Here is a 57,671-nt window from a genome sequence, read left to right on the forward strand (position 1 = left end):
TTTCCTTACTACCTATCTTAATATGTTTGCATATGGGACCACACTCAACTAATTCCTCTCGCTCTTAGAGCTCTAGGAATGGATTTTCGTTGTGGTCTAGCTCCATCATGCGTCTCGAGTCGACATTGAAAATATAATAAAGAATCATTTCAAGCGTGATTTTCATCTATTTCAAACACTATTTTCTGTGAGTGTTCCAGGCGTGTTATTCAATTGAAAGCGACTCACATCGACGAAATCATCTTCAAGCATTTCATCAATGCTCATCTCTTTATAATGTTGTTTTATCTTTTGAAGAAATAAGGGTTTGTTCATCTTCTTTTCGCTAAATAGAATACGATACATAATCGGAGCGATATAATCTTCAGGTATACTGAATTGTGCGTTATCATGGTAAATCGTTCTACTTGGTAAATCTTCGAGTGATATAAATTGTGTTGAGAGATCAGTGATAGGTTGCTCATAGTAAAAGAGCTCCACTCCAGCTTCTTGCTTATATTGAAGGTAAGCGATGCTGAGAAGTAGGTTTAATTTCTCAAGTGTCATAGGTGCAATGAGTAGGAAGTAGCGTGCGATATCTAGAGGAACGAGTGGATAGGGTTCAGTGGCAACTTGAAGAAATTCTTCGAAATCATGATAATATATGATATCTCGATAATACTTATCCTCTTGAACTATACTTTCCGTGGTTAATTCTTTAGTGGATAATACATGAACGTAAATCATGACATCGAGTTCCTTCAACTTATCAAGTTCATACTGATAATGTTCATTTTCTTCTGTTAACACCTTATGGTAAGCGACACGTGTCCCGGTTTGATCAGCAAGTTTATCATTTTGTAGAAATATCAGAAGATGTTGATAGTACATAAGCGCTCCTTTCATCCGTATAGGTCGATTAATTCTGTGTCTCTTACATGCCATTTCATATAATTTTGCTTGTATTCAAAATGACTGGCTTTATTTTTCTCTTTATCACAAATTCTCCATATTTGAAGCTCAACAGGATAGTTACGATTATTGAGTTTAAAATATAAATGAATCGCTTTATAATCGTTTTTAGAAGAATCTAATACGGTTATTTTATTCTTTGTATTATCTGGAAGTTGTTCTGTAATAGCTATAATATTTAACATTAAATCTTTAATTGAGAATGACGTCTCGATAATAAGTCGATAGCCAAGAATATCATTTAATACTTTATTTAATGGAAATGCTCCTAACTTGTTATTTTGGTTAAAACGTGTGATCTTATCGATAACACATTTGTAGTTTTTGATTCTATGTTTAATATTATATATTCTACCTATCTTTAATTTTATTTCGTTGTTAGTCAGAGTTTCAATGTATTTTTCTAAAGTTACAATGACAGTGTTATCAATAATGTCTCCTTTATAATTCATAACCTTATACACACACGTTTTCTTCAAATTGACGTTCATGTCGAGTTGAGCTGTTAATTCCTCTACATCCTTAATACGGTTATAAACGTTGAGAATCGTCTCTCTAATTACTGTTTCTTCTTGCTGTTTTATAGTGTCACCTAGTCTCTAGTAGTATTTCCTTTCATTATTTATTGGATAAATAAATTATACTTATAAACACAACTCATCACAAATGTTAAGCACTTCATTTATAAATTGACGTCTAAAATAAGGTCACCCTAACACTTCAACAACCCCCTTTCTCCATTACTTTCGCAAAATAAAAAAACAAGACAACGATTATCAATGAATCGCTGTCCTGCACTCGTTATGAGGTTAGAACGGTAAATTCATGCCTTTTAACATGTTTTGCATTTGTGCTTTCTTACCTTTCTTACCTTTACCGCCACCGGTAAACTGTTTCATCATTTTCTTCATCTCATTGAATTGTTTCATCAGACGATTAACTTCTTGAAGTGTGCGACCTGACCCTTTTGCGATACGTTTCTTACGTGACACATTGAGTACTGCTGGATTCTCACGCTCAGTCGGCGTCATAGATTGGATAATCGCTTTAATATGATCGATTTGTTTCTCGCTCATATTCAGCTTGTCCAAGCCTTTCATCTTATTCATACCTGGAATCATCTTCATAATATCATCCAGTGGGCCTAAGTTCTTCACTTGGTCAAGTTGTTCTAAGAAATCGTCCAACGTGAATGAGGAAGTTCGCATTTTCTTCTCAAGATCTTTCGCTTTTTCTTCATCCACATCTTGTTGTGCTTTCTCGATTAAACTTAGCACATCGCCCATACCTAAGATACGGGAAGCCATACGCTCAGGATGGAATGGCTCTAGACCGTCGAGTTTCTCACTCATACCGACGAATTTAATTGGTTTTTGCGTTACTGAACGGATAGATAACGCTGCACCCCCACGTGTATCGCCGTCGAGTTTCGTTAATGTTACTGAAGACACGTCGAGTTGGTTATCGAATGATTCAGCAACGTTAACCGCATCTTGACCGGTCATCGCATCAACAACGAGCATGATTTCGTTTGGTTTAGAGACTTCCTTAACCTCTTGTAATTCGTTCATCAATGCTTCGTCGACATGTAAACGGCCGGCTGTATCAATGATGACGAAATCGAGATGTTCTTCTTTCGCATGTTGAATCGCGTGATCCACGATATCTTGCGGCTGTACTTGGTCGCCTTCACTATATACAGGAATATCGAGTTGTTTCCCTACTGTTTGAAGTTGATCGATCGCAGCTGGACGATAGATATCGGCAGCTACTAAGAGTGGTTTTTTATTATATTTCTTTCGCATCAAGAGTGCAAGCTTACCTGCTGTCGTTGTCTTACCTGCACCTTGAAGCCCTACCATCATGACTACAGTTGGCGGTTTATTCGCCATTTGAATCGTTGCATTCTCGCCACCCATGAGTTGGGTCAATTCGTCCTGTACAATCTTGATTACTTGTTGCCCTGGGGTTAAGGATTTCATCACATCTGAACCTAGGGCACGATCTGATACGGTCTTAACGAAGTTCTTAACAACTTTAAAGTTAACGTCGGCTTCGAGCAATGCGAGACGGACTTCACGCATCATCGTCTTGATATCCGCTTCCGTGACTTTCCCTTTACCACGGATCTTCTGCATCGTCTGTTGTAAACGATCTGACAAGCCTTCAAATGCCATATCAAATCCCCTCCTTTGTAAAAGTGTTATTCGAGTTCTTCTAATTGTTGAATGAGTTCAGCAATTTTATCTTTATCATCTATATGCGCCTTCATCTCGTTATAAAGCTCTTGGCGCTTTTCAAAATTACGATATAAATTTAATTTATCCTCATAATCTTCAACTAAATCGCCAGTTCTTCTAATATTATCATATACTGCTTGGCGACTCACATCAAAAGTTTCTGCAATCTCACTCAATGAATAATCTTGAAGATAGAACAGTTCAAGATAGTTGCGCTGTTTCTCAGTGAGTAATGATTGATAGAAATCAAAGAGATAATTCATTCTCAGTGTTTTAACTAAATCACCATTACTCATGTGGACGACCTTCTGTTTCTGAAGCTGCGTCTTCACCTTCTTGATCAGTTTCCTCTGCTTCAGCGTCTACATTTTGTTCAATCATATCAGCAAAGAGACCATAAACGTAGCTTTCTGGGTTAAATGGTTGAAGGTCATCTAAGCGTTCACCTAAACCAACGTATTTCACTGGGATGTGAAGTTCGTTACGGATGGCAAGAACGATACCACCTTTAGCTGTACCATCGAGTTTCGTTAAGACGATACCTGAAACGTCTGTCACTTCTTTAAAGGCACGGGCTTGAGAAAGTGCGTTCTGTCCCGTCGTCGCATCTAAGCAAAGTAAGCTTTCATGAGGCGCGTCTGGAATCGCGCGACCAATGACACGTTTCATCTTCTCAAGTTCGTTCATTAAGTTTGCTTTGTTCTGTAAACGACCTGCTGTATCGACGATTAAGATGTCGACACCTTTATGTTTCGCTGCATTCATCGCATCATATACAACAGCAGCTGGATCTGAACCTTCACTTTGGCTAATCACATCGACACCGACACGTTCACCCCATACTTGAAGTTGACGTATCGCACCTGCTCTGAATGTATCACCAGCAGCAAGCATGACTTTTTTACCTTCTGCTTGATAGCGATGCGCAAGTTTACCGATTGTTGTCGTCTTACCTACACCGTTAACGCCGACCATGAGCACGACATTTAAGCGGCCGTCTTCAAGGTTCATGACCTCAGAATGCTCATCATCTTGGTGGTAGATTTCAACAATCTTCTCAACGATGACTTCACGTAAATCTTCAGTTTCTTGGATATTGCGACGTTTCGCTTCATCACGAAGTTCGTCTACAAGTTCCATCACTGTATTAAAGCCAACATCTGCTGTGATTAACATCTCTTCTAATGCTTCGAAGAAATCTTCGTCTACTTTACGATAACGCGCGATGAGATTATTGAGTTGCTCTTGGAAGTTCTGACGTGATTTTTCTAAACCGGCTTTGAATTTGGCGCCTAATTTTTGCGCTTCGATTTCTTCAAAGTCTTCAATGGAGATCAGTCCATCTTCATCGAAATCCGCTTCACTTAATTTCTTCGGCTTCTTCTTCGGTGGTTCGGGTTGTTCTGCAGGTTGATCGAACTGTTGCTGACTATCATCAGACTCTGCTGAATCTAAATCTTCGAGTTGCGTTGATTCCTGGGGTTCTTCGTGTTTCTTCTCTTCTTTCGCTTGGCCTGTAAACTTGTCCTTTAAGCGTTTAAAAAAGCTCATGTTTGTTCCTCCTCCATTACCTCATCTATCGTATTTAAGTTCACACTGACTAATTTCGATACACCAGATTCTTGCATCGTCACACCATAGAGTCGATCTGAATACTCCATCGTACCTTTTCGGTGCGTGATGACGATAAATTGTGTTTGTTCAGATAGCTGGCGTAAATATTGTGCATACCGAATTACATTTGCTTCATCTAATGCCGCTTCGACCTCATCAAGAATAACAAATGGTGCAGATCTGACTTTTAATATCGCAAAGAGTAAAGCAATGGCACTCAGTGCACGTTCGCCACCACTCAGTAAAGATAAATGTTGCAGTTTCTTACCAGGGGGTTGCACGACAATTTCTACGCCTGCTGAGAGGTAGTCGTCGTCCGTTAAGCGTAACTCTGCCTCACCGCCGTCAAACAGTGATTTAAAGACTTCTGTAAAGTGACCCTGTACAGCGTGGAAAGTCGCTTTGAAACGATCTTTCACTTCTTGATCCATCTCTTGAATAATTTGTTCTAAAGTTGCTTTCGCTTCTCTTAAATCTGTACGTTGTTCATCTAAGAACGTATAGCGTGTATTCAACTCCTCAAACTGTTCAATCGCATTCAAGTTAACAGGTCCGAGTTCTTCAATCGACATCTTCGTCAATTTCACCTTTTTACGCAAACTTTCAATATCCGTATCAAGCTCATACAACGTCTTCGCATGTTCAAATGTCACATGATAGTCTTCACTGAGATGGTCAATTGCATGACTAATCAAGACGTCTAAACGTGATTGTTCTGCTTTAATATCTTGATAGCGATTCTCGATAGACAGAATGTCGCGATGTGTCTCTTGCAATAGCGCATCTGTTTCCTCTATCGTCTCATTGAGCTCTGAACGTTGTGCTTTAACTTCTTCAAGCTGTTGATTAAAACGAGACTTGTCTTCTTGCTTCTCATCAATCTGCGACTGTATTTGATCAAAGGCCTGTTGACCTGTGATTTCATCTGAATTAAAGAATTCTATCTTCTCTAACAGTTGTTCAAGTGCTTGATCTGTTTGCTCGAGTTGTTCGTTCAATCGCTCTTTCATTTGACGTTGTGTCTTGAGACGCTCTTTCGTCACAGCTAAATCTGATTTCTTCTGATTGAGTTGTTGTTGAAGTTGAGTCGTACTTGCTTTGCCTTCTTTGTTTAATTCAGTGAGTCGCTCAATATCTTTCTCTAGCTGTGCTAAGCGTTTTTTAATCTCGGAAAGCTGTTGTTGTTTCTCATTCAACGTCGCTTTGCTTTTCGCACTTTCGTAGCCGTCATTTTTCTCAAATTGGAATTCTTCATGATCATCTTTAATTTGTGCTTCATTCGTACGGAGACGATCGAGTTCGAGGGACAGCTCATGCTTGTGCTGTTTGATTTCATTATAACGTTGACTGCTGCTTAAATAATCTTCGCTGAGTTGATTGGCTTGATCATTCATCTCTTGGAATTGTTGTTCAAAATCAACCGTCTGACGATGATAGGATTCCAATTGCGCTTTCATCTTCGCTAGTTCGTCTTTCTGAGCTAAGACACTCTTCGTCTTGCGTTCACCACCACCGGACATCGAGCCACCAGGGTTCACGATATCGCCTTCAAGCGTCACTATCCGAGTACGGTAGCGTATCGCTCTCGCTAACTCATTCGCCTGTTTCAAATCATTAACGATAATCGTATTGCCTAGTAGGTTTCGAACGATGTGTTGATATTGTGGTTCTACTGATATAGCTTCAGATGCAACGTTAATGTAGCCTTCCGCTCGTTCTGCGATAGATTGGATTTCTGCAGATAACTGGCGTGGTTTAATAACATTTAAAGGTAAAAATGTAGCACGTCCTAGACTATGTTGTTTCAGATACTGAATCGCTTGGCGTCCGGCTTGTTCCGTTTCAACAATGACATGTTGCATTGACGCACCCAAAGCGATTTCGATTGCTTTCGTGAGTTCTGACGGTACATCGATAATTTCTGCGACTGCTCCATGTATACCGGATAACTGTGTATCTTTCGCTTTCAATACATGTTTAACACCATTGAAGAAGTAGTTATAGCCTTCTTGTTGCGCTGACATACTATCGATACGTGATTTTAGCTTTTCATTATAACGATACGCTTGATGAAGCTGATGTTCATATTCTGACTGTTTCTTCTTCACACGCGTTAATTCTTGTTCGCGTTGATTTAATTCTTGTTCAATCGCTTTCAAGTCTTTGTCGGCTTGTGCATGTGATTGTTCCGTTGTCACGATTTTTTGTTGTACTTTCTGTAATGCTTCGTAAGCTTCTCCAAGACGAGAGTCTAGCCGAGATTGCTTAGACTCATTTTCTTGAATCGTATGTTCAAGGAAGCGAATATCGTTGTTCACATCGGATTGTTCAGACATGAGTGCGTAATACTGGTCTTTCAAATCTTCTAATTGTGTTTCAGTATCATCATCAGAATGCCCTAGTTGATTCTCATACGACTGAATTAGTTGATTTAACTCTTTTTGTTGTTGCTGTAACGTCGTAATTTCTGCTTTAGCCTGCGCTAACTCTTGTTGCAATCGTTCTTTTTGTTCTTCGAGATTCTCTTGTTCTTCCTCGAAACGCGCATTCGTTTCAGATTGGTTTTTCTGACGTTCTTTTAATACATTCAGTTGACCATTGTATTTTTCAAGGTCTTCCGTCGCTTTCACGAGCTGATAGTTTAATTTTTCGATTTCATTATCATATTGTTGGCGTTCAGTTTTGTATTTATTTAACGCCTTCGTATGTTGAACTTTATTAGCTTCTTTCGTTTCTTGCTGGCTTTTTAACGAATTTAATTGCTCATCTAACTCATGGACATTGTCGTTATACGTTTCAATATCATGAACCGTAACGAGTATGTCACTTTTCTCCATCTCAGCAGCAAGATGTTGATACTCTTTCGCAATAGAAGCTTCTTCACGTAGAGGCTCCACACGACCTTCAAGATCGTACAGGATATCTTCTACACGTGTTAAGTTGTCCTCAGTTTGATCTAGTTTCTGAACAGAGGACGCCTTTCTCTTCTTGTATTTCAACACGCCTGCTGATTCTTCGATAATTTGACGTCGGTCTATTGGCTTAGCATTCAGAATTTCGTCGACTCTGCCTTGTGAAATAATACTAAACGCTTCTTTGCCTAACCCTGAATCTAGGAAAAGGTCTACAATATCTTTCAAACGTGCACGTTCATTGTTCAAGTAGTATTCACTTTCGCCACTGCGATACAAACGACGTGTGACAGTGACGAGTTCGGCGTCATATTGTAACTTACCAGAGCTGTTATCTAGTTTCAGTTGCACCTCTGCGTAGTTCTGCGCTTTACGATGTTCGGCACCCGAGAAGATAATATCTTCCATCTTTGAACCACGTAAAGACTTTGCGGATTGTTCGCCTAGCACCCATTTAATCGCATCGGTAATATTACTTTTACCACTGCCATTGGGACCTACGATAGCAGTGACGCCATTATCAAATTGAACGTCTGTATGATCAGCAAACGATTTAAAGCCGTATGCATCTATAGATTTTAAATATACCATGCTTTACTCCTTATCTTTACTCGCTCAAAGGTCTTAAGACTTTGGATTCATAACTTTAAAAGCACTTTCGGCTGCTTTCTGTTCAGATTCTTTCTTCGTCTTACCTTTACCTGTCGCAATCGCTTCACCTTTCAACATCACTTGGGACGTAAATAATCGGTGATGCGCTGGACCTTCTTCTTTAACGAGACGATATGTCACGTCGCCACGATTATGCTGATGTACAAATTCCTGGAATTGTGTCTTGAAATCCACTACACCTTGGAGTTCATCATCTTCAACATAAGGAAAGATCACTTGTTGCGCAAATTGATTCACAACAGTTAATCCTTGATCTAAGTAGAGCGCACCTACAAAGGCTTCAAAGGCATCTGAAACGAGTGAAGGACGCGTTCTGCCTCCAGTCTTCTCTTCACCTTTACCTAACAGTATAAGTTCATTTAAGTTAATCTTATTCGCAAATATTACAAGTGATGGCTCACACACGATCGTCGCTCTCATCTTAGTCAAATTCCCTTCCGGCAGATCGGGATATTTGTCGAAAAGATAGCGTGATACCGTCAATTCTAATACTGCGTCACCTAGAAATTCTAAACGTTCATTGTGTTCTAAACGATTCATGTTGAAGTCGTTGATAAAGCTGGAATGAGAGAAAGCCTGTTGATACAGTGCGATATTCTCATAAGGTAGCTTAAGTTCTTTCATCTTTGTAGCGAATTGAGTCCGAAATGATTGCTCGATTTGTTCTTTATAATTTGTCGACAATAGTTTGACGCCTCCTTCTCTTTCTTTACGCACACTGTTAATTCTACGTGAATTAATAGTAAAACTAAAGTGGAGAGATAAAGATTTACTAAATATTTAACATGCGCACGAGTGCTTTTCTTGCGCATAAAAAATCTGAGTCGATGTATTCAACGACTCAGATTCACATATATTATTTTTCAAGGCTGTTAATATATTTAACAGCATCACCAACAGTGTTGATTTTTTCTGCTTCTTCGTCTGGAATTTCAGTACCAAATTCGTCTTCTAATTCCATTACTAATTCAGCAATGTCAAGTGAGTCAGCGCCTAAATCATCTTTGAAAGATGCATCTTCAGTTACTTTATCAGCATCAACACCTAAACGGTCAACGATGATGTCTTTTACTTTATCGAAGTTTTCCACGTCGAGTCACCTCCTTTTAAAGTCAACATATAGACCTTATTATTTTCCCATTTTATGAAGTGAAATACAAGTGAAATTTCATGGTGTTAATGAAACGCAAGTCTTATAAGCTAGAATATGCGTTTCATACTCTCGTGGATTTCAAACTGTTTCATCTCACTTCGTAACTACCTATAAACGGGGAAATTACATGTACATACCGCCGTTAACATGAATTGTTTGACCAGTGATATATTTCGCTTTATCAGAAGCTAAGAATGTAACAGTATCCGCGATATCTTGGTCTTTACCAAAGCGTTTAAGCGGAATTTGATCTAACATTTGTTCTTTCAAATCATCACTTAATGCGTCAGTCATGTCTGACACGATGAAACCAGGTGCTACAGCGTTGACTGTGATATTACGTGAAGCTAATTCACGTGCAGTTGATTTCGTTAAACCAACGACACCTGCTTTCGTAGCAACGTAATTAGCTTGTCCTGGGTTACCCACAGAACCTACGACACTTGATAAGTTGATGATAGAACCGCTTTTTTGTCTCAACATTTGTGGTGTAACCTTTTGAATACAATTGAAGACACCTTTGAGGTTCGTATCAATAACATCGTCCCACTCTTGTTCTTTCATACGCATGAGTAGGTTGTCACGTGTGATACCTGCATTGTTCACGAGCACATCAATTGAACCGAACGTACTTACGACTTCTTTAATCATCGCTTTGACTTCATCGCCATTGGCTACATTAGCTTGAATCGCGAAGCTCTCTACGCCTTTACCTTTAATTTCTTCGACCACAGCTTCTGCTTTGTCTTTGTTACCTGCGTAGTTGACTGCAACGTTATAGCCTTCTTCAGCAAATTGTAAAGCAATGCTACGTCCGATACCGCGTGAAGCACCTGTAACTAATACGTTCTTACTCATCTTCATTCCATCCTTTCACATCTTCTAAACTTTGAATAGAAGTTAATTTCACATCGCGATTAATCTTTTTAATTAAACCTGAAAGTACTCTACCTGGACCAATTTCGATAAAATGATCTACGCCGTCTTCAATCAGTTGTTCTGTAGATTTAATAAATTGAACCGGTGAATACAATTGTTTAATCATATTTTGCTTAATCGTTTCAGCATCTGTTTCTCCTTGGGCGTTCACGTTCTGAACGACAGGGAATTGAGCATCATGCCATTCAAATTGATCGATGTAATCAGCGAAGTCTTGTTCGATGACTTGCATCATAGAGGAATGGAACGGACCTGAAACAGGTAGAGGCATAACACGTTTCGCACCGAGTGATTTGCCCTCTTGTGCAATTTGATCAATCAATGTCTTATGTCCAGATACAACGATTTGCCCTGGAGAATTAATGTTTGCGGGTTCAATAATTTCATCGTCTGTAGACAATGAACGACAAATTTCGTCAACTTTGTCATAGTCTAAACCGAGCACAGCAGCCATGCCACCCACACCATTTGGGAAGGCGTCTGCCATGAGCTGACCACGCTTGCGCACAATCTTCACTGCATCTTCAAATGAGAGCACACCACTTGCGACAAGGCTGGCATATTCACCTAAACTATGCCCCATCGTATAATCAGCGTCGATGTTATTAAGCGCGCGATATAACGCCATACTATGTGTCACTAATGCAGGTTGTGTGTTCTCAGTTTGATTTAACTTTCCATCATTATCAGTGAACATCGTTTCTAACAAATCAAAGTCTAACGCTTCTTGCGCAGTATTGAGCACTTCTGTTGCTTGTGCGTCGTGTTCATAAAGGTCTTGAGCCATTCCGACTTTCTGAGACCCTTGACCAGGGAAGATAATTGCTGTCTTACCCATGATTATTCACCCACCGTTTCTCTCATAGTTTCTACGATCTTCTCTTCTGCTGCAATCTTAGCTTGTCTGATTGCTGAATAGAACGCTTTCGCACTTGAACTTCCGTGTGCTTTAACTACGATGCCGTCAAGCCCAAGTAGTACTGAACCACCGTATTCAGCATAGTCCATTTTCGTTTGTACCGCCTTCAAGTCTTTCTTGATAAGTAGACCTGCGATTTTGTTTTTAAAATTACTGAGCAACGTCTCTTTGAACATTTTACCAATAGACTTAGCAGTACCTTCTAAGTTCTTCAATATCATATTACCTGTGTAACCATCTGTGACTACGACATCCGCTACATCTTCCATTAAACCTTTGGCCTCAACATTACCTTTGAAGTTAATGTCGTCTTGTTCTTTCATTAAATTATAAGCATTCTTCGTTAATGAATTCCCTTTAGCCGCTTCTGTACCGATGTTTAACAAACCAATAGATGGATTGTGAACGCCTCTAAATTTCTGAGCGTAAATATGACCGAGTTGCGCATATTGCAATAAATGTTCCGCTTTCGCATCGGCGTTCGCACCCACATCCATAAATACGAAACCTTTGCCTGAAATTGTAGGTAGCGTAACTACCAGCGCGGGTCTTGCTACACCTTTAATACGGCCAACAATGAATAATCCGGATGACATGAGCGCACCGGTATTACCTGCAGAGACGCAACCTGCTGCTTCGCCGTGTTTCACTGCTTCAGCCATGCGAACCATTGAACTGTCTTTCTTACGTTTAATCGCACGAACTGGTTCGTCATCCATAGCGATTTCTTCAGTACAATGACGGAATTCAATGCGCTCATGATTGAGTGTGTATTGTTTCTCGTCACCAAATAGAATAATTTCAAGATCTTGGAAATCTTTGATTGCTTGTTGTACTGCGTCTAGCACAATTTGGGGTGCATCGTCGCCACCCATCATATCAATTGCTATCTTAACCATTTCGTTCATCCTCACTTGTGTAATACATTTTGAAAGTACCTGTAAATACGAGGTCTTCACGGACGTATGATTTTACCTTAATTATATAATAATTATCTTCAATCTCTATCATTTGAGCTTCTGCTTTAACTGTATCATGTAGTTTGACCGGCTTGATAAATTGCACTTCACTGGATTGGGTCAATACTACGGGTTTATGTATCAATGCTACGCAAAGCGAATTGGCTTGTGCAAAGACCACGTGTCCTCGAGCAATTTGATTGCGTGAAAAGACAGATTCTTCGGTGATGTGTATAACAGATGTTGCCCGTTCGTCAGGTGTCACATCGATTACATTCCCGATGATCTCATTTCCTTCAATCGAACGGATACGTGCGTGGTTCTTCTCTGCCACTTGTTGAATTCGTTTACGCAATTCTGGGATATTCAAATGCGTACGGTCTAAACGTACTGTTTGAATACTCACGTTAAACTGGGTACTAAGTTCGTGGTCGGTAATAAAAGGGTTTTTGTCAATTGCTTCACGAATCGCTTGACGTCGTATTTCTTTTTTCAACTTAGCCATTCTACGTCACCCTTCAAAGATTTTTAGTACCTAGTCATAACATTCCTCACATATCATAACACTTTCTAAATAGTTTACTCAACAAATAAAGTAATAAAATAAAGGAATGAGTCATGGACCTCATTATCGTCACACATTGCTCATTCCTTCCTTGTCTGTATATTAATCAAAGCTCGTATAAAGTAGGTTATCTTCAATAAAAGAGCGTAAAGTGGCATACTCATCAGTGAAGAATTGACCTGATTGTATCAATTCACCCGCTTCATCACGCGCCACTTCTAACATTTTATAATCTTCGACAACATTGGCCACTAAGAAGTCAGGCAAACCACTTTGTTTCACCCCAAAGAAGTCACCAGGACCACGCATTTCAAGGTCTCGTTCACTCAACTCAAAGCCGTCATTGGTCTCAGTCATAATATTCATACGCTCAATGCCTGTCTCCGTCTTCGGTGAAGCGATGAGCACACAGTAACTTTGATGCTCACTGCGACCTACACGACCTCGTAACTGATGAAGCGTTGATAAGCCAAAGCGGTCAGCATCATAAATCATCATAAACGTCGCATTTGGTACGTTGACCCCGACCTCGACAACAGTAGTGGACACGAGAATATCAATATCGTGATCACTAAAACGTTGCATCACTTCGTCTTTCTCTTCTGAGGTCATCTTGCCATGTAATAGACCCACACGCGATTCACCGTAATAGGCCTGCATGGCTTCGTAAAGTTCAACAACATTCTGCACATCTTCAAGGTGCTCAGAACTTTCAATTAACGGACAAATCACGTAGGCTTGCCGCCCTTTGCGTAACTCGCTCGTCATTTGAGTTAAGACCTCTTCGTAGGCTTCATGTTTCGCCCATGAAGTGATGATTGGCTTGCGACCTTTCGGCAGTTGCTTGATTGAAGAAACATCCATTTCTCCAAACACAGAAATAGCTAAGGTACGTGGAATTGGCGTTGCTGTCATAAATAGGACATTGGTCATTGCCCCTTTCTCACGAAGAAGCTGTCGTTGATTCACGCCAAAACGATGTTGCTCATCGGTAATGACTAAACCGACATCTTTGAAAATGACATCATCTTGAATTAAAGCATGTGTACCGATCACACAATCAATTTCGCCTGATTCCAATTGTTCAAGCAACAGTGCCCGTTTCTTTCCTTTTACAGAACCTGTCAGCAAAGCAATATTCATCGTATCTCCAAACAACTCACTTAAACTTTCAGCATGTTGCTCGGCGAGAATTTCTGTCGGTACCATCAAAGCAGATTGATACCCTGCTGTTTTCAACGCATACATACATATCGCAGCGACGACCGTTTTACCAGAACCCACATCACCTTGCAGTAAACGATGCATACGAATAGGTGCTTTCAAATCCCTGAATATTTCGTTCACACTTTGTTTCTGTGCATCAGTGAGTTCAAACGGTAAACTGGCGATAAATGCTTTTACTTGCTCAATATCATAATTGATTTCGATGGCCTCGTCTGATGTCTTCTCTAAACGATTTAACCACTGCATACGAAGTTCGAACATAAAGAGTTCAGTGAAAGCGTAGGTGCGACGTGCACGTAGGAGCTCCGTCTTATCTGGCGCGTAATGCAGCGTACGTATCGTATCTGCCAGTGGTTCAAGTTTATATTTGTTGCGCAAATCTTCTGAGAGCCACTCTTCAATCGTCACCTCATCAAGTACTTGACGTATCATATCTCTTAGCGGTTTCTGTTTAATCCCTTCTTTGATGCGATAAACCGGCTCAAGTTGCGTTTCGCCTTGTTCCTCAGCACTGAAATACATTCGATTACCATTGATTTCTTGTTTTCGACGATTCCATTTACCTTTAATGGTTACAAGTTCATTGAGTTGAATTTTCTTTTTCAAATAAGGTTGGTTAAAAAAGATCGCCTTCACTGCGATATTATTGACAAGTAAGTGGACGGTCAGCTTAGATTTATTTCGTCCAAAAAAAGCGACAGTAGGCGTCGAATACACTTCTCCCACTACTGTCACGACGGATTGATCTTCAGCTTGATTTAAATCTACTACGGTATTATCTTCGTATCTGACTGGAAAATATAAGACTAAATCTTCGATCGTTTGAATGTTTAACTCATTGAGCACTGCTAAACGCTTTGGCCCCAAACCTTTTACTGATGATAAGGGAAAAGGGCTCTCAATTAAATGGACTTTCGACATATTAATCACCAAATATTTGTTGTTTTAAGCGCTGACCTGTCGGCGTACCTGCTAAGCCACCTCTTCCTGTTTCACGCAAAGCGGATGGCATTGTTTGTCCAATACGAAACATCGCTTCAATAACCTCGTCTGTCGGAATGCGCGACTGAATTCCTGCTAATGCCATATCTGCCGAAACTACTGCATTCGAAGACCCTGCTGCATTACGTTTCACACACGGCACTTCTACTAAGCCAGCGACTGGATCACACACTAAACCTAGCATATTTTTCAAACAAATTGCAAAGGCTTCAGCCGATTGCTGTGGCGATCCACCCGCGAGTTCTACGGTTGCTGCAGCTGCCATCGCTGCCGCAGAACCGACCTCAGCTTGACATCCACCCGCTGCTCCGGAAATTGACGCATTATTAGCAACTACAAATCCAAAGGCACCAGCAGTTAACAGAAAGTTAAGCATATCTCTTCGTGAAGGATGTAGCTTGGAACGTAATCCAAATAAGACACCCGGTACCACGCCTGCCGAACCAGCAGTGGGTGTCGCACAAATTTTACCCATAGCGGCGTTGACCTCGTTGGTCGCCGTAGCTCGACTTACAACATCAAGCATCGTATCTCCTGCTAAAGAGGCGCCCGATGCGATGTAACGTTGTAGTAACAATGCATCTCCGCCAGTAAGCCCCGTCGTTGAAACAACACCCTCACCCGTAAGACCTTGTTCTAAAGCATGCTCCATCGTCTGTAAATTCTTGTCCATTCGTGCATAAACTTCTTCCTCAGTAAGTCCTGTCACTGACATCTCTTGACGCATCATCACTTCATGAATCGTCAGTGATTCAGCGTCACATATTGCTAGTAATTCTTTGATACTCTTAAACATCATTCTCCCCCTGTGTTAATCATTCCCCATCAGCGATACTGTAACGACGCCTTCAACATGTCTTATCTGCGTAAGAATTTCATCGTCGATTGCATCATCCAGCTCACACGTCATCAATGCTTGATCACCTTTCTCCTTACGAGATACTTGCATACTTCCGACGTTAATACTGTGCTCACCAAGTATATTTGCAACTTTACCAATTGTTCCAAAGGTGTCTTGGTGGAAGACGAGCAGAGCAGGATAATTCCCACTCAACGTAATCTTAAAGCCATTAATCGCTACAATTTCAATATTACCGCCACCGATTGAAATGCCTTCTACAGAGATATCTTTATCTCCTTTACGCATGTGCAGAATCGTTGTATTTGGGTGAGAACGTTCTTCTTTCATTTCGATAAAGTTAATGCGTATCCCCATTGTTTCAGCTGTTTGGATGCTAGTTGGCAAACGGTCATCATCTGTATCGTAACCTAACAACCCTCCAACTAAAGCGACATCTGTTCCATGACCTTTGTAGGTTTCCATAAATGACCCATAGAGGTAAATATCGACTTGGTCAGGCATCTCAGAGAACAAGCCTCTAGCCACCAAACCGATACGTACGGCCCCAGCTGTATGCGAAGAAGAAGGGCCTACCATAGTGGGTTCAATAATATCAAATACACTTTTAAACTTCATTGTTGTCTCCTATCGTTGTCTATATTCATCGAGTCCTATTTCAGTTTTGAAAAAATGAGATATCCGTAAAATGTTGTCAGTTTACTGTAGAAATTGAACGTAAGTTTACATCGACTTTCTCATCATTTGTAAAAGCGCTTTCACTTCTAGTTATGCTCGTTAATTATAGCAGGAGTTCTAGCAATAAGAAAGTTATTGAAACGCTATAGATACTGTCATATCAGTATTTTAGAGTATATGTATTTAATGTGATTGGACAATGAATATTTAGGTATTTAATTCATTATTATATTAAAAAACGAGGATAATGAACTTGGACGTTAATCCAAGTCATATCCTCGCTACACTTATATTTGAACTAAAATGACTGCTAAATAATGGAATTAAAATATGATGCAATTGAATTCTAAAGCTTTACCAAATTAACGCGACCTCATCTTCAATGTTATTCCACCGCAAATAAATACGGATAAACCGGTTGTTGTCCGTCATGTTCATCAATTTCAACTTCAGGATACTGTGCTTCAATCCACTCAATCAATGCTTCTGTATCTTCCGCATTCGCATCCTGACCTGAGATCAACGTAATGATTTCACTGTCATCAGTGACCATCTGTTCCATCAAGCCATGCAATGTTTCAGTAAGTTGCGCATCGCTCGTCACAATTTTATCATTCATTAAGCCGATATAATCATTCTCATTAATCGTTACACCATCGACTTGTGTATCTCGAACTGCCGTCGTCACTGCACCAGACACGACTGCTTCCAACGCTTCCGTCATCACTTCTTTATTCTCAGAGAGTTCAGCATCGTGATCCAAATTAAACAATGCAGTGATGCCTTGTGGCACTGAGCGTGTAGGAATAACTACGGTTTCAGCTTGAACCATCTCAGCAGCTTGTTCACTTGCTAAGATGATGTTCTTATTGTTTGGTAGGATCATCGCACGTTGACAACCTGACTGCTCGATCACTTTCACGATATCTTCCGTGGATGGATTCATCGTTTGACCACCGCTGATAATGTGAGTGGCACCCATCGACTTAAAGAGTTCGGAAATTCCTTCACCCATTGAAATAGCGATGATTGCAGTTTTTACTTGTGCGATATCTTCTTGATTACCTTGTCGACTTTGCTCTTTCTTCACGACTTCACGATGTTGCTCGCGCATATTTTCAACTTTTAACTTAATGAGCTCACCGTATTGTTGTACGTAATTAAAAACGTCCCCAGGTTTTTCAGAATGTACATGAACTTTAACAATCTCGTCATCATTAATCACGAGCAATGAGTCACCGAACGTACTCATATCTTCTCTGAATTGCTGTTCATCGAATGTCTTACCTGCCTCATCAAAACGCGCCATAACTTCTGTACAATAGCCGTATTGGATGTCTTCAGTATTCATCACACCATGAAAGTCATGTGCTTCTGCTTCAAGATCCACATCTGCAACATTCTCAGCAACACTAGAAGTATGTGCTTCAATCGTCTCACCTTTGAGGCCAGCTAAGAAACCTTCCAACACAGTAACTAAGCCTTTACCTCCACTATCAACGACAACGACTTCTTTCAACACTGGTAGTAGATTCGGCGTGTTCTCTAATGATTGATTCGCCGCTTCAATGATTTTCTGGAAGAATGTCTCCATCTCTTCATGGCTATCCGCAACTGCCATCGCTTTCTCTGCAGTGTCTTTAGCAACTGTTAGAATCGTACCTTCCACTGGTTTCACGATAGCTTGATATGCAGTTTCTACACTTGCTTGTAACGCTTTAGCAAGTAGAGGTACGTCAATTTCAGCATCTTGCTCAATACGTTGGCAGAACCCGCGAAAGATTTGTGAAAGAATCACTCCTGAATTACCTCGAGCGCCCATGAGTAAGCCTTTCGCGAAGACTTGTCCTACTTGTCCAATGTGAGAAGACGCTTGGTTAGAGACAGCCTCATTCCCTGATGTCATAGTCAAGTTCATATTCGTTCCAGTGTCACCGTCCGGAACTGGATAGACGTTTAATGAGTCGATTAAGTTTACATTGTTTGATAAATTTTGCGCTCCTTGTTCAATCATCTTCGCAAATAATTTACCATCGATATACCTTACCATTTGCTTATATCCTCCTACTCGTCTTCTCAACGTGATTTCTATGTATAACGCGATTTCCCGTTCTCGTTCTACAATATTTCTATTATATATTGATAACGATTGATTTTCATTTATCGTTTTTAAATTTAACTTTTATCCTTTGTATAAAATGACTGGGAGGCCCTGTGTTGCCTGTTAGAATCGTACACAGAGCTAGAGTAATCTATATATAATTATTTTCTTATACTTCTCCACAATATGGAATTATAACATAAAAGTTATATCCGTCGAAATAAAATTTGTTACTTAAATGTGTAATTTGATTGCCTCAGCTTGAAAATTATGGTAAATTCAAATGGTATATAGTAGTTTAGTGTATTTATATTTATTAAAGGAGGTACACGCATGGCTAAACAATGTTACGTAACAGGCCGTAAAGCTTCAACTGGTAACAAACGTTCACACGCTTTAAACTCTACTAAACGTAGATGGAACGCTAACTTACAAAAAGTTAGAATTTTAGTTGACGGTAAACCTAAAAAAGTTTGGGTTTCAGCTCGTGCTTTAAAATCTGGTAAAGTTACTAGAGTTTAATAAATATATAATGCACAAGAAAACTTGACTTCTATGTGGGAAGTCAAGTTTTTTCTTTATCTTAATAGAATATTTTTCATTCGACTTCAAATCGCTTTAAGCATATGCTCATCTGTTACACATATACAACAATGCTTTACATCTTTTCTCTACTGATCCTTTACTTCGCATCTCGACTTCGAATCATTAAGACGCCACCGTAATGTAATGTCACATGTCCTTCAGGTTCTAACAACTCATTCGATACCGTAAGTGTACTACCGACATTCAACTGCTGATGATCCAATGCGTATTTAAAGTGCTCTAGTGAAATCACAGTGGGATACATCACAGGCAAAAACGATATATATTGATACGCCTTATCCCTTTTAATCTTATGCTCACCATAACCTAAATAAGTAATCACGTTCGTCGCATCTTTCACTTGAATCGCAATATTTTTAGCTTCGTACTCAGGCTTTTCCAGAATTTGCAAAACACCCATAAAGTGATCTAATCTGCCGCCTGTCGCACCATAAATATTAATTTCGGTATAACCCTCTTCAACTGCCTGCATGACCCCTAATGCTAAATCTGTATCATCTTTCTCAGACTTATGCGGGTTGAGGACGAGATGGGATTCCAAATAGTCTCGTTCCTGTTCACTGATCGAATCAAAGTCGCCAATTGCCATACAAGGTTTGATACCCTCTTCAAGTAAGATTAAGGCACCTCTATCGATGCCAGCCCAGCGTTCTGTACCTTGTTCTTGAAAAAGGTTCTCCGGTAAATTTCTACGACTACATAATAAATTAATACGCATTCAATCAACCTTTCAACTGCTGTGTTGCTTGACGATAATCAGGTTGGTGGAAGAAATAAGAGCCTGTGACGAGCATCGTTGCACCAGCGTCTAATGCTTGAGCAACCGTGTCAGCATTAATACCACCATCTACCTCGATATCAAAGTCCAATTGTTGCGTTGCTTTCAACTGCGCGAGCGTGCGTACTTTATCTAAACAACGTTCAATAAAGACTTGTCCTCCGAAACCAGGATTGACAGTCATCACGAGTACATAATCCACAAACGCTAATATCGGTTCAATCATACTCACAGGAGTTCCTGGATTGATAACAACACCCGCTTTCGCGCCACCATCTTTAATCTTCTGAATCACGCTATGGATATGAGACGTTGCTTCGACATGAACTGAAATCATATCTGCACCATAATCAATAAAGTGCTGAACATAAACACCTGGATCTTCAATCATTAAGTGAACATCAATCGGTAACGTTGTACCGCGACGTACGGCATTTAAGACAGGTAGGCCAACTGAGATATTCGGAACAAATTGTCCATCCATAACATCAAAGTGCACACCGTCCACGCCAGCGTCTTCCAATGCACGTAATTCCTGATCTAAGTGTAGAAAGTCAGCTGCTAACAATGAGGGGAATAATTGAGCCATTCAGTATCTTTCCTTTCTATTCGCAAGTTCTTCGTAAAGTTGTACGTAATGTTGATACCTAAAGTCGCGAATAGCCCCCGTCTCTACTTGGGCCTTTACGTGACATTTCGGCTCTTTCATGTGCATACAATCACGAAACTTGCAAGCTGTACCGTAATCTTTAATCTCTACGAAATAATCTTTCAGTTCTGACTTATCAATGTGGTCAAAATCTAGGGCACTGAAGCCAGGGGTATCGGCCACATAACCCTTTTCAAATTGAAATAATTCAATGTGACGCGTCGTATGGCGTCCGCGATTTAACGCTTTAGAGATATCTTGCGTCTCTAATGATAACTCTGGATGGAATTTATTTAACAGCGTAGATTTACCGACGCCAGATTGACCACTTAACACGACTAATCCTTCAGACCAGTTGGTAAATAACTGATCAACTGCGTCGTCGCGTCCCACGACTTCTACGTTATAACCTAAGTCGCGATAAACTTCTAAGCGTTCATTTAATTCTCGGGCTTCATCGTCAGAAAGCAGATCTTTTTTCGTTACTACTATACTCGGAGCAAGCGCATATGAATGCGCGATGACGAGAAAGCGATCTAGTAATTGTGAAGAGAAGTCTGGTGCTTTGGCACTCATCACGATGACCAAGTGATCGATGTTACTCACTGGTGGACGTTTCAGTTGGTTTACCCGTTCATGAACATGATAGATGTAGCCTTCAGACTCATTCTCTACTTCGAAATCAACCACATCCCCAACGATAGGAGAGAATTTCTTCTTTCTAAATAACCCTCTCGGCTTAGTATTATAGAGTGCACCATCAACATCGACTTGGTACACGCCACTTATTAATTTCACTATGCGTCCCGTCTTCACTGTGACACCCCGCTTCTCATACTTTATCTCATTATATCAAAGGTGGGATAAACTTTATAACCATTCGTTCAGACTTGATTGACTATTCATCTCGCCCACCCCATCACTTTAGCTATTAAAATAAGAGTGGAACTGACATCGAATTGATATCCTTAGTTCCACTCCTATTTAAAAATGCATAACCCAAAAATGCATCAAATATACTTCAACTTAATCAATGAAGTGCACTCGATATGCAACTTCATGTAAACAAATTCTGCATGCTTAAATTAACTATTCACTTTTAATCAATATCATCATAGGCAATATCTTTATCTGCAACGATACGCCCATCAACTCGAATCGTATAGCCTGCGTCTCGCCCTTGTTGAATTTCGAGCGGAATGACGACCTCTCGATCACTCGTTATTGAATACGTTTGATAAGGTGTAGTGCCTCCACTATTCTGATCTCGTCGAAAGATTTGAACCTTTTGGCTTTTGCCCTTTTTTCCAGAGTAAGGTACCTCTTCTTTCGCTTCGTAATCTTTGGTTTTGCCATGATGCGAGTCAGAATCAGAAGATGAGGCTTTGTCATGTTTACCATGTGTGTCATCGCTGTCACTTTTATCTTTGTCTTTATCTTTATCCGCGTCGTCTGAATCGTCTTGATCCTCATCATCTTTAGACTTCGGTTGCTCACCTAAAGACACCACGAGCGTGACAGTTGAACCTTCATTCACTTTTTTATTTTTAGGGCTTTGGCTGATAACGTGGTCTTTCTCAACCTTTTTACTGTAACGTTTGCTCACCGCGACATTAAAGCCCTTTTCTTCAAGTGCTTCGGTCGCTTCTGCAACACTTTTACCTTCATAATCGTCGACTTTAACTTGCTTGTAGCCAAGAGATTCTGTCAATTTGATCTCTGTGTCATGAATTTCCACCTTTTTACCTGGTTCAACACTTTGTGACTCAATATGGCCTTTAGGCACATTAGATTTCGTATACGCCGTATCAAAGTCGATATGCGTAATACCCAATTTATTCAATGTCTCTTCAGCAGAATCCTTACTCATATTGTACAAGTTTGGCATCTCCGCCATCTCAGGTCCTTTCGACACTGTTAAATTGACTTTCGAACCTTGTTTCACTCGACTGCCAATTTTAGGTGACGAACTGATCACTTTATCTTCATCGTACTTGTCACTATAGGCGTGATCGACCTTTCCAACTTTCAGCTTATGTTTTTTTAAAAGTTGTTTCGCTTCTGACATCGTGTGGCCACTCACATCAGGTGCTTCGGAGTATTTCTTGCCAAACATGCCCCAACCTGCGAATGATACCAATGCCGCTACGAGTAGTAAAAAGATAAAGCCTAGGAAAAATTTCTTCTTCTTCGAACGTTTCTTCGTCGGTACAGCATGAAACTGTCCTTCGTCACGTTGAAATTGTTGATGATTGATTGTGTCACTATCTTGACGCGATTGAGACGTGTTAGGAATTTGCGTCGTCTGTTGACTCAACGTTTCATTGACATAACCTGTATTTAACGGCACTGTCTTAGTTTGTGTATTGTCAGTGTGATAAACCTCATCATCTTGATGATTGGAATCTAGTGCTGTCTGTAAATGTGAACGCATATCCGCCACATCTTGGTAACGATCGTGACGATCTTTCTCAGTCGCTTTCAAGACCACATTGCTCAATGCTTGGGGTACATCCTCACGCGTTTCTGAAATGTTGGGAATGGCGGATTGAATATGTTGAATCGCGACACTAATCGCCGTTTCACCTTTGAACGGCGGTTCCCCCATCAAGAGTTCGTAGAGTACGATACCTATCGAGTAGACATCTGTCGTCTTATCTGTATTCTCTCCACGTGCTTGTTCGGGTGAAAGATACTGTACAGTCCCGAGTACACTATTCGTGTGTGTCATCGTCGTTTCACTTAGCGCTTTCGCAATTCCGAAGTCTAATACTTTTAACGTATAATCCTCACAGACGAGCACGTTCTGCGGCTTCACATCACGATGGACGATACGATGCTCATGCGCATGTTCAATCCCATTGATAATCTGTTCTGTAAAGTTAATCACAGTATTAATATCTAAAGGTTGGTGCTGCTTAATATACTCATTCAGCGTTGGGCCGTTGATATATTCCATGACGATAAAAAAATGGTCGTCATCATCTTCAGTAACATCATAGACATTAACGATATTCTCATGGGAAAGTTGCGTTAAATTATGTACCTCTCTGTTAAAACGTTGAAGTGTCGCATCCTTTTCTCCTGAAGGTACAGTTATCGCTTTAACCGCAACTTGGCGCTGAAGAATCGTATCTTCAGCCAAATAGACCGTACTCATACCGCCCCCACCAAGTTTACGTACTACACGATAACGGTCACTAATCACTTGACCGATCATACTTTATCACCCTCGATTTCAGCGAGGACAACACTCACATTATCTTTCGACGCTTTATCTTCTGATAGACGAAGGAGGGCGTGACCTTGTGTCTGTAAATCTCCTCCCTCAGCTAACTGAGCTTGAATTTCGTGATCACGTACGTAATCTGTTAAACCATCTGTACATAATAAAAGATAGTCGTAGAAATTTGTCCTTTTAACAAACAAATCAGGTGCTACACGACGATCGGTACCCATCACTTTAGTAATAATATTCCGTTGCGGATGGTTAAACGCCTCTTCTTCTGTAATTTGACCAATCATGACGAGATGATTGACGAACGAGTGATCACTCGTAAGTTGGTTAACCTCACGTGAATTAACTAAATACGCACGTGAGTCCCCGATATTCGCCACAACGACGTGATTGTCAAAGACCATCGCACAGACACATGTCGTGCCCATGCCATGATATGATGCATGACTTTCTGCATAGTCATATAAATCTCGGTTGACACTCTTTAAGGTCGTGTTTAACCAGCGTTCTGCACGTTCAGGCTCGATGAAATTCTCTGCTTCGAAACGTGATTGTAAGGCTTCTGTGACATATTGACTTGCGACCTCACCTGCTTGATGGCCACCCATGCCATCACAAATCACCAACAACTGTTGTTCTGTCTTATTGTAGAAGACTCCGCCAGCGTCTTCATTCTTCTCACGATATGGTCCTGCATCAGTGAATAGTTCAGCATTAAGCATGTTACCTACCTCGTTTCTACTTGACGTTCTTTTGCTCTTAACTGGCCACAGGCTGCATCAATATCTGATCCTTGCTCACGACGAATCGTCGCATTGATGCCTAAACGTTTCAATTCTTTTTCAAATTTAAAAATGTCTTCTTTCGGCGTTCTCACGTAGTTACGTTCTGGAACGTGGTTGACTGGAATTAAGTTAACGTGACAGTTGAGATGTTTGATTAAAGCAGCGAGTTCGCGCGCATGTTCAAGTTGATCGTTAACGCCGCCAAACAAGCCGTATTCAAAAGTGACACGTCGATTCGTTTGTTCTTGATAGTAATCAATCGCATCCATCAGTTTATCCACGTCGTACGCTCGGTTAATTGGCATTAAACGAGAGCGGATTTCGTTGTTCGCACCGTGCAGACTGACTGCAAAGTTGATTTGAATATCTTCTTCCGCGAAGTCATAAATACGTGGAATAATTCCTGAAGTGGATACAGTGATATGACGCGCACCAATATTTAAACTGCGATCATGATTCACAATGCGTAGGAAATCCATCATTTCATCATAGTTCTCAAATGGTTCGCCAATACCCATGATGACGATTTGAGAAACGCGCTCATCGGTCGCATCTAAGGCTTTCTGTACCGTTAAGACTTGGGCCACAATTTCACCCGCTTCAAGGTTACGGTTAAGTCCACCAATAGAGGAAGCACAGAAAGTACAACCGATACGACAACCTACTTGTGTCGTCACACAAACCGAATTACCGTAATCGTGACGCATTAATACCGTTTCAATTGTATAGCCATCTTGAAGTTGGAAGAGAAATTTGATCGTTCCATCTCTACTTTCTTGCTTTACAACTGTAGATAGCGTTGTAATCGCAAAGTGTTCTTCAAGCAGTTCACGTAATGGCTTAGATAAGTTAGACATCTCATCAAAGCTGTCGACACGCTTTTCGTAGAGCCATTGATAGATCTGTTGCGCACGGAACTTTTGTTGACCATGTTCTACTAACCAATCTTGCAATTCATCAAATCTTAGCGAATAGATCGATTGCTTATCGAAATCTGGAAGAAATTTGTTCTTTTTCTTCTTTTTTTCAGTAATCATAGTATTATTTATCCTTTCTTTTTATTCGAGTTATAAAGAAACCATCTGAATCAAAGTCTTGTGGCAATATTTGAAGTGTCTTGACTTGTTCATGTGTGATCGGATGTTCAATAGGTTCAAATTCAAATTCACTATTTTGCTTTAAAAATGTATATATAACGTTCTCATTTTCAAGTTGTTCAATCGTACATGTAGAGTAAACAAGGGTTCCTCCTGGTTTCAATTGATGTTTCACATTCTCTAATATCTCCAACTGTAAATCAACAAGTTGGTGTATGTCGTCCCAGGATTGCGTGTATTTAATCTCAGGTTTATGGCGCAATACCCCGAGTCCACTACATGGTGCATCTACTAAAATTCTATCATACATCTCTTGATATGGCGTGGTCGCATCGTGTTGCATCGCTTTCACATGTGGTAATCCTAATTTATGAATATTCTCTTGGATTAACGCAATCTTATGTTGATGAATGTCAGTCGCAGTAACCTGACCTGTGCCACGTAGTAATTCACCTATATGACACGCTTTACCTCCTGGTGCACTACACGCATCAAGGATATGATCACCAATTTGCGGGTCGAGATAGTGCGCGACGAACATCGAACTTTTATCTTGAATGGAAATCAAGCCCTCACGGAAACTATCTGAGTTCGCAATCACTCCGCCGCTCACATGTAAACACACATCAAGCTGCGCATCCTCTTCGACTGTAAACCCTTCCTCTTCTAAACGTTGGACAGCTTCTGAGGTTGAAACCTTCGCCGTATTTACTCGTACGGTTTGCGCGACATGCTCTAACATGGACTGGGCAATGCGTTCGGTCTCTTCAAAGCCGTAATGCGTAATCCAGTGTTCAATCATCCACATCGGCAAACTATAGCTTATGCTTAGACGGCGTTTTGGATCCTGAATCTCCATAGGATCAGGTAGTTCTGAACGCGTGATTTGGCGTAATATACCGTTAACTATCTTACCTTGGTGCGGACCGCCACGCTGCTTTGCAATCATCACTGCTTCATTAATCACGGCATGTGTCGGGATACGATCAAGGTAACGATACTGATATATACTCATCCATAACAATATGCGTACCCAGCGTTTCAGTTTCGTTTGGATAAAAGGCTTGAGTAAATAATCTAAAGTATATTGACGTTTCAAAGTGCCATAGACGATTTCTGTAATCAGTCCTTTGTCAGCTTGAGACAAATCCGTATGCTGAAGCGTTTGATTGAGAGCGATATTGCTATAGGCATGATCTTTAATCACCATCTCTAACGTTTCAAAGGCTAGCGTTCTTGCATGTGTCTCAGCCGTCATACCAGCACCTTGCCTACGAGAGATTCTTGTACACCACTGAGATAGTTTGCGACAGGCATACGTTTCTTGCCAGCGAGTTGAATCTCAGTCAACGCAATCGCATCACTAGAACCTGTACCAACAATAATGGCTTTCATCGTCGTTTCAATAATTTCACCTGGCTGTCCGTCTTTATCTGCTTCAATGCGTGCAGCAAACAATTTCATATTCGTCTCGTCCATCGTTGTATAAGCAACAGGCCATGGTGAAAGACCACGGATGTGGTTGAATATATCGCGTGCAGACGCTTCCCAATTCACTCGTTCATCTTCGCGTGAAATGTTAGAAGCGAAAGATGCTTGCGAGTCATCTTGTGGGATGCTCTCATTCGTTTCATTAATAATGTCTGGTAACGTGTCATGCAACAACTCTGCACCTAAGAAACTCAATTTATCATGGAGTGAGCCAACATTATCTTGATCTTCAATCTCAATGGCTTTTTGAGAAATGATATTACCAGCATCTAACTTTTTCACCATATACATAATCGTTACGCCCGTTTCACTTTCCCCATCAATAATAGCTTGATGGATCGGCGCGCCTCCTCGGTATTTCGGCAAGAGTGAGGCATGTACGTTAATTGCTCCTAAACGTGGCGCTTCTAATAGTGATTCGGGTAATAATTGACCGAACGCTGCTGTGACTATGAGGTCTGTGTCGAGTTGAAGTAAGTGGTCAAGTTCTTCCGAGTCAGCAAGCTTTTCAGGCTGATAGACTTGAATGCCTGCCTCTTGCGCGACGCGTTTTACCGGCGGCGGTGTCATCTTGCGCTTTCTACCTACTGGACGATCTGGTTGTGTCACCACTGCGATGACGTCATGTTCCGCAATTAACATTTCTAATACTTTAGTTGAAAAGTCTGGGGTTCCCATAAAGATTATCTTACTCATCGTCTAAATACGCCTCCAATTCATCTTCAGAAATACGTTGCTCTAATTTATCTGTAAACCATACACCTTGAAAATGGTCATACATATGCAAGATCATGCGTGCAATATCATCATATGCCGTCAACTCTACCTCTCGCCCATGACGGTCTTGTGCCTGAACCACTATCATGTGACTTCTCGTAACCGTGCCATAGACACCCTCTAAACTTATCGAACCTTCTAACTCCGTCGTTGTTTCATCAGATTGAGAGATGATTTGAGGATTAATTAATTGGAGTAACCCGTCAGGACCCATATCAATAATTGCCGCTTGTTGATCGATGCCAATTTGCGGCGCACAAATTGCTGCAGCTTCTTCAGCGTAAAGTGTATCTTCTAAATCAGTTAATAGCGTTTCTAACTGGTTATCGAACCGCGTTACTGATGAGGTGGGATGATTCAATATGGGATGGGCAGATGGTACGAGTTTCTTAATCGACATATAGACGTCTCCTTATAAAAATTCATTAAGTTATTATAACTTAAAAAGTAACAAATTGCGATAGTATGAAAACGCTTTGTGAGTTTTAGTAAAAGGATAAAATCAAAATCTAGCCATATAATAAAAATATTTAATAATAGTAACGTGTGAATAAGCGAGTTGTATTAATATCTTAAGGCTAAATACTTTTACTTATAATTAAAAGACAATCCATTGAGTGAAATGACAATTAAGCACGCGCTTGTTCAAAGTTTTGTTGTATAATATTAAATGTCGAACAAGTATAGTTAAATAAATTACCTCTTGTTTCACAACCCATATCTTTTTATTACAAACCTATGAAACAAACATGGAGCGATGTGCCTCACTTGAACCTTGCTTCTATGATATTGAAAAGGAGTTACTCAATTGAAAACAGTTGGAATGTTACGTTCAATCAAACAACCTGGAATATTAGCACGTACTATAGCCTATATGTGTCACTTTAACGACATAGTTTTTTTCTATTTCACCCCAGAGGATGTAGATACTGAGTATCAACAAATTAATGGTCTCTTTCTTGAAAATGGTCAATGGAGACGCGGTATCATCGGATACCCAGATGTCGTGGACAACGAACCCATGAAAGCCGTTAACAAAGGTATTTATGATTCACTGCAAACTGTATCCGTAATGACGACGCATGCACTTGGCGGTAAGAATAAAGTCTTTAAAATGCTATCTCAAAGCAATAACTTTAAAGATGTACTCATTCCTTATCGTTTAGTTAAAAAGCCAGAGGATATTTTAAACTTTTTATCACGCTATCAGAAAATCTTGCTTAAACCTGTGTTTAGCAATCAAGGAAGAAATATTTATGTCATTGAACAATGTGGCGATAAGATCACTTTATCCGATGATATGACTTCCACAACGTTAAGTGAAGAGGACTTATTGCCACTTATTAATGATAAATTTTTAAAACCTAACTATATTTGCCAGCCATTTTTCGAATCTAAAACGAAAGAAGGCCATCCCTTCGATATTCGGCTACATGTGCGTAAAAACGAGAAAGGCCAATGGCAAAAAGTTAAAATTTATCCACGTATTGGACTAGGTCGTCATATTACTTCTAATATCAGCCAAGGCGGTGGTATCTCACCTATAGTACCGTTTCTCAAAGCAAACTTTGGAGATAATTGGAAAGATATTAAACGTCGACTTGAACAACTTTGTGTTAGCTTTCCGAAACGCTTTGAACGCTTCTATGATTATGAACTCGATGCACTAGGTATAGATTTGGGTGTGAACCCACAGGGAGAGATCGGCTTATTTGAAGTGAATACTTACCCAGGTCAACAATTCTTCTACGCTGAAGATTCTGAAGTCAGAGTCAGCTACTATCAATATCTATTGAATCGCATTCATAGCGACAGAGTACAATAATTAAGGAAAGACACCTACAAAGTGAGCAGTACGCCTGCCCTTTGTAGGTGTCTTATTTAAATTCCAATTGTCTCGCCTCAATCGCTACATCATCATTTGTGGCGCAATATCAATCTTCAATGCGAGTTTCTCTTTCATATATTGTTCATGATAATAATCATCCAGATATTGTAACGCTTGATATAAATCCGGTTCACTCTTATATTTGATCAGAATTTGGAAACGATATTCGTTATTAATCCGCGTAAGCGCAGCAGGTGATGGACCTAGCACCAATGCCTTATCAGACAGATGTTGCAACAAGATTTGGTGAATATGCTTAGACGCCTCTAACACCTTTTTCATTTCTTGATGAGAAATCGTAAAGTTGATTAAGAAGAAATACGGCGGATACTTGCCAAGTTTACGATATTCCATCTCTTGACGGTAAAATGCCAAATAATCATTCTGCTGCACATCTTTAATCGCATAATGCTCTGGATTATACGTTTGAATAATGACTTGTCCCTCTTTTTCATGACGCCCGGCACGGCCTGCCACTTGCGTTAACAATTGGTATGTTCGTTCACTTGAGCGGAAATCAGGTAAATTCAACATCGTATCGGCATTGAGCACACCTACAAGGGTAATATTAGGGAAGTCTAGCCCTTTCGCAATCATTTGTGTTCCAAGAAGAATATCGCCCTTGCCTTCGCCAAAGTCGTTTAATAATTTCTCATGAGCCCCTTTACGTGACGTTGTATCCACATCCATACGAATAATGTTAGCTCCTTCAAATTCACGTTGCAGTAGTTCTTCTACGCGTTGGGTGCCTGTTCCGACTTGACGAATATGCTCACTTTCACAGTTCGGACATAAGGCTGGTGGTGTTTCTTGATAACCACAATAGTGGCATTTCAATTGATCCGTCGACTTATGATAGGTTAAAGAAATATCACAGTTCGGACATTGTGGCACATGACCACAATCACGACAAAGCATAAACGAAGCATAGCCACGGCGGTTTAAGAACAAGACAATTTGTTCTTTGTTCGCTAAACGCGTCTCAATGGCCTCTCTGAGTTGATTCGAGAACATCGAACGGTTGCCTGAACTCAATTCTTCACGCATGTCGACGATATCAATATGCGGCATCGCTTGATCGTTCACACGATTCGGTAAGCTCAACAACTGATATACACCTTTATCCGCACGGGCATAGGACTCTAGACACGGCGTCGCACTGCCGAGAACGAGTGGGCACTGATGATATTGACTACGCCACTCTGCGATATCACGCGCATGATATCTCGGATAATCTTCTTGTTTGTATGAGGATTCATGCTCCTCATCGATGATAATCATCCCGAGCTCTTTAAATGGCGCAAAGACACTAGAGCGTGCACCCACACTGACGCGCGCACGACCATCTCGAATCTTCTGCCATTCATCATACCGTTCACCTTTTGATAAACCTGAGTGAAGTACCGCTACTTCATCTCCAAAACGTTTCTTAAAACGCAAGACCATTTGTGGTGTTAATGCAATCTCCGGCACAAGCATCATCGCTTGTCGATTGTGATTCAAGACACGTTCAATCGTCTGCAAATAAACTTCTGTCTTACCCGAACCTGTGACACCATGAAGTAAGAACGTGCGTTGTTGTCGCTCTTCAATACTTTCACAAATCGCATCGTAAGCACGTTGTTGATCTTGAGTCAGTGTCTGATTCTTCTCCTGTTCAAAGACACGCGTTGCAAATGGATCCCGTTCAATTACCGCATCATACTTTTCAATCATACCTTTACGTGTCAAAGTATTGATGGATGAAATTGAGAAATCCATCTCTTGTAACTCTTTTAAAGAGACGTCACGGTGACGTTCATCGCTCAAATACGCATATAAATCATACTGTTTCTCTTTCGACTCTAATTCTGCTAACACGCTATCTATCGCTGCTTCGTCAGCAATACGTACTGCACGTTGCGTCTTCTTACCCACACTTTGGGATAAAAGTGTTTGTTCTTCTACTGCGCCTTCTCGTAAAAGGTCTAAGAGTGCTTTCAAATCGCCATTCTTTTGGGCAGCTTTATATTCGTAGTTACCTGCGCTGTCAAAGTGTTTAACAAGCGAATCAGGTATGGCGTTAAGATCTTTCAGATGGAAGACTTTCGTATACTTCGCTTTCAACGCTGCCGGTAGCATCACTTCAAGCATTGAGATCCGTTTCGTTACAAAGTATTTACCATACCACTCGCTTAATTGAATCAATTCTGGTGTTAACTCTGGTCGAATATCTTGAATTTCCTTGAGTTCCTTTAACTTAGAGAGGTCTAAGTTCTCATCTGGCTGATCAGTTAATGCCATCACATAGCCCTGTATCGTTCTCGGCCCAAATGGCACAATGACGCGCATGCCTACTTGAATGACAGACTCTAATCGTTCTGGAACGAGATAATCGAAGTTATAATCGACGCTTTTAGATTGAACATCTACTATGACTTTGGCAATCATTTATTTCCACCTAGTTTCTAATTCATCTACAATGAGCTGCGCTAACTCGACCTTAGGCTTTTTACCTAAAGCGACTGAAGATTGATCTTTAAAGTACATCGTATAGTCATTGTTATCTGAACTGAACCCGATTGAACGGTCGCCCACGTTGTTCGCAATGATGACATCTGCATTCTTACGTTCTAATTTGTCTTGCGCATAGCGCTCAATATCACGCGTTTCGGCCGCAAATCCTACTAAATATTGGTGTGATTTATGTTCGCCTAAGTATTGTAAAATGTCAGGCGTACGTTTAAATGTCACACTGAGTTCGCCTTCTTGTTTCTTCAATTTATGCGGCAACATTTCTGTCGGTGTGTAATCTGAAACTGCCGCTGCTTTGAAGACGATATCCACGTTATCGTAACGTTGCTTTACCGCTTCAAACATGTCTTCCGCGCTTTCAACACGAACGACTTCGACACCTTCTGGGTCTGAGAATGAAGTAGGACCAGAAACTAAAGTCACCTGTGCGCCTTTATCTCTTAGCGTTTCTGCGAGTGCGTAACCAATTTTACCTGAAGAACGGTTAGACAAATAACGCACCGGATCAAGCTCTTCGATTGTAGGCCCAGCAGTCACCAGCGCATGTTGGCCTGCAAAGGTGCTTGGAGACTTCGATGTTGTTTCAGATACCGCTTCATGGGAAGATGAATTGAAATGTTCATTTAAGCGTGCCACGATCTGTAGCGGCTCTTCCATACGACCTTTAGCGACATAACCACAAGCAAGATAACCATCGCCTGGCTCGATAAACGTGTAGCCATCCCCTTTAAGGATGGAAATGTTATGTTGCGTTCTAGCGTTCTCGTACATATGCACATTCATCGCTGGAGCTACAAACTTCGGCGTTTCAGTAGCGAGCAATGTTGAAGTGACCATATCGTCTGCAATCCCCACACTCAACTTCGCAATGATATTTGCTGTAGCAGGCGCAATGACGATGGCATCCGCCCAATCACCTAAAGCGACATGCTGAATCTCTTCAGGATTCTCTTCTTTAAAGGTATTTGTATACACGACATTACGACTGATTGCTTGAAACGCGAGAGGTTGTACAAATTCTTGCGCATTATCTGTAAGCATCACTCGAACGTTATAGTTTGCTTGAGTCAACTTACTCGTTAAATCGATTGCTTTGTATGCTGCAATACCTCCTGTCACAGCCAACAATATATTCTTCATCACTATTGTCCTCCATCGAATTATTCCATCGTAACGTTTCTTCGTACGACATTTAAACGTCCGCTTTGAGCATGTAATTCAGCTCATCATACGCCAATATTGAGGCTTTATGAGTCGACGTTCATCTGCGTCATTTTAACTCTCATTATACACCATTTTGTAGGTAAAATAAAAAGCACGGAAGTATAGCCTGTCCTTTCCACTTGGACACGAACTACACTACCGTACTGCTCATTGCATGACAGACTGTGGTTATCATCTCACTCGTCGTAACACTTTCATACAAAGGTTAAGATGGCTTGCTTCAACCCTCTCTTCTCCTTTTAAAAAAACGAAAAACCTGCAACATTGACTTGAGCACTTATGAAACGCTCTCGTTCTACTCTGCCCAATGTTGCAGATTTCGCATACGCTATGAAATGACACCATTTAATATCGTCATGGTACATCTCTCAAATATTTATACTCAGAAGTATGAGCTTACGCTTTATTCGTCACGATCAATTGTACCGTTAGGATAAACGTTACCGTCTGCAATTTCTTCAAGCGCTTTACCTACTGTTTTTACAGATTTGTAATTATCTAATAAAGTACTTTCAGGTTTGTCTTCTAACTCTCTTGCACGTTTCGCAGCTGTTGTTGCGATTAAGTATTTAGAACGAACTTGGTTAGTTAAATCATTTAATGCAGGGTATAACATTATTTTTTAGCCTCCAATATCATCTTTCTATATTTTGCTTCGATACGCTCTCTCTTTAAATGCTCTGCGTCAACAATGGATTGAATGCGTTGTTTCGCCAACTCAACCTCATCATTTACTACGACATAATCGTAAAGATTCATCATTTCCACTTCATTACGTGCTTCGTTTACACGACTTTGAATCTTCTCATCACTTTCCGTACCACGTCCGACCAAACGCTCACGTAAATGATCTAAACTTGGTGGTGCTAAGAAGATAAATAGTGCGTCCGGAAATTTCTTACGAACCTGCTTTGCACCTTCAACTTCTATTTCTAGAAAGACATCATAACCTTGTTCCATAGTATCTTTAACATATTGCACAGGTGTCCCGTAATAATTTCCTACGTATTCTGCATACTCAATAAATTGGTCTTGCTTGATGAGGTCTTCAAACTCTTTCTTTGTCTTGAAAAAGTAATCCACCCCATCTTCTTCTCCCTCACGCATATCACGTGTCGTCATTGAAATTGAATATTTATAAGATGTCGATGGGTCATCAAATATTTTCTTTCGCACCGTCCCTTTGCCTACACCCGAGGGACCAGAAAGCACAATTAGCAAACCTTTCTCATTATCCATGATTTACGACCTTTCTAGCTATTCTTCTATTATTACAATATGATACCATACTCCCTATTTAATTGTATAGCGTCCGTAGACAAATCTTCTCCTATGCCCACCTCACATCTCATGTTACAATGAGTTCACTGAAATTATAGAAAGTGGATGATACACATGGCATATGATGGTTTATTTACCAAGAAAATGGTAGCAGACTTACAATTTCTAATCGGTGGTCGCATTCATAAAATCAATCAACCAGAGAATGACACGATCATCATGGTGATTCGCCAACAACGTAAGAATCATCAACTCTTATTGTCAATCCACCCTAGCTTCTCTCGCATGCATATCACTGAGAAGAAATACGATAATCCCTTTGACCCACCTATGTTTGCGCGCGTCTTTCGTAAACACTTAGAAGGTGGATTTGTGCAAGCCATTCGTCAAATCGGTAATGACCGCCGTGTTGAAATAGATATTGAAAGTAAAGATGAAATAGGCGATACGATTTATCGCACTGTCATACTAGAAATTATGGGTAAACACAGCAACCTGATTCTAGTCGATGATGACCGTAAGATTATCGAAGGTTTTAAACATCTCACGCCCAACACCAATCAGTATCGTACTGTCATGCCTGGCTTTAAGTATGAAACGCCGCCGACGCAGGACAAGTTAAACCCTTACGAGATTTCTGCTGATCAAGTAAATCAATATATTGATTTTAATAGTGGTAAAATTGCTCGACAGTTACTTCATACGTTCGAAGGCTTTAGTCCGCTCATCACGAATGAAATCGTGAATCGCAAACAATTTATGACAACTGAAACCTTACCTGAAGCTTTTGCTGAAGTACTCGCTGAAACAGAAGAGCCAGAAACTCCCATTTTCCATAAAAATCATGAAACGGGAAAAGAAGATTTCTACTTTATGAAACTGCAACAGTTTGACGACGATGCGGTCATCTATGACTCCTTGCATCAACTACTTGACCGCTATTATGAGGCACGTGGTGAAAGAGAACGGGTGAAGCAACGCGCGAATGACCTCGTACGTTTCGTGCAACAACAAGTGCAGAAGAATCAACATAAATTAGGTAAACTGATGCAAGAATCTGAAAGTGCGAAAGATAAAGATCGCGAACAACTTTACGGGGAATTAATTACGGCAAATATTTATCGTATCCATCAAGGTGACGACCATGTGACGGCGTTAAACTACTATACGAATGAAGAGGTAGATATCCCCCTTAATCCGACGAAATCGCCGTCTGAGAACGCGCAATATTACTACAAACAATACAATCGTTTGAAACGTCGAGAATATGAAGTCGAGCGCCAAATCAAGCTAACGAAAGACAATATTCAATACTTCGAGAATATCGAGCAACAACTCGCACATATTACGGTTGATGATATTGATGAAATTCGTGACGAGTTAGCTGAACAAGGTTACATGAAAGCGCGTAAACAAAGTAAGAAGAAGAAAAAACCTCAAATTCAGTTGCAACACTATCGTTCTACAGATGGAGATACGATGCTTGTCGGTAAAAATAACAAACAGAACGATTATTTAACGAACAAGAAAGCCGCTAAACAACATTGGTGGTTCCACACTAAGGATATTCCAGGTTCACACGTCGTGATACTAAATGACGATCCGAGTGAGGAAACGTTGAAAGAAGCTGCGATGTTGGCAGGTTACTTCTCTAAAGCAGGAAATTCTGCTCAAATTCCTGTGGACTACACGCAAATTAAAAATGTGCATAAACCTTCAGGAGCAAAGCCAGGATTTGTTACTTACGACAATCAGAAAACGCTGTTTGCGACGCCTGATTATGATCACATTAAAGCGATGAAAATAGATGAGAAATAATCATCATCTCGAGCACATCTTCTAAATGCAGCTTTCACAGAAAGGATTAAACATTAGCAATTAATAAAATATCACTATCTATAAATATAAATCACCCAGCCGAACAAAGTAAGGACGTCACATCCTACTTTATCGACTGGGTCTTTTAATGTATCTATTTATCGTCGAAAGCTATTGTTTCTCAGGTAAAGCTAATTGCCAGTTTACACCAAAACGATCTTGTACCCATGCAAACTCTCTGAACGGTGGCATTTCGGTCTTCGGCATTAAGATGGCACCTTGATTCTTCAATTTACTAAATAATCGTTCCATTTCCATCGCTGTATCAACAGTGACATATAGTGACATCGCTGGATTCATTTCTATATCCATGCCATTCACATTGTCAATCGCCATCAATACTTGGTCTTTCAATCGAAAGATCGCATGTTGTAAATAATCTGTCGGCGCGTCATCTTCTTCACTATAACGACGCATTGCGAGAATTTCTGCATCATCGAAAGCTTCTACGTATGTACGTATCGCTTCTTCAGCTTGACCATTAAACATCATAAACGTAGTCACTTTAGGTATACTCATCCGTTATCCTCCTCTTTTCAACCGTTCTATTACTCTCGGTTAAATCATCTCTACTCATTGTAACATATCAAGAGCTTGGCGCATGATCCACACGTAGACGAGCGTAGCACCTTAGTCTTCCTGGCCTACCACTACAACTCCGACATTTCCTAAGTCACATTACTTTGTTAAAATAGATTAAAAATACGTGGAGGTAAATTATGACATTCGTGCTTATTCCATTACTCGTCTTCTTTGTCGTTTTATTGGTAGGTTGGTTACTGATTAAAATGTTTATTCGTTAATATAATTGAAATACAAATAATCCTGTGTTGCGTCGCATCAAGCACGTCAACACAGGATTATTTTTACGATCAACTTATAAATTATCGCGCCACTCAACAAGTGTATCGATATCTTCTTTCGTAATGACGCCTCTTTCTTCTGCTACTTCAATGAGTTCATTGTAATCACTTAAAGTATAGAAAGGCACGTTAGCAGTTTCAAATGTTTCTGTCGCTTTCTTCAAGCCATAAGTAAAGATGGCTACGACACCAAGTACTTCTGCGCCACTTTCTTTCAATGCATCTACAGCGGTGATAGAAGAGCCACCTGTAGAAATTAAATCTTCAACGACAACCACTTTCTTGCCTTGGCTATTCGCACCTTCAATTTGATTCTGTTTCCCATGACTTTTACTCTTAGAGCGAACATAGTTCATAGGTAAATCTAGCTCTTCTGATAAGTAGGCTGCGTGTGGAATACCTGCAGTTGCTGTACCAGACACGATTTCAACATCACCGAAGTGTTCACGAATTAATGCTGCTAAACCATCGCGAATTTGACGACGAACTTTTGGATAGCCAAGTGTCACGCGGTTATCGCAATAGATAGGTGATTTGATACCTGAACTCCAAGTGAAGCGATCGTTTGGTGAGAGTGATACCGCTTTGATATCTAATAAAGATTCTGCAATCGATCTTGCCATGTTAGTTGCACCAACTTTCTTTGATTTTGTGATAGCTTTCTACCGGATTGTCACTTTGTGTAATAGGACGTCCGACTACAATATGTGTAGAGCCATTTGTCTTTGCTTCTTCAGGCGTAGTAATGCGCTTCTGATCATTCGTTTGCGCATCTTTCGGACGAATACCTGGTGTGACTTTTAAGAAATCTGAACCTAAATGCTGTGTTAATAATTCTGCTTCTAACGGTGAGCATACAACGCCATCTAACTGTGCTTGTTGTGCGAGTTGCGCATAGTTTAAGACGGCATCTTCAATTGATGTTTGAATGTTCTGCTCGTCATGTAACATCTCTTCCGTCGTAGAAGTCAACTGTGTCACAGCGATGAGTTTCGTATCGGGGTTATGCTTTCTTAAGCCCTCTAATGCACGCTGCATCATTACTGTGCCCCCCGCTGCATGCACATTGACCATGTCGACCTCTAATTTCGCTAGTCCTTCCATCGCTTTACCTACTGTATTAGGGATGTCGTGAAGCTTTAAATCTAGGAAAATGCGGTGACCACGCGCTTTGATGTCTGATATGAGTTCTGGGCCTGTTTGATAGAACAATTCCATGCCGACTTTGACGTAAAGTGGCTCATCGAATAAATCTAAGAATTGGTCTACTTTCTCTTTAGATTCGAAATCTAAAGCGATAATTGGCAAAGTTTCCACTGATTAATCCACCTCAGTTTTTCACTTAATAGTGTGTATTGTTTAGAAAAGTTTAAGATAATATCACAATCACATTGAGCTTATCATTCTTAAACTCATCCACCGCTTTCAGTTCGTAATGAATAAAATGAGTATAGAGAGGTAGATGTTAACCCGATCTACCTCCCATTACTCAATAGTCAAAAATCATAGACCTTTTACTTCTTACATAAGATTACATTGTTCTCATTGTAAATGTCATGCTTTCAATAACATTCGTTAAGGCATTTGCAGTATCTAAGGAAGTGAGACATGGTACGCCATTTTCTACAGAAGTTCTGCGGATTTGGAAACCGTCTCTTTCAACTTCTTTACCTTTTGTCATCGTATTGATTACAATTTGAACTTTATTGTTCTGAATTTGAGTTAAGATATCGTCTTCACGACCGATCTTACCTACGACTTGTGCGGGCACATTGTTGTCGTTAAGTTTATGTGCTGTACCTTCAGTCGCAAGAATTCTATAACCTACTTCGTTTAAGCGACGTGCGATATCAACAATTTCTTCTTTATCTTTATCACTAACCGTCATGAGCACTGTGCCGTGGTCTTTCACTTCTACACCACTAGCTGTGAGCGCTTTAAACAATGCTTTTTCCATCGTTAAGTCTTTACCCATGACCTCACCTGTAGATTTCATTTCAGGTCCAAGCGTAATATCAACTTTTTTCAGTTTATTAAAACTGAAGACTGGAGCTTTAACGAAGACACCTTCACTGTGTGGTTGAATACCTGGTTGGTAACCTAATTCTTGAAGGTTCTCGCCCATTACACCACGCATTGCAAGTTGTGCCATTTGAATGCCAGTAATTTTACTCAAGAACGGCACTGTACGGCTTGAACGAGGGTTAACCTCTAGCACGTAGACGCCATCATGTGCGATAACGAATTGAATATTGATTAGACCCACGATATTGAGGCCTTTCGCTAAACGCATTGTGTAATCTTCAAGTGTATCCACTTCTTCTTGCGTTAAAGTTTGAGGTGGATAAACTGCGATAGAGTCACCAGAGTGAACACCTGCACGTTCGATGTGTTCCATGATACCAGGAATAATCACTGTCTCACCGTCTGAAATTGCATCGACCTCAATTTCTTTACCTGTAAGATAACGGTCGATTAACACTGGATGATCTGGACTTGCTTTAACCGCTTGATTCATGTAGTTCTTCAATTCGTCATCACTGTTAACGATTTCCATCGCACGGCCACCGAGTACATAAGATGGGCGAACGACAACTGGATAACCGATTTCACGCGCGTTCTCTAAGGCACCTTCTGGAGATGTCGCTGTCTTACCTTTAGGTTGCGGTACGTCAATTGTGTGAAGTAACGCTTCGAATTCCTTTCTATCTTCTGCACGGTTAAGGTCTTCAAGCGTTGTACCTAAGATATTAACACCGTGTTTAGCTAGTTTGTCAGCTAAGTTAATCGCTGTTTGACCACCGAATTGAACGACAACACCTTTAGGTTGCTCTAAATCGATGATGTTCATGACATCTTCTTCAGTAAGTGGTTCGAAGTAGAGCTTGTCTGAGATTGAAAAGTCTGTAGAAACCGTTTCAGGGTTGTTATTCACAATAATTGCTTCATATCCAGCATTTTGAATTGCCCATACAGCGTGTACTGTCGCATAGTCGAATTCTACACCTTGACCGATACGAATCGGACCAGAACCAAGTACTAAGATTTTCTCTTTATCCGTAACGATAGATTCGTTCTCTTGTTCGTAAGTACCGTAATAGTATGGTGTAGTAGACTCAAATTCAGCCGCACAAGTATCAACCATTTTATAAACAGGTGTAATACCGTTATCTTTACGTAGTTGATAAACTTCATCTTCTGTCATGTCGAAGCGGTGGGCAATCACACGGTCACTAAAGCCGTAGTTCTTCGCATATTGAACGTAGTCCACGTCGCCTTTGTGTTCTTTCAAGTCATGTTCAATGTCGATGATTTGTTGGAATTTATTTAGGAAGAAGTAGTCAATCATCGTCATTTCATGAATTTCTTCTAATGTTGTACCACGGCGAATCGCTTCTCCAATGAAGAAGAGACGCTCATCGTCTTGATCTTGAATACGTTGTTTAATGTAATCTAAGCTATAGCTTTCACCATTTGGTAAACCTAAGTGGTGTACGCCATATTCTAATGAACGGATTGCTTTTAATAATGATTCTTCGTAAGTACGACCAATCGCCATAACTTCCCCTGTCGCTTTCATTTGCGTACCGAGGACACGTTCACCTTTTTCGAATTTATCGAATGGGAAACGTGGAATCTTAGAAATCACGTAGTCTAACGCAGGTTCAAACGCTGCATAAGATGTTCCAGTGATTGGGTTTAACATTTCATCTAGAGTTAGTCCTACAGCGATCTTAGCCGCAAGCTTCGCAATTGGGTAACCTGTCGCCTTAGATGCAAGTGCTGATGAACGAGATACACGAGGGTTAACCTCAATGATATAGTATTGCATTGAATCCGGATCTAAAGCGAGTTGTACGTTACAACCCCCTTCAATACCTAACGCGCGAATGACTTTCAATGATACGTCACGTAACATTTGATATTCAACGTCAGAAAGCGTTTGACTTGGTGCCACTACGACGGAGTCACCAGTGTGGATACCCACTGGGTCAATATTCTCCATGTTACATACTACGATCGCGTTGTCGTTCTTATCGCGCATTACTTCGTATTCAATTTCTTTGTAACCTGCGATTGATTTCTCAATTAAACATTGTGTGGCTGGGCTGTAGTGAAGTCCATTGGAAACAACTTCACGTAACTCTTCATCGTTATGGCAAATACCGCCACCAGTTCCACCCATTGTAAAGGCTGGACGTACGATGAGTGGATAGCCCACTTGTTCTTTAAAAGTAAAGGCTTGTTCTACGGTATTAACGATGTCACTTTCAGGTACTGGTACATCTAAATCGTTCATCAAGCTTCTGAATTGCTCTCTGTCTTCTGCTTGTTGGATTGACTCTAAACGTGTACCGAGTAACGTCACACCATTTGCCTCAAGCACACCACTATCGTGGAGTTGAATTGCCATGTTGAGGCCTGTTTGTCCACCTAATGTTGGCAGTAAAGCGTCTGGTTGTTCTTTGCGGATGATGCGTGCGATAAAGTCGTGTGTTAACGGCTCGATATATACTTCGTCCGCAATTTCTTTATCCGTCATAATTGTCGCAGGGTTAGAGTTGACTAAGATGACACGGTAGCCTTCTTCTTTCAAGGCGAGACATGCTTGTGTTCCTGCGTAGTCAAATTCTGCTGCTTGACCGATAATAATCGGTCCTGATCCAACGACAAGAATTGTTTCTATATCTTTACGTTTAGGCATGAGTATGACGCTCCTTTTCTTTAAATTGATTCATCATATCGATAAATTCATCAAATAAGTAGTTTGAATCTGTTGGTCCTGGTGATGCCTCAGGGTGATATTGAACTGAGAATGCAGGTAATGTCTTGTGACGTAAACCTTCAACTGTATTGTCGTTAATCGCAATGTGTGTCACTTCTAAATCTGTATTCTCTAAAGAATCTTTATCTATAGAGTAACCGTGGTTCTGACTTGTTAATGCGACTTTACCTGTCTTCAAGTCTTTAACCGGGTGGTTCGCACCTCTATGTCCGAATTTCATCTTGAATGATGTTGCACCTTGAGATAAGGCGAAGAGTTGATGTCCAAGACAAATACCGAAGAATGGAATTTCGCCTAAGATGCCTTTAATCATCTCAATTGCTACTTGCACTTCTTCTGGGTCCCCTGGGCCGTTAGATAACATGACACCATCCGGAGACATGCGTTTAATCTCTTCAGCTGTTGTATCATAAGGGACAACAGTGACATTACAGCCACGCGCGTTGAGTTCGCGCACGATGTTTTGCTTTTTACCAAAGTCCACAAGAACGACACTTAAGTCGAAACCTGTAGAAACATAAGGAGATTTCGTTGAAACTGTTTGTACCTCAGTACGTGGTAATTCTGTTGATTTCAACTTCTCAACGAGTGAGTCAATTTCTTCTTTGTTATCTGTAAATCCAGCTTTCAAGACACCATATTGTCTAATCTTGCGTGTAATACTACGTGTATCGACACCAGAAATGCCTGGAATATCGTATTCAACGAGCACTTCATGGAATGTTCTTTGCGAACGGAAGTTACTAGGATGCTTGCTCGCTTCTTTCACTACAACGCCGTTCAAGCTAGGCACGAGCGTTTCGAAATCATCACGGTTGATACCATAGTTACCGATGAGTGGGTAAGTAAAAGTAATGATTTGTCCTGTATAAGATGGGTCAGAAATTGTTTCTTGATAACCTGTCATCGCAGTGTTAAATACAATTTCACCCATTGTTAAGTTATCTGAACCGAGTGGGTACCCTTCATAATATGATCCGTCTTCTAATACGAGATAACGTTTCTCAATCATTAGATTTCCTCCTTAAATTTCACTGTTCCTTCAACCATTGTAAGCACTGGGTTACCGTATACTTTGTAACCTAAGAATGGTGTGTTACTTGCTTTAGAATGGAAGTCTTCAGCTTTAATTTCGCGCTCTTGATCTAAGTTGATAATCGTTAAATCGGCTAAGCTACCTTCTTCAAGTTTGCCATAAGGTAAGTCGAATGTTTGTGCAGGTTTAATCGTTAAGTAGTCAACAAGTTGTTGTAATGTCCAGTCCCCATCTTTAACGAAGTGAGTGTAAAGTAATGGGAAAGCTGTTTCACTACCTACGATACCAAATGGCGCACGAGTCATTGGTTGATCTTTCTCTTCTGCTGCGTGTGGCGCATGGTCTGTTGCTATACAATCGATTGTGCCATCGAGTAAGGCTTCGATTAGGGCGTCACGATCTTCTTTGCTACGTAATGGTGGATTCATTTTATAAATCGCATTGTCACCTGGCACATCATCTTCAGTAAGCAATAGGTGATGTGGTGTGACCTCAGCTGTCACGTGGATGCCTGCTTTCTTCGCATCTCTAATTGCACGTACACTTTCTTTCGTTGAAACGTGACATACGTGATAATGTGCACCTGCTGCTTCAGCAAGTAACACGTCACGCGCGATTTGCACTGCTTCACAAATGTTTGGAATACCTGGGATGCCTAACTCTTTACTACGTTTACCATCATGCATCGCGCCACCATAAATTAAGCTATTGTCCTCACAGTGTGCTACGACTGCTTTACCTTGTTTCGCTGCCGCTTTCATGGATTCGTACATCATGCTTGCTTCTTGCACACCTACGCCATCGTCTGTGAACGCGAATGCACCATGTTGAGCGAGAGCTTCAAAGTCGACATGTTCTTTACCTGCTTGACGTACAGTGATCGCTGCGTATGGTAAGACACGAACTTGTGCGCTGTCTGCAATAATCTTATTCACATGCTCGAGATTCTCAACAGAGTCAGGTACAGGTTTCGTATTCGGCATCGGACATACGGTAGTGAAACCACCGCGTGCTGCTGCTTTCGTACCTGTTTCAATTGTTTCTTTATGTTCGCCGCCTGGTTCACGTAAATGAACGTGTACGTCAACGAGTCCTGGTGCTACAAATTGACCCTGTGCATCGATTTCTTCCGCATCGAGCGTGTTATCGATTTGGTCGTCAATCATCTTGATGCGTTCACCTTCGATTAGGATGTCTACTTGTTGTAATTCCCCGTTTTGTAAAATTTGTGCATTTTTAATTAATTTCATAGTCATTTACCCCTTTCGATTGTCTAAAATTGTATCAATCACAGCCATGCGTAGGAACATGCCGTTTTCCATTTGTTTAAAGATGCGCGACTTAGGTGCTTCGACGAGTTCGTCAGCAATCTCAACCCCGCGATTCACTGGAGCAGGATGCATGATAATCGCGTGTTCTTGAAGACGTTGATAGCGTTCTGGTGTAAGGCCGAAGTCATGATGATAATGACCCGCTTCAAAGTGATCGACTTCTTCGAAACCATGTCGCTCGTGCTGTACGCGGAGTAACATGACGATATCAACTTGATCGATCACTTCATCCATATCAACGTATGGTGCTCCAATAGCGTCGTCTTGCCATTCTTGTGGGCTTGAGAACATGACGTCTGCACCGAGTGCTGTCAAACTGTGATAGTTGCTTCGGGCAACGCGAGAGTTTTTAATATCTCCACAGATGAGTACTTTCAAACCTTCAAAACGCTTAAATTCTTCATGAATCGTCATGATATCCAATAAACTTTGGGTAGGATGCTGACCACTGCCGTCTCCCCCATTAATGATAGGTATGTTGATATGGTCTAACTTATCATAATAAGCATTCTCAGAATGACGAATTACGAGTAAATTCACGCCGATGCTTTCTAACGTTTTACATGTATCGTATAAGGACTCGCCCTTCTGAACGGATGAAGTAGAAGTTTCAAAGTCCACTAAGTTTAATCCCAGCTTCTGTTCAGCTACGAGAAAGCTACTCTTTGTACGTGTAGAATTCTCAAAGAAGAGATTTGCTACAAACTGATCTTTGTATTGCGGGAAAGGCCTAGCGCCAGATTTAAATTCACTTGCTTTGTGTATCAGGTGGTCAATTTCTGTCGTCGATAAATGTTCCATTGATAGTAAGTTTCTCATATTCTAACCTCCATCTTCTTTCCGTTATGCGTCCTTGCTGTCAGCTGCTGATTTAGGTTGCGGTAATATTAAGTTCAAGATAATGCCTGCTAAAGCAGCTAAGGCCATACCTTCAATTTGTAGGTTGATGCCTAATCCTTTTAAATTAAAAACTAAGTTTCCAATACCAATCACGAGAATGACAGAAGCGATGACTAAGTTGCGATTCTGCGCAAAGTCGACGTTGCTTTCAACTAACATTCTCAAACCACTCGCTGCGATGATTCCAAAAAGTAAGATGGAAACGCCACCCATCACGGGTGTGGGTATGGATGAAATCAAAGCAGTGAACTTACCGATGAAACCGAGCAAGATAGCGATACATGCTGCTCCACCGATGACGTAAATGCTATAAATCTTCGTAATCGCTAGTACCCCGATATTCTCACCGTATGTCGTACTTGGTGGACCGCCGATGATGCTCGCAAACATCGTAGATACACCGTCACCGATGATGGATTTGTCTAATCCTGGGTCTTTAAAGAAGTTACGTCCTACAATCTTATTGATCACCATTTGATGACCGATGTGTTCGCTGACAGTAACGAAGACGATCGGTACCATCACTAAGACGAGCCCGAGATGGAATGACGGAACGTAATCTTTAAACGGTAAGTAAATATCAGGCAATTGCAGCCATTTCGCATGAGCAATCGGTGCGAAGTTAACTAGGCCGATACAAACTGACACGATGTAGCCGACGATAATCCCTACAAGTACAGGTATCAGTGATAGAAACCCTTTAAAGAAACCTTGTACACAAATCGTTACGAGCAAGGTAATCATTGCTACGAGCAAGTAACTCAAGTTGTAACCTTTCATGTCTCCAGAGTTCTCAAACATTGCCATGTTTACCGCTGTCGGTGCTAAGCTCAAACCGATGACCATGATGACTGGACCAACTACAACGGGAGGCAATAAATGCATCAGCCAGTTAATCCCACTGAGTTTGATGATTAACCCGATAATCACGTACATCACACCACTCATGAAGAGTGCGACTAACATATCTCCAAGACTATGGTTGGCAATACCTGAGATGATAGGCGTGATAAAGGCAAAGCTTGAACCCAAGTAGGCTGGGATCTTCGCTCGTGTGATGAGTATGTATAATAAAGTTCCGATTCCTGAAGCGAGTAGCGCTGCTGATATCGGCATATGTGTTAAGAATGGTACGAGTACTGTTGAGCCAAACATCGCAAATAAATGTTGGGTACTCAAGAATGCCCATTGTGAAGGTTTCGGTTTATCTCTGACATCGAGCACCGGTTTCGCCGTGCGCTCAAACAATTGTTCATTTTCCATCTCTTTTTTTCTCCTTTTAAAAAAAGTCTCTTTACTCGGTGTAAAGAGACTGAAACAAGACATCCTTTAAACATGAAAATACACGTTACTCTATGCATGCATAAAAGGACGGTACAGCTGATCCAAAGACATCACTCTTCTTGAATCAGTGTACATGCTTTTTCAGTCTCTCGTACTGATTTAAAAGCTGAATTATTCAATTGCGACGGCATTGCTGTGATCAACTTCTTCTAAGTAGACGGATACTGCTTCGTCACGTGCTGTTGGAATATTTTTACCCACGAAGTCAGCACGAATCGGCAATTCGCGATGGCCACGGTCAACGAGTGCCGCAAGTCCAATCTTATGCGGTCTCGCGTGCCCCAATATCGCATCTAATGCCGCTCTCACTGTACGACCCGTATAAAGTACATCATCAATAATAATCACAGCTTGATCTGTAATTTCTGTGTCAATATCGAAAGGTGGCTGAGTTGTCTCTACAGATGAAGCTTCTTTGTCATCTCTGAACTGCGTGATATCGATTGTGCCAGTGGGTACAGACTGATGTTCAATGGACTCAATCTTCTCTTGGATGCGTTTCGCTAAAAATGCGCCTCTTGTCTTGATACCAAGCAACACAAGACGATCTGTTCCTTTGTTATATTCAAGTATTTCGTGAGCGATACGTGTTACTGTACGTTGGATGGCTGCATCATCCATGATAATTCGTTCAGACATAATCTCCACCTACACTTTGAAATTAGATTGATGTGACACTTAAAGATCAGTTGTGCATACAAAAAACGACCACATGTCTTTATGAAGACATGCGGTCTTGATTGGATACACGTTCGTGATACTCATAACTTAGCGTTAGAGTCGTACATTCATTGAAATAAACGTACGTGAAGGTTGAGCAATTCATAGTCATGACCTCCTCGATAGCGTGCGGAAGTTCTTCACTATGAATCTCATGTATGCGACTCAATATGCGATGTCTTCGGAGCCTCTCTGGACTCATCGTTAAAGACTTGCGTTTTTTTAATATGCGATTTAACTTTATCTAAATTTTACATCTAATACGGTCGAGCGTCAAGTTGAGTTTGAAATGGTTTCACAATTTAATTCTACAGTGAAAGTTCAGTGGTTCTCATCGCTTAACCACAATAGTTATATAAGTCTGGATCGTCTCAACCCTCAATAGACGCCGTAGTTCACATGACAGTGCCTTATCACGCTTGCACCTTTACTTAGCTATCACTATGACGCAATTCATCTAATAGATTTGCGAAGTCATCAGGTACTGGTGCCGTACGTTCGATATACTCACCCGTTCTAGGATGTTGGAAACCAATTACGCCAGCATGTAGTGCTTGGCCACCTATATCCAACGTCTTCTTCGGACCATACTTCGGATCACCTACGAGCGGATAGCCGATATATTTCATGTGTACACGAATTTGGTGCGTACGTCCTGTTTCAAGTTCACATTCCACTAATGTATATTTTTTAAAATGTTCTTTCACATCGAAATGCGTGACAGCTTCTTTACCATCATCGACGACAGCCATCGCTTGGCGATCATTCTTATTACGTCCGATTGGCGCATCGATTGTTCCGTAATTATGCGGAATATTGCCATGCACGAGCGCTGAATATTTACGCGTCACTGTCTTCGCCATCAATTGTTCGACGAGGCTACGGTGGGCCACGTCATTCTTCGCGACCATCAAGAGCCCTGAGGTATCTTTATCGATACGATGTACAATACCTGGTCGGACTTCACCATTGATACCTGATAAATTCTGCATTTGATACATCAAGCCGTTGACGAGTGTTCCAGAGTAATGTCCTGGTGATGGATGCACAACCATACCTTTAGGTTTGTAAACTATCGCGACATCGTCATCCTCATAGTAAATGTCCAAGTTCAAATCTTCGGGTTGAATATCCGCTTCTTCAACTTCTTTCTCAGTCACTTCGATGACGTCGTTCGCTTTCACTTTGTAGTTCGCTTTGACCACTTTATCATTTACTTTTACTAAACCTTCTTTAATCCAGTCTTGCATTTGTGAACGTGACCACTCGCTGTTAAATTCTGGAAGGACTTTGTCAATACGTGAACCAGCTAAATTCGTTTCTGCAATATTGAATTGATGTTGTTCCATGATCTTACCTCCTATTCCTCTTTATTATTCATATCTTTTAACAAAGCAATGATGATGAAGATTACCCCTACCGTCAAACTTGAATCTGCTACGTTAAAAATTGGAAAATCATATCCGAAGATATTTGTGTCGATAAAGTCCACTACTTCGCCATGAAATAATCGGTCGATAAAGTTACCAATCGCTCCAGCGAACAGAAGACTTAAAGCGATTTGCATGAATAAATTGCCTTTCGCCTCTTTAATATAAAAGATGATGAGAATCGCTAATATAATAAGTGTAATGATGACAAAGAAGCCCATTTTACCACTTAAAATGCCCCACGCTGCACCATTATTACGATGTGAAGTGATATTTAAGAAGTGGGGAATCACCATGTAAGAATCGCCTATGGTCATCTTTGCTGCAATTAAATATTTCGTCAATTGGTCTATTGCTAATATCAATAATGTGACTACTACCGTAGTTCCAATATAGTACTGGCGCTTCATTGAGGTACCTCCTCGGTTTTAGTTCGTCCATATAGACAACAACTTTCATTATAGCTTAATCCTTATGTAAACAAAAGTTTAGACCTAGTAATGAATCTTATCATTTCAGAACAAAAGACACCCTCTTGAATGCGCGTGTACGTCATTCAAAAGGATGTCTTTGAGTCATTTTACCTAACCGACTTAGCATCAAATCAATTTATAATCTAATTTAAACTAATGTCTTCACGACAGCTTGGCAACGTGGGCAAAGATCAGTGAGTTCGCCTACTGAACCAAGGTCTTCACTATAGTTCCAGCAACGTTGACATTTCTCGCCGTCAGCATGTTCAACTTTGATGTCACCGTGTGCATAAGAAGCGCCACCTTCAACACTGTCCACCACTTCAGCTTGAGAAGTGATGAATAATTGTTGTAAATCTTCGAAGCCTTGTAAGAATTCTGTAGCGTCAAAGTCACTGTTACTACCAATTGTCACTTTCGCTTCTAATGATTTACCGATGACTTTCTCGTTACGTGCAATTTCTAATGCACGGTTCACGTCGTCGCGAAGTTTCATGAATGTGTTCCATTTCTCAACTAACTCAGTATCAACATCTTGAACTTTCGGCATATCAGTGAGGTGAACACTTTCTTCTTGAACATGTGGAATGTAACTCCAAACTTCGTCAGCAGTATGAGCAAGAATTGGCGCAAGTAATTTCGTCATATCTACGACGATTTGGTAAAGCACCGTTTGCATGCTACGACGTTTATGTGCACTGCGTTCTTCGATGTAAAGAATATCTTTACCATAATCTAAGTAGAAGTTACTGAGTTCTACGTTGATGAAGTTTTGAACTTCTTGATAGATATTTAAGTAATCGAAGTTATCGTAGTTTTTAATTGTGCTTGCTGTGAATTCGCGGAAGCGATTTAAGATGTAGCGATCGACTTCTAATAAATCAGCTTCAGCAATAGCATCTGTTTCAGGATTAAAGTCGTTAACATTACCTAACATGAAGCGCAATGTGTTACGGATTTTACGATACACGTCCGCAGTTTGTTTAATAATTTCATCTGAAATACGTGCGTCGGCAAGGTAGTCTACACTACTTACCCATAAACGTGCGATGTCTGCACCTTTCTGCTTCACGATTTGTTCAGGAACGATAACGTTACCTAATGATTTACTCATCTTCTTACCTTCGCCGTCCATAACGAAGCCGTGAGAGAGCAACATCTTGTATGGTGAACGATTACGCGTCGCTACTGATGTTGTGATAGATGAGTTGAACCAACCGCGGTATTGGTCACTACCTTCAAGATAAAGGTCAGCTGGGAAAGATAATTCAGGGCGTTGTTCAAGTACACCGCGATGAGATGAACCAGAGTCGAACCATACGTCCATGATATCTGTTTCTTTCGTAAATTCACCGTTAGGGCTACCAGGATGTGTGAAGCCTTCAGGTAATAAATCTTTCGCTTCACGATCGAACCACACGTTTGAACCGTATTCTTCTACGAGATCTGCCACATGGTTCACAGTTTCTTCAATCATCACGATGTCGCCATTTTCAGCGTAGAATACTGGAAGTGGCACACCCCAGACACGTTGACGTGAGATAACCCATTCGCCACGGTCACGAATCATGTTATAGATACGTGTTTTACCCCAGTCAACTTTAAAATGCGTCTCTTCAATCGCATCTAAAATATCTTGACGGACTTTATCGATAGAAGCAAACCATTGTGGTGTCGCTCTAAAGATAACTGGTTTCTTCGTACGCCAATCATGTGGGTAACTATGTGTAATGAAGTCTAATTTCAATAGTGAGCCATTCTCTTTAAGTAAATCTGTAATTGGTTTATTCGCTTTGTCGTAGAATTCACCAGCGAACGGACCTGCTTCTTCTGTTAACACACCTTTGTAGTCGACCGGACTGATGACTGGTAAATCATATTTGGTACCTACGATATAGTCATCTTCCCCGTGTCCAGGTGCCGTGTGAACACATCCTGTACCTGCATCTGTAGTAACGTGATCACCGTTAATGAGTAAGACTGTTCGATCTTCTAAGAATGGGTGTTGCGCTTCAACATATTCTAAATCTTTACCTGAGAATTCTTTCACTAATTCGATGTCATCCGTATTCCAACCTAAATTCTCAGCTACATCGTCAACTAAATCTTTACCTACGACGTACTTATGACCATCAACGAGGTATTCTCCGTAAGTTAATTCAGGGTGTACTGTGATTGCTACGTTAGCTGGCAGTGTCCATGGTGTAGTTGTCCAGATGATAAATTGTGCATCTTCATCTACAACATTTTTACCGTCTTTCACATCGAACGCAACGTAGATAGATGGAGAACGTTTGTCGTGATATTCGATTTCTGCTTCTGCAAGTGAAGATTCACTTGATGGAGACCAGTAGACAGGCTTCAATCCTTTGTAAATTAAACCTTTCGCAGCCATTTCTCCGAATAAACGTAATTGCGCTGCTTCATATTCAGGTTTTAAAGTGATATAAGGATTGTCGAAGTCACCACTTACACCAAGACGTTTGAAATCTTTTTTCTGTAATTCAATCTGGTTTAACGCAAATTCTTTACATTTCTCTCTGAATTCAGAAACTGACATTTCTTTACGTTTAACGCCTTTTTTAGTCAATGCTTGTTCGATTGGAAGACCGTGTGTATCCCAGCCTGGTACATATGGCGTATAGTACCCTTGCATCGTCTTATAGCGCGTGATGATATCTTTAAGAATCTTATTCAACGCATGACCCATATGTAAGCCACCATTCGCGTATGGAGGGCCATCGTGAAGAATATATGATGTATTACCTTTGTTTTTCTCTAAAGATTTTTGATAAATCTCTTTCTCATCCCATTCTTCTTGGATCTTAGGTTCTTTGTTGGGTAAACCTCCACGCATTGGGAAAGCTGTCTTTGGCATTAATAGGGTTTCTTTATAATCCATTTCATTCACTCCTTCTTACTATTAAAAAAGAACTCTAAGTTCAATTAACAGGGACGACTCGAATCATCGCGGTACCACCCTGATTAACTCAACTTAGAGTTCTCTCAACTACATTATTACACTTCACGAACAGTGATATAAGAAACACACATATACTAGGCTTTCACCATCCCTAGCTCGCTAATCATATGCAAACTGTTTCTTACGCGTCTGTTCTATCAAACATATTATTTAGACTTTGAATCATCATCTTTAGATGTCTTCTCTGTCTGTTCATTACTTTGGTCGTTGTCGCCTGCTTCTTGCTTCTCTTTAAGCGCTTGTTCTTCAGGCGTTAAGTCTTCATTATTTAAATGCTGTACATTCTCTTCTGTCACTTGTTGTGCATCTAAATCGTAATTCAGAAGATAATCCCAATCGTCGTTCTTGAGAAGATCGAGTTGCGCTTCCACTAACATGCGGAAACGTGATCTAAAGATTTTAGATTGACGTTTCATATCTTCTGTTTGGAAAGATAAGCGACGTGCTTTCTCCACCGCGTCGTTAACGATACGGTCAGCTTCTGCTTGCGCTTTCTCTTTCGTCGCTTCAGCCTCTTTCGTAGCAGCAGCCTTCGTTTCTTCGCCTGCTTTTTGAGCTTGAACTAAAGCGTCGCTCACAGATTGATGCACATCTTTGTATGATTTAAGATTTGTTTCTTTATCTTCAATCACTTTTTCAAGTTGTTTCTTGTCTTCTTTCAAACGTTCAATTTCTTTACTTAACTGTTCTAAATAGTTTGCTACTTCAGTTGCTTCGTAACCATTTTTCACACGTGAAAATGATTTATGTTTAATTTCACTAGGTGTAAAAGGCATTGAATGACCTCCTCTATCTCTACCTACGCTTCGATTCTATTTAAACAAAGTTTCAAACTGAATGTGAACCTTATCTTTCTTCGTCTTACCTCCGATGTCTGTGATGCGTACACGTCCGAATCCTTGAATGGACAATAAGTCACCGACATCTAATTGGAAGTTGACTGAGTCGACAATGACATGGTTCACTTTCACACGTTTGTTCTCTATCAATTGTTTCGCGATGGAACGCGATTTACGTATCATTTCTTTCAACACTACGTCTAAACGCAATGCACTGACAGTCGCATGAAATGATTTCCATTCCTCTTTAGATTGTATCATATCTTTAAACGGAATAGAATTAAGTTTCACTGTTGCACCTTTGATACGTGTTAATTCCAACATCATATAAGATTCTAACTGTTTTGTCAAAACGAACTGTATCGTTTCATTCACTAGTATATCACCTAGTTGCTTACGTTCAATCCCCATGGACATAATCGTACCTAGTACATGTTGATGTTGAATCGTCACAAACTTTTTCGGATAAGTAACCTCAATCAATACGACTTCGAAATCTTCTATATCCGGTTCATAGTACGGGGGGGCGATAATCGCACGTTGACGCTCAGCATGATAACCCCCAAAGAAATGGATGTGTAAATCTTCGAAACTATTTGTTACCACTTCAGCAATATACTGTGCTCTAGGATCTAAAAAGTTGGTGAGTTGCGGGGCGTAATGATCATTCGCCTGTTTACACTTATCGATTAATTGATCGATTATCTCACGCTCTTCGCTTCGAAAGTGTTGATAAATATCTATCGTGCTCACGCTCCTTTCTATACAAATAATTTATATCCACTACAAAGAAAGTCCCAACCCTCACAACGTCAGAGCGGGACTTTTAGTTATCTTATCGTGCATATGCGTAGCTCGAATCTCATTCTACCTACCGTTAAAGCACATATTATAATGAATGCATAATCAAGCTAAAGAGACTTCTTAAACCTTGTCTAAACAAGAACAGCACAAAGAGTGCGACGATAGATGAAATATCTATAATTCCAATTGGTGGAATGATGCGTCGGAATGGTTCTAAAAATGGCTCGTAAATCTTAGCTAAGAATCGGCCTAATCCATTCTCACGCGCACCCGGTAGCCAAGACATTAAGAAGTAAAAGAGCATTCCAAAGGTATAAATTCTAACGAGAATCAATATAATATTGAAAATCGTGCCTAATATTTCTAAACTCATAATTTAGCCTCTATTCACCATGAAAATCAGCGTTCTCAATTTGGTCTGTAATCGTTCCAGCTACTTCTACGTTGTCAGGCGTACATAAGAAGATATCTGAACCTACGCGTTGAATGTCGCCACCAATCGCATAGACTGTACCGCTTAAGAAGTCAATGATTCGCTTAGCTGACACCTTGTCGATACGTTGAAGGTTCACTAATGTAGCACGGCGATTCTTCAACTCATCAGCAATATCTTGTGTATCTGAGAAGACGCGTGGCTCAAATAAACACATTTTAGAACTTTCTTGAACGTAATCATATTGTTCTTGGTTGTTCATATTCACTACATTGCGTGTGTTTGATTTCTGTGATTGATTCATATGATACTTCCTTTCACCTTGTGATGATTGGTATCTAGAAGATTGCTTTTTCGGCACAGATTGTAAAGAACGTTGACGTTCATTAGGCTCAATATGTGATGTCTCAGCTGCTTGGTTCTGAGATTGTTCTCTACGTGGTTCTCTTTCTGGTGGTGCCTCTAACTCATCATCTTCCTCTTCTACAGTGAAAAATCCATTAAATAAATCCTTTAAAGCCAATAGCTTCACTCCTCATTTCCTACAAGTTTCGTCCCAATTCGCACATATGACGCACCCGCTTCAGCAGCAATTTGATAATCATTGCTCATGCCCATAGAAAGTTCGGAACAAGGTGCATGCGCTAGATTGAGAGATTGTATTTCATCGCGTTGCTTTCTTAATTGTTCAAATAATTGTTTGATATAAGCTTCGTCATCTGTGTACGGCGCCATCGTCATCAAGCCGATGACTTCAATATGTTCATAGTCAGCAAGTGTTTCGATAAAGTCTTTCACTTCACTAAGTTCAAGACCATGCTTTGAAGACTCACCTGACACATTCACTTGTACGAAGCATTTCACAGTATGATCGACACGTTTGTCAATTTCTTTAGCTATCTTTAAGCGATCAAGTGCGTGATAGTATGTAACTTCATTGATGACTTCCTTCACTTTACGCGATTGCAAAGGACCGATAAAGTGCATCGTCACGTCATCTGGTAAAGCTTCTTTCTTCTCTAAGAAGCCTTCGACACGGTTCTCACCGAAGTGTCGTACGCCAGCTTGATATGCTTCTTTAGCTCGGTCTATTGTAACATATTTCGTCACAGCAATCACGTCAGGTTGTGTCGTCCAACCTCCCTTTTCGCTCGCAGCTTTCAATTCCTCTTGAATCGTTTGATATTGCTCTTGTACACTCATCTCACACTTCCCCTTCCTTTGTTTCGCGTTGACCGATGTACGCCAACATCCGTCCGGTTTGTCCTTTTTCCACTCGATAAGAGAAGAATAAGTCTAAGTCTTCAGATGTTTCATATTGCGTAATCGTAATTTGATCTCTGGATAGTCCCGCTTTTTCTAAAAGTAAAGCATTCGCTTCCTTCAAATCAATGCCATGTCTGTCAGGCCCTCTCGTCTCAATAAAACGAGATGTATCAATCGCTAAATCTTCAAATTGGGATTTAATATCATCATTAATTTCATACGATGTTGAGGTAGCCGGACCAATAACCACTTGTAAATCTTTGATATCGAAATCAATTTCTTCAATCATATTAACGACGATTTGGCCTACTGTTCCTCGCCAACCTGCATGCGCTAAACCAATATAGTGATGTCGCTCACTATAAAAATAAATAGGTACGCAATCCGCATAACACATCGTCAACATAATGTTTGTATCATAGGTATAAAGCCCATCAATACCATGTAAATCGTCGGTTAACGTATCGATATTCGTTCCTCTATCTCGCTGTGTCACCTCAGTCACACGATTGCCATGCGTCTGTATCGGAAAGACCCAGTGAGAGGTCGGCATATGAATGATAGATGCGAGCGTTTCTTGGTGTTGTGTAACGTGATCAGCTGCATCATCTGTATAACGCGCCATATTAAAGGCATAATCTGGATATGGACTCAAACCACCCTCTCTCGTGGTCATACCTAGAAAGATGTTGGATAATGACGCATCTTGATATTCTAATCTATGCGATAATTTAATAAACTTCTCTGACATACGTACTCACTTTCCTCGTTCTAGTGATCTCATTTATACTTTGTGGCTTATATTCTAAAAAAGAGTGAGACAGCATCCGAAATTTCATTAAAAATTTGAATCACAGTCCCACTCTTATAGGTCGGTCGAATCGCTGTGTAGTTTGCACACATTGAGTAAAGCAATTCAACCGGCCACATTGTTATTCATTTAATTGATGACTGAGTGTTACCCAGACTCAGCTATAGCGCTTTATCATGTGATGATTAACGTCTAGATCTTCTTGAACGTCTTTCTTCACGATTTCTGATAAAGCTTGGAATGTCATCTTCTTTAGTAGAATGACTTCTGCTTTCAGTCGTATTCTCTACGCCACCTGCACTTTCAGTTGAACGTGTAGAGAATGATGTTTCTTGTGAACTTGAGCTGCTTGTTGCACTTGAACCGAAACCAGTGTTAGACGCTTTACGTCCTTGAGAAGCTGGTTTGTCTTCGAAACCAGTAGCGATAACTGTTACTACGATTTCATCTTGTAGCTCAGGATTGATCACTGTACCGAAGATCATGTTAACATCTTCGTCCGCTGCATCTTGTACGATGTCTGCTGCTTCTTGAGCTTCGAATAATGAAAGTGATTCTCCACCTGTGATGTTCATTAACACACCTTGGGCACCCACGATAGATGTTTCAAGTAATGGAGAAGAAATCGCTTTTTTAGCAGCTTCAACTGCACGGT

General features: G+C 40.6%; 51 protein-coding genes (1 of these 51 running past the window's edge). 3 read left to right on the top strand and 48 right to left on the bottom strand.

Features of this window, described 5'->3' with window-relative positions; all coding sequences use genetic code 11:
* Window positions 1–171: 171 nt before the first annotated feature.
* The 16 genes from HMPREF2802_RS04355 to fakA all read right to left on the bottom strand — a co-directional run bounded on the left by HMPREF2802_RS04355 (window position 172) and on the right by fakA (window position 18,740).
* A complete protein-coding gene (locus HMPREF2802_RS04355; protein WP_102695946.1) occupies window positions 172–870 on the bottom strand; it encodes a hypothetical protein in 699 nt (232 codons plus the stop codon).
* 11 nt (window positions 871–881) lie between these two features.
* Window positions 882–1,403, bottom strand: coding sequence for a nucleotidyltransferase family protein (locus tag HMPREF2802_RS04360; protein WP_176744771.1), 522 nt, complete (start codon window positions 1,401–1,403; stop codon window positions 882–884).
* 357 nt (window positions 1,404–1,760) lie between these two features.
* Entirely contained in the window at window positions 1,761–3,128 is a 1,368-nt protein-coding gene (gene ffh, locus HMPREF2802_RS04365) for a signal recognition particle protein (protein WP_002472109.1), read from the bottom strand.
* A 26-nt stretch (window positions 3,129–3,154) separates the two neighbouring features.
* Window positions 3,155–3,487 carry a putative DNA-binding protein gene (locus tag HMPREF2802_RS04370; protein WP_002472124.1) on the bottom strand — a complete coding sequence of 111 codons (333 nt, stop codon included), beginning with the start codon at window positions 3,485–3,487 and terminating at the stop codon, window positions 3,155–3,157.
* Window positions 3,480–4,742 (bottom strand): signal recognition particle-docking protein FtsY, encoded by a 1,263-nt coding sequence (gene ftsY, locus HMPREF2802_RS04375; protein ID WP_070502890.1) that lies wholly within the window; start codon window positions 4,740–4,742, stop codon window positions 3,480–3,482. The genes HMPREF2802_RS04370 and ftsY overlap by 8 nt, the downstream gene beginning before the upstream one ends.
* Entirely contained in the window at window positions 4,739–8,308 is a 3,570-nt protein-coding gene (smc, locus tag HMPREF2802_RS04380) for a chromosome segregation protein SMC (RefSeq protein WP_070502891.1), read from the bottom strand. The genes ftsY and smc overlap by 4 nt, the downstream gene beginning before the upstream one ends.
* Window positions 8,309–8,341: 33 nt before the next feature.
* Complete coding sequence (rnc, locus tag HMPREF2802_RS04385) at window positions 8,342–9,013, bottom strand: ribonuclease III (protein ID WP_070503412.1); 672 nt, start codon at window positions 9,011–9,013, stop codon at window positions 8,342–8,344.
* Between the two features lie 232 nt (window positions 9,014–9,245).
* Window positions 9,246–9,479: an acyl carrier protein gene (locus HMPREF2802_RS04390; protein WP_001830184.1), complete on the bottom strand. Its 234-nt coding sequence runs from the start codon at window positions 9,477–9,479 to the stop codon at window positions 9,246–9,248.
* A gap of 186 nt (window positions 9,480–9,665) precedes the next feature.
* The gene (gene fabG, locus HMPREF2802_RS04395; RefSeq protein ID WP_002472122.1) at window positions 9,666–10,400 is read right to left on the bottom strand and encodes a 3-oxoacyl-[acyl-carrier-protein] reductase; all 735 of its coding nucleotides are present in this window, start codon (window positions 10,398–10,400) and stop codon (window positions 9,666–9,668) included.
* Window positions 10,393–11,319, bottom strand: a complete 927-nt coding sequence (gene fabD / locus HMPREF2802_RS04400) for an ACP S-malonyltransferase (protein ID WP_070502892.1) — start codon at window positions 11,317–11,319, stop codon at window positions 10,393–10,395. Before fabD ends, fabG begins: the two co-directional genes overlap by 8 nt.
* Before the next feature lie 2 nt (window positions 11,320–11,321).
* Window positions 11,322–12,299, bottom strand: coding sequence for a phosphate acyltransferase PlsX (plsX, locus tag HMPREF2802_RS04405; RefSeq protein WP_002472116.1), 978 nt, complete (start codon window positions 12,297–12,299; stop codon window positions 11,322–11,324).
* On the bottom strand, window positions 12,292–12,864 hold the full coding sequence (fapR, locus tag HMPREF2802_RS04410; protein ID WP_070502893.1) for a transcription factor FapR: 573 nt from the start codon (window positions 12,862–12,864) through the stop codon (window positions 12,292–12,294). Before fapR ends, plsX begins: the two co-directional genes overlap by 8 nt.
* A 162-nt stretch (window positions 12,865–13,026) precedes the next feature.
* Complete coding sequence (gene recG / locus HMPREF2802_RS04415) at window positions 13,027–15,072, bottom strand: ATP-dependent DNA helicase RecG (protein WP_070502894.1); 2,046 nt, start codon at window positions 15,070–15,072, stop codon at window positions 13,027–13,029.
* A gap of 1 nt (window position 15,073) precedes the next feature.
* Window positions 15,074–15,949, bottom strand: coding sequence for an L-serine ammonia-lyase, iron-sulfur-dependent, subunit alpha (gene sdaAA / locus HMPREF2802_RS04420; RefSeq protein WP_070502895.1), 876 nt, complete (start codon window positions 15,947–15,949; stop codon window positions 15,074–15,076).
* 15 nt (window positions 15,950–15,964) lie between these two features.
* Complete coding sequence (sdaAB, locus tag HMPREF2802_RS04425) at window positions 15,965–16,630, bottom strand: L-serine ammonia-lyase, iron-sulfur-dependent subunit beta (protein WP_070502896.1); 666 nt, start codon at window positions 16,628–16,630, stop codon at window positions 15,965–15,967.
* A 445-nt stretch (window positions 16,631–17,075) separates the two neighbouring features.
* Window positions 17,076–18,740 carry a fatty acid kinase catalytic subunit FakA gene (fakA, locus tag HMPREF2802_RS04430; protein WP_070502897.1) on the bottom strand — a complete coding sequence of 555 codons (1,665 nt, stop codon included), beginning with the start codon at window positions 18,738–18,740 and terminating at the stop codon, window positions 17,076–17,078.
* 384 nt (window positions 18,741–19,124) lie between these two features.
* Between fakA and rpmB the strand changes: the two genes are divergently transcribed.
* Window positions 19,125–19,313 (top strand): 50S ribosomal protein L28, encoded by a 189-nt coding sequence (gene rpmB, locus HMPREF2802_RS04435; RefSeq protein WP_002472115.1) that lies wholly within the window; start codon window positions 19,125–19,127, stop codon window positions 19,311–19,313.
* 160 nt (window positions 19,314–19,473) lie between these two features.
* Here the strand turns inward: rpmB and HMPREF2802_RS04440 are convergent, their stop codons facing one another.
* From HMPREF2802_RS04440 to HMPREF2802_RS04480, 9 genes are all read right to left on the bottom strand, one after another.
* Window positions 19,474–20,115, bottom strand: coding sequence for a thiamine diphosphokinase (locus HMPREF2802_RS04440; protein ID WP_070502898.1), 642 nt, complete (start codon window positions 20,113–20,115; stop codon window positions 19,474–19,476).
* A gap of 4 nt (window positions 20,116–20,119) precedes the next feature.
* Window positions 20,120–20,764: a ribulose-phosphate 3-epimerase gene (gene rpe, locus HMPREF2802_RS04445; protein WP_002472120.1), complete on the bottom strand. Its 645-nt coding sequence runs from the start codon at window positions 20,762–20,764 to the stop codon at window positions 20,120–20,122.
* Window positions 20,765–21,640 carry a ribosome small subunit-dependent GTPase A gene (gene rsgA, locus HMPREF2802_RS04450; protein ID WP_070502899.1) on the bottom strand — a complete coding sequence of 292 codons (876 nt, stop codon included), beginning with the start codon at window positions 21,638–21,640 and terminating at the stop codon, window positions 20,765–20,767. It lies immediately after the preceding gene.
* 283 nt (window positions 21,641–21,923) lie between these two features.
* Window positions 21,924–24,044 (bottom strand): Stk1 family PASTA domain-containing Ser/Thr kinase, encoded by a 2,121-nt coding sequence (gene pknB / locus HMPREF2802_RS04455; RefSeq protein ID WP_070502900.1) that lies wholly within the window; start codon window positions 24,042–24,044, stop codon window positions 21,924–21,926.
* The gene (locus HMPREF2802_RS04460) at window positions 24,041–24,784 is read right to left on the bottom strand and encodes a Stp1/IreP family PP2C-type Ser/Thr phosphatase (protein WP_070502901.1); all 744 of its coding nucleotides are present in this window, start codon (window positions 24,782–24,784) and stop codon (window positions 24,041–24,043) included. Before HMPREF2802_RS04460 ends, pknB begins: the two co-directional genes overlap by 4 nt.
* 5 nt (window positions 24,785–24,789) lie before the next feature.
* Window positions 24,790–25,884: a dual-specificity RNA methyltransferase RlmN gene (gene rlmN / locus HMPREF2802_RS04465; RefSeq protein WP_049407096.1), complete on the bottom strand. Its 1,095-nt coding sequence runs from the start codon at window positions 25,882–25,884 to the stop codon at window positions 24,790–24,792.
* A 4-nt stretch (window positions 25,885–25,888) separates the two neighbouring features.
* Complete coding sequence (gene rsmB / locus HMPREF2802_RS04470) at window positions 25,889–27,202, bottom strand: 16S rRNA (cytosine(967)-C(5))-methyltransferase RsmB (protein ID WP_070502902.1); 1,314 nt, start codon at window positions 27,200–27,202, stop codon at window positions 25,889–25,891.
* Complete coding sequence (gene fmt / locus HMPREF2802_RS04475; RefSeq protein ID WP_070502903.1) at window positions 27,199–28,131, bottom strand: methionyl-tRNA formyltransferase; 933 nt, start codon at window positions 28,129–28,131, stop codon at window positions 27,199–27,201. The genes rsmB and fmt overlap by 4 nt, the downstream gene beginning before the upstream one ends.
* Window positions 28,124–28,612: a peptide deformylase gene (locus HMPREF2802_RS04480; protein WP_070502904.1), complete on the bottom strand. Its 489-nt coding sequence runs from the start codon at window positions 28,610–28,612 to the stop codon at window positions 28,124–28,126. The genes fmt and HMPREF2802_RS04480 overlap by 8 nt, the downstream gene beginning before the upstream one ends.
* A 408-nt stretch (window positions 28,613–29,020) precedes the next feature.
* Here HMPREF2802_RS04480 and HMPREF2802_RS04485 point away from each other — a divergent pair, with 408 nt between their 5' ends.
* Window positions 29,021–30,037 carry a YheC/YheD family protein gene (locus HMPREF2802_RS04485; RefSeq protein WP_070502905.1) on the top strand — a complete coding sequence of 339 codons (1,017 nt, stop codon included), beginning with the start codon at window positions 29,021–29,023 and terminating at the stop codon, window positions 30,035–30,037.
* 84 nt (window positions 30,038–30,121) lie between these two features.
* Here HMPREF2802_RS04485 and priA read toward each other — a convergent pair whose 3' ends face one another.
* The 4 genes from priA to gmk all read right to left on the bottom strand — a co-directional run bounded on the left by priA (window position 30,122) and on the right by gmk (window position 35,077).
* Entirely contained in the window at window positions 30,122–32,530 is a 2,409-nt protein-coding gene (gene priA / locus HMPREF2802_RS04490; RefSeq protein WP_070502906.1) for a primosomal protein N', read from the bottom strand.
* Window positions 32,531–33,754 (bottom strand): bifunctional phosphopantothenoylcysteine decarboxylase/phosphopantothenate--cysteine ligase CoaBC, encoded by a 1,224-nt coding sequence (gene coaBC, locus HMPREF2802_RS04495; protein ID WP_070502907.1) that lies wholly within the window; start codon window positions 33,752–33,754, stop codon window positions 32,531–32,533. It lies immediately after the preceding gene.
* 487 nt (window positions 33,755–34,241) lie between these two features.
* Window positions 34,242–34,454, bottom strand: coding sequence for a DNA-directed RNA polymerase subunit omega (rpoZ, locus tag HMPREF2802_RS04500; protein WP_002472875.1), 213 nt, complete (start codon window positions 34,452–34,454; stop codon window positions 34,242–34,244).
* Window positions 34,454–35,077, bottom strand: coding sequence for a guanylate kinase (gmk, locus tag HMPREF2802_RS04505; protein WP_002472857.1), 624 nt, complete (start codon window positions 35,075–35,077; stop codon window positions 34,454–34,456). Before gmk ends, rpoZ begins: the two co-directional genes overlap by 1 nt.
* A gap of 156 nt (window positions 35,078–35,233) precedes the next feature.
* Between gmk and HMPREF2802_RS04510 the strand changes: the two genes are divergently transcribed.
* On the top strand, window positions 35,234–36,937 hold the full coding sequence (locus tag HMPREF2802_RS04510; RefSeq protein WP_070502908.1) for an Rqc2 family fibronectin-binding protein: 1,704 nt from the start codon (window positions 35,234–35,236) through the stop codon (window positions 36,935–36,937).
* A gap of 171 nt (window positions 36,938–37,108) precedes the next feature.
* On the opposite strand, the gene HMPREF2802_RS04515 is transcribed toward HMPREF2802_RS04510, so the two are convergent.
* The 19 genes from HMPREF2802_RS04515 to ftsZ form a co-directional block, all read right to left on the bottom strand.
* On the bottom strand, window positions 37,109–37,516 hold the full coding sequence (locus tag HMPREF2802_RS04515) for a VOC family protein (protein ID WP_002472826.1): 408 nt from the start codon (window positions 37,514–37,516) through the stop codon (window positions 37,109–37,111).
* Window positions 37,517–37,874: 358 nt separating this feature from the next.
* On the bottom strand, window positions 37,875–38,483 hold the full coding sequence (gene pyrE, locus HMPREF2802_RS04520; protein ID WP_070502909.1) for an orotate phosphoribosyltransferase: 609 nt from the start codon (window positions 38,481–38,483) through the stop codon (window positions 37,875–37,877).
* A 1-nt stretch (window position 38,484) separates the two neighbouring features.
* The gene (gene pyrF / locus HMPREF2802_RS04525; RefSeq protein ID WP_002472851.1) at window positions 38,485–39,177 is read right to left on the bottom strand and encodes an orotidine-5'-phosphate decarboxylase; all 693 of its coding nucleotides are present in this window, start codon (window positions 39,175–39,177) and stop codon (window positions 38,485–38,487) included.
* 214 nt (window positions 39,178–39,391) lie between these two features.
* Entirely contained in the window at window positions 39,392–42,565 is a 3,174-nt protein-coding gene (carB, locus tag HMPREF2802_RS04530; protein WP_070502910.1) for a carbamoyl-phosphate synthase large subunit, read from the bottom strand.
* A complete protein-coding gene (locus tag HMPREF2802_RS04535) occupies window positions 42,558–43,658 on the bottom strand; it encodes a carbamoyl phosphate synthase small subunit (protein WP_002472821.1) in 1,101 nt (366 codons plus the stop codon). Before HMPREF2802_RS04535 ends, carB begins: the two co-directional genes overlap by 8 nt.
* Entirely contained in the window at window positions 43,658–44,932 is a 1,275-nt protein-coding gene (locus HMPREF2802_RS04540; RefSeq protein ID WP_070502911.1) for a dihydroorotase, read from the bottom strand. The genes HMPREF2802_RS04535 and HMPREF2802_RS04540 overlap by 1 nt, the downstream gene beginning before the upstream one ends.
* A gap of 6 nt (window positions 44,933–44,938) precedes the next feature.
* Window positions 44,939–45,832 (bottom strand): aspartate carbamoyltransferase catalytic subunit, encoded by an 894-nt coding sequence (locus HMPREF2802_RS04545; protein WP_070502912.1) that lies wholly within the window; start codon window positions 45,830–45,832, stop codon window positions 44,939–44,941.
* Window positions 45,833–45,856: 24 nt separating this feature from the next.
* Window positions 45,857–47,176 carry a uracil-xanthine permease family protein gene (locus tag HMPREF2802_RS04550; RefSeq protein WP_049409614.1) on the bottom strand — a complete coding sequence of 440 codons (1,320 nt, stop codon included), beginning with the start codon at window positions 47,174–47,176 and terminating at the stop codon, window positions 45,857–45,859.
* 192 nt (window positions 47,177–47,368) lie between these two features.
* A complete protein-coding gene (pyrR, locus tag HMPREF2802_RS04555; protein WP_002472870.1) occupies window positions 47,369–47,896 on the bottom strand; it encodes a bifunctional pyr operon transcriptional regulator/uracil phosphoribosyltransferase PyrR in 528 nt (175 codons plus the stop codon).
* A 512-nt stretch (window positions 47,897–48,408) separates the two neighbouring features.
* Window positions 48,409–49,326 carry an RluA family pseudouridine synthase gene (locus tag HMPREF2802_RS04560; protein WP_049409612.1) on the bottom strand — a complete coding sequence of 306 codons (918 nt, stop codon included), beginning with the start codon at window positions 49,324–49,326 and terminating at the stop codon, window positions 48,409–48,411.
* Between the two features lie 11 nt (window positions 49,327–49,337).
* Window positions 49,338–49,817, bottom strand: coding sequence for a signal peptidase II (gene lspA / locus HMPREF2802_RS04565; RefSeq protein ID WP_070502913.1), 480 nt, complete (start codon window positions 49,815–49,817; stop codon window positions 49,338–49,340).
* Window positions 49,818–50,028: 211 nt separating this feature from the next.
* A complete protein-coding gene (ileS, locus tag HMPREF2802_RS04570; protein WP_070502914.1) occupies window positions 50,029–52,782 on the bottom strand; it encodes an isoleucine--tRNA ligase in 2,754 nt (917 codons plus the stop codon).
* 227 nt (window positions 52,783–53,009) lie between these two features.
* On the bottom strand, window positions 53,010–53,639 hold the full coding sequence (locus HMPREF2802_RS04575) for a DivIVA domain-containing protein (RefSeq protein ID WP_070502915.1): 630 nt from the start codon (window positions 53,637–53,639) through the stop codon (window positions 53,010–53,012).
* 36 nt (window positions 53,640–53,675) lie between these two features.
* Complete coding sequence (locus HMPREF2802_RS04580; RefSeq protein WP_083307592.1) at window positions 53,676–54,455, bottom strand: YlmH family RNA-binding protein; 780 nt, start codon at window positions 54,453–54,455, stop codon at window positions 53,676–53,678.
* A gap of 136 nt (window positions 54,456–54,591) precedes the next feature.
* Complete coding sequence (locus HMPREF2802_RS04585) at window positions 54,592–54,879, bottom strand: YggT family protein (RefSeq protein ID WP_070502917.1); 288 nt, start codon at window positions 54,877–54,879, stop codon at window positions 54,592–54,594.
* A gap of 10 nt (window positions 54,880–54,889) precedes the next feature.
* Window positions 54,890–55,462, bottom strand: a complete 573-nt coding sequence (locus HMPREF2802_RS04590) for a cell division protein SepF (protein ID WP_049409600.1) — start codon at window positions 55,460–55,462, stop codon at window positions 54,890–54,892.
* A gap of 5 nt (window positions 55,463–55,467) precedes the next feature.
* On the bottom strand, window positions 55,468–56,142 hold the full coding sequence (locus tag HMPREF2802_RS04595; protein ID WP_002472849.1) for a YggS family pyridoxal phosphate-dependent enzyme: 675 nt from the start codon (window positions 56,140–56,142) through the stop codon (window positions 55,468–55,470).
* 1 nt (window position 56,143) lies between these two features.
* Window positions 56,144–56,956 carry a peptidoglycan editing factor PgeF gene (pgeF, locus tag HMPREF2802_RS04600; RefSeq protein ID WP_070502918.1) on the bottom strand — a complete coding sequence of 271 codons (813 nt, stop codon included), beginning with the start codon at window positions 56,954–56,956 and terminating at the stop codon, window positions 56,144–56,146.
* Between the two features lie 245 nt (window positions 56,957–57,201).
* Window positions 57,202–57,671, bottom strand: partial view of a cell division protein FtsZ gene (gene ftsZ / locus HMPREF2802_RS04605; RefSeq protein WP_002472854.1) — the end only. It continues 703 nt past the right edge of the window; 470 of the gene's 1,173 nt are visible here — the last part of the coding sequence; the start codon falls outside the window, past its right edge; its stop codon occupies window positions 57,202–57,204.

The sequence above is a fragment of the Staphylococcus sp. HMSC071G07 genome (assembly GCF_001811435.1).
In the GTDB taxonomy this organism is placed as follows: domain Bacteria; phylum Bacillota; class Bacilli; order Staphylococcales; family Staphylococcaceae; genus Staphylococcus; species Staphylococcus pettenkoferi.

What these genes read in the sequence shown, in the direction of transcription:
- rpmB (WP_002472115.1), top strand. Translation starts at nt 19,125, where the DNA reads ATGGCTAAACAATGTTACGTAACAGGCCGTAAAGCTTCAACTGGTAAC.
- pyrE (WP_070502909.1), bottom strand. Translation starts at nt 38,483, where the DNA reads ATGGCAAGATCGATTGCAGAATCTTTATTAGATATCAAAGCGGTATCA.
- fapR (WP_070502893.1), bottom strand. Translation starts at nt 12,864, where the DNA reads ATGGCTAAGTTGAAAAAAGAAATACGACGTCAAGCGATTCGTGAAGCA.
- fabG (WP_002472122.1), bottom strand. Translation starts at nt 10,400, where the DNA reads ATGAGTAAGAACGTATTAGTTACAGGTGCTTCACGCGGTATCGGACGT.
- pgeF (WP_070502918.1), bottom strand. Translation starts at nt 56,956, where the DNA reads ATGTCAGAGAAGTTTATTAAATTATCGCATAGATTAGAATATCAAGAT.
- rpoZ (WP_002472875.1), bottom strand. Translation starts at nt 34,454, where the DNA reads ATGTTATACCCTGCATTAAATGATTTAACTAACCAAGTTCGTTCTAAA.
- HMPREF2802_RS04355 (WP_102695946.1), bottom strand. Translation starts at nt 870, where the DNA reads ATGTACTATCAACATCTTCTGATATTTCTACAAAATGATAAACTTGCT.
- HMPREF2802_RS04595 (WP_002472849.1), bottom strand. Translation starts at nt 56,142, where the DNA reads ATGAGTGTACAAGAGCAATATCAAACGATTCAAGAGGAATTGAAAGCT.
- HMPREF2802_RS04535 (WP_002472821.1), bottom strand. Translation starts at nt 43,658, where the DNA reads ATGATTGAGAAACGTTATCTCGTATTAGAAGACGGATCATATTATGAA.
- HMPREF2802_RS04370 (WP_002472124.1), bottom strand. Translation starts at nt 3,487, where the DNA reads ATGAGTAATGGTGATTTAGTTAAAACACTGAGAATGAATTATCTCTTT.
- fakA (WP_070502897.1), bottom strand. Translation starts at nt 18,740, where the DNA reads ATGGTAAGGTATATCGATGGTAAATTATTTGCGAAGATGATTGAACAA.
- rnc (WP_070503412.1), bottom strand. Translation starts at nt 9,013, where the DNA reads ATGAAAGAACTTAAGCTACCTTATGAGAATATCGCACTGTATCAACAG.
- recG (WP_070502894.1), bottom strand. Translation starts at nt 15,072, where the DNA reads ATGTCGAAAGTCCATTTAATTGAGAGCCCTTTTCCCTTATCATCAGTA.
- plsX (WP_002472116.1), bottom strand. Translation starts at nt 12,299, where the DNA reads ATGGTTAAGATAGCAATTGATATGATGGGTGGCGACGATGCACCCCAA.
- pyrR (WP_002472870.1), bottom strand. Translation starts at nt 47,896, where the DNA reads ATGTCTGAACGAATTATCATGGATGATGCAGCCATCCAACGTACAGTA.
- sdaAB (WP_070502896.1), bottom strand. Translation starts at nt 16,630, where the DNA reads ATGAAGTTTAAAAGTGTATTTGATATTATTGAACCCACTATGGTAGGC.
- gmk (WP_002472857.1), bottom strand. Translation starts at nt 35,077, where the DNA reads ATGGATAATGAGAAAGGTTTGCTAATTGTGCTTTCTGGTCCCTCGGGT.
- coaBC (WP_070502907.1), bottom strand. Translation starts at nt 33,754, where the DNA reads ATGAAGAATATATTGTTGGCTGTGACAGGAGGTATTGCAGCATACAAA.
- HMPREF2802_RS04560 (WP_049409612.1), bottom strand. Translation starts at nt 49,326, where the DNA reads ATGGAACAACATCAATTCAATATTGCAGAAACGAATTTAGCTGGTTCA.
- HMPREF2802_RS04545 (WP_070502912.1), bottom strand. Translation starts at nt 45,832, where the DNA reads ATGAGAAACTTACTATCAATGGAACATTTATCGACGACAGAAATTGAC.
- priA (WP_070502906.1), bottom strand. Translation starts at nt 32,530, where the DNA reads ATGATTGCCAAAGTCATAGTAGATGTTCAATCTAAAAGCGTCGATTAT.
- HMPREF2802_RS04510 (WP_070502908.1), top strand. Translation starts at nt 35,234, where the DNA reads ATGGCATATGATGGTTTATTTACCAAGAAAATGGTAGCAGACTTACAA.
- ileS (WP_070502914.1), bottom strand. Translation starts at nt 52,782, where the DNA reads ATGGATTATAAAGAAACCCTATTAATGCCAAAGACAGCTTTCCCAATG.
- HMPREF2802_RS04540 (WP_070502911.1), bottom strand. Translation starts at nt 44,932, where the DNA reads ATGAAATTAATTAAAAATGCACAAATTTTACAAAACGGGGAATTACAA.
- HMPREF2802_RS04440 (WP_070502898.1), bottom strand. Translation starts at nt 20,115, where the DNA reads ATGCGTATTAATTTATTATGTAGTCGTAGAAATTTACCGGAGAACCTT.
- rsmB (WP_070502902.1), bottom strand. Translation starts at nt 27,202, where the DNA reads ATGACGGCTGAGACACATGCAAGAACGCTAGCCTTTGAAACGTTAGAG.
- rlmN (WP_049407096.1), bottom strand. Translation starts at nt 25,884, where the DNA reads ATGATTACTGAAAAAAAGAAGAAAAAGAACAAATTTCTTCCAGATTTC.
- HMPREF2802_RS04515 (WP_002472826.1), bottom strand. Translation starts at nt 37,516, where the DNA reads ATGAGTATACCTAAAGTGACTACGTTTATGATGTTTAATGGTCAAGCT.
- HMPREF2802_RS04480 (WP_070502904.1), bottom strand. Translation starts at nt 28,612, where the DNA reads ATGTCGATTAAGAAACTCGTACCATCTGCCCATCCCATATTGAATCAT.
- rpe (WP_002472120.1), bottom strand. Translation starts at nt 20,764, where the DNA reads ATGGCTCAATTATTCCCCTCATTGTTAGCAGCTGACTTTCTACACTTA.
- fabD (WP_070502892.1), bottom strand. Translation starts at nt 11,319, where the DNA reads ATGGGTAAGACAGCAATTATCTTCCCTGGTCAAGGGTCTCAGAAAGTC.
- fmt (WP_070502903.1), bottom strand. Translation starts at nt 28,131, where the DNA reads ATGAGTAAGATAATCTTTATGGGAACCCCAGACTTTTCAACTAAAGTA.
- ffh (WP_002472109.1), bottom strand. Translation starts at nt 3,128, where the DNA reads ATGGCATTTGAAGGCTTGTCAGATCGTTTACAACAGACGATGCAGAAG.
- HMPREF2802_RS04550 (WP_049409614.1), bottom strand. Translation starts at nt 47,176, where the DNA reads ATGGAAAATGAACAATTGTTTGAGCGCACGGCGAAACCGGTGCTCGAT.
- HMPREF2802_RS04575 (WP_070502915.1), bottom strand. Translation starts at nt 53,639, where the DNA reads ATGCCTTTTACACCTAGTGAAATTAAACATAAATCATTTTCACGTGTG.
- sdaAA (WP_070502895.1), bottom strand. Translation starts at nt 15,949, where the DNA reads ATGTTTAAGAGTATCAAAGAATTACTAGCAATATGTGACGCTGAATCA.
- HMPREF2802_RS04585 (WP_070502917.1), bottom strand. Translation starts at nt 54,879, where the DNA reads ATGAGTTTAGAAATATTAGGCACGATTTTCAATATTATATTGATTCTC.
- pknB (WP_070502900.1), bottom strand. Translation starts at nt 24,044, where the DNA reads ATGATCGGTCAAGTGATTAGTGACCGTTATCGTGTAGTACGTAAACTT.
- ftsY (WP_070502890.1), bottom strand. Translation starts at nt 4,742, where the DNA reads ATGAGCTTTTTTAAACGCTTAAAGGACAAGTTTACAGGCCAAGCGAAA.
- smc (WP_070502891.1), bottom strand. Translation starts at nt 8,308, where the DNA reads ATGGTATATTTAAAATCTATAGATGCATACGGCTTTAAATCGTTTGCT.
- HMPREF2802_RS04460 (WP_070502901.1), bottom strand. Translation starts at nt 24,784, where the DNA reads ATGCTTAATGCTGAACTATTCACTGATGCAGGACCATATCGTGAGAAG.
- lspA (WP_070502913.1), bottom strand. Translation starts at nt 49,817, where the DNA reads ATGAAGCGCCAGTACTATATTGGAACTACGGTAGTAGTCACATTATTG.
- HMPREF2802_RS04360 (WP_176744771.1), bottom strand. Translation starts at nt 1,403, where the DNA reads ATGAATTATAAAGGAGACATTATTGATAACACTGTCATTGTAACTTTA.
- carB (WP_070502910.1), bottom strand. Translation starts at nt 42,565, where the DNA reads ATGCCTAAACGTAAAGATATAGAAACAATTCTTGTCGTTGGATCAGGA.